Here is a 57671-nt window from a genome sequence, read left to right on the forward strand (position 1 = left end):
GCCGTGGATCTGCGAATAACCGTTGCTGTAATTTCAGTGTCAATAGAATTTCGGCTTGCATAATTGTTTTTTTCAGGAAATAAAATCGTGAATTTTTGTTGGCTAACCCGGAAAAACGCACGTTTAGCCGGTTATAGTTGTTTGTCTTTGTTTAGAATGGTACTAATTATAGCGCTATTACGCGCTATGGTTAAAAATGTGTTATGTTGCCGGCTCATCTAATGAGCCACTATGTGAGGCTACCATGTTTGAGTTGATTAAAAGTATGGCCTTCTCCCTGGTCATGGTACCGGTAGTGATGGTCGGAATCTTAGGTTTAATTTATGCCCTTGGGGAATTGTTTAATATCATTTCCCGTATTGGTCATTCTGAAAAGTAGAACTAATATTTCTTTGTACACCAGGTGCTATTCTGATTACCCGGTGATTCACCGGGTAATTTGTCTTAATTGATCACAATCAGTTTATTCTGTTTATCCTGTTTTTCTATTACAGCATTTTACTTCAAATTAAATCAGATAGTAAAAGTTGCTCACAATTTGCCGATTATTAATGGGATAGTCTTCCATTTAGCGCTATATCTTGTTATATACAGCGAACAAATGGGTAATTAAGCAGGTGGAAAATAGATGAAGAAGAGTTTTGCTAAACTGTTAGCGGGAGTTATCATTTCTTTTACTTTGACGTGGCAAGCATGGGCTACGGAGAAAGTCACCGTATTTGCTGCTGCCTCACTGACCAATGCTCTTGACGAGATTTCGATACAATATAAGCAAGAGAAAAAAGATGACGTGGTGGCTTCCTATGCATCATCTTCTACTTTGGCCCGTCAGATTGAACAAGGCGCTCCGGCAGATATATTTATTTCCGCTGACCAACAGTGGATAGATTACGTTGCCGGGAAGAAACTGATTATTGATAAAACTCGCTTTACTATTCTGGGAAATCAACTGGTTCTGATTGCACCGAAAGAGAGTAAACTCAATAAAATTGACATTAATAAAGAGACTAAATGGAAATCTTTGTTGGCTGATGGTCGTCTTGCTGTCGGTGATCCAGATCATGTGCCGGTAGGTATCTACGCTAAACAATCGTTGCAATATTTGGGGGCATGGGAGACGGTTAATCCTCTGCTGGCCCGTACCAGTAATGTGCGCAGTGGTATGGCGCTGGTGGAACGTGCTGAAGCTCCATTGGGTATTGTTTATGCTTCAGATGCGGTTGCCAGTGATAAAGTCAAAGTTGTGGGGATTTTCCCGGCAGAGAGCCACAAGCCTGTTGAATACCCTATGGCGATGATCAAAGATCATAATAATCCCGCAGTTCTCAGTTTTTATAACTATCTGAAAACCCCAGAGGCCGCGGCAATTTTCAAACGTTACGGTTTTCGCCCACTTTAGGAATAGATTTTTGGAGATGTTAAGTGAATACGAATGGCAAGCCATCATCCTGAGTCTGAAAGTTTCAGGTATGGCGGTGTTAATCAGTCTGCCATTTGGGATCTTGATGGCATGGATTCTGGTTCGTTTCCGGTTTCCGGGTAAATCATTACTTGACAGTATTATTCATCTGCCATTGGTGTTACCACCAGTGGTAGTGGGGTATCTGCTGCTGATCAGTATGGGACGTCGTGGATTCATTGGTGAATGGTTATATGACTGGTTTGGGATCAGCGTTGCATTCAGTTGGCGTGGTGCTGCATTGGCTTCTGCTGTTGTTGCTTTTCCGCTGATGGTCAGGGCGATACGTTTGGCGCTGGAAAGTGTTGACCGGCGGTTGGAACAGGCTGCCCGCACCTTGGGGGCGAATCCATTCAGGGTCTTTTTTACTATTACATTGCCGCTCTCTTTGCCCGGGATTATTGTTGGCACTATTCTGGCGTTTGCCCGTTCATTGGGGGAATTTGGCGCAACCATCACCTTTGTATCTAATATTCCGGGTGAAACGCGGACAATACCTTTGGCAATGTATACCCTGATTGAGACACCTGGCGCAGAAACTGCCGCGGCTCGTTTATGTATTATTGCCATTATTCTTGCGTTGATGTCATTGATGATTTCTGAATGGCTAACCCGTTGGGGAAGGAAACGTCTGGGAGCAACATGTTAGAGCTGGATTTTGAACAACAACTTGGTGATCTTCATTTACAGGTTGATACCCAGTTATCCTCTGAGGGAATTACGGCTGTTTTTGGCCTTTCAGGTGCTGGAAAAACTTCACTGATAAATGTGATTGCGGGTTTGTTACGTCCACAGAAAGGGCGGGTTGTTCTCAATGATCATGTGCTGGTGGATATTGAAAAAGGGATTTGCTTGCCACCGGAGCAGCGCCGGATAGGCTATGTCTTTCAGGATGCCCGGCTGTTTCCTCATTACCGGGTAAAAGGCAATCTTCAATACGGAATGTCTCCGGTGATGAAACCGGAGTTTGACAGCATCATTAATTTGCTGGGAATTGAACACCTGCTATCGCGTTTTCCTCTTACCCTGTCCGGTGGTGAAAAACAGCGGGTTGCTATTGGTCGCGCTTTGTTGACTGCACCTGAATTGCTGTTGATGGATGAACCATTGGCATCTTTGGATCTCCCGCGTAAACGAGAACTCTTGCCTTATCTTGAAAGGCTTTCTCAAGATGTCAAAACCCCGATTTTGTATGTTAGCCATAATTTGGATGAGATTCTTCGTCTGGCTGAAAATGTGATCGTAATGGATAACGGGAAAGTCAGGGCGACAGGGAAATTGGCCGAGGTTTGGGCTAGCAGCGCCCTGCGTCTTTGGTTACAAAAAGAGACGCTCAGCAGCATTCTGAACGTTTCAATGGTCGAACATCATAATCGTTATGAAATGACCGCAGTAGCCTTTGCTGACCAGGCTTTATGGTTGCCTAAAATTGATGCTCAACCGGGAACTGATTTGCGTGTCAGGATAGACGCTTCCGATGTTTCATTAGTACTGGAACCACCTCGCGGTAGTAGTATCCGTAATATTTTAGCCGCGAAAGTGGTTGAATTTTTTGATGATGGTGACCAGGTCGATGTTAAATTGGCGCTGAGTGGTCATTATTTATGGGCAAGAATTACTCCGTGGGCAAGGGATGAACTTAATTTGCGGCAAGGGCAATGGCTGTATGCCCAAATAAAAAGCGTTTCTCTCAATCGGCAACTGTAGAATCTGATTTTTCATAAATGAATAAACGGGTTGTCAGTTGAAGAAAGAAGATTGTCTGGGATAACAAGGGGTTCCCATGCGGGATTGCCCCTGAGTGTGATTTATGGATATCGCTAAATCAGATAAGAAATTAAAGAACATGCTTGCGAATAATTTCGGCAATACCTGGTTGAGTATTATCCAACGTCACCAGATCGGCTCGTTCTTTGACAGCATCGACGCTGTTACCCATAGCAACACCGAGCCCGACGGTTTCCAACATGCTCAGGTCATTAAAATTGTCACCAAAGGCGATAACGTCTTGCATGCTCATTCCCTGTGATTCAACCCATTGTTTCAAACGCATGCCTTTACTGTTACCTTTTTTGGTGATATCCACTTGATCAAACCATGACCATTCACACGCAAGATCGATATCATTTTCGATCTGTTCAGTTATTTCACGAAGTTTTGCTAAATCAGGGGAACAGGTAGCGAACTTCCAGATAGACTGCACTTCACCAATAGCATATTGAAAACTACTGACATGCTGCATATTTGGGCGTTGAGATTCAGGCAGGGTCTCAGACCATGTCATGGTGCGGATAATTGTGTCATGCAGTTCTTCATATAACATGGCATCATCCACATACATCAGACGATGAATATCGGTGTTGCTTAAGTGGGCGAGAACTTTTATCGCTTCCTGAGATGACAGTGGATCTGAGGCTAATACTTTCTTCTGATGGTAATCATACAGATACGTCCCATTACAGCAGATGACAGGCGTATCGAGTTGCAAAGCCTGATAAAAAGGGTGGATAGCGACATGATGGCGGCCAGTTGCAATCAGCACCTTAACACCGGCTTTACGGGCTTCATTTAGTACAGTGAGTGATTCTGGCAGGATATTCTTTTGCGGACTCAGTAACGTACCGTCCAGATCCAAAGCAATGACGCGATATGACATAGATTAGCCTCATAACTATATATAATGTAAAAGATATTACATTGGAACTGAATAAAGTTAAACCAATTGTGCGGTGAACTTAACGGATAATTAAAGGAGTGAAGATGAAACAGGTGGTTTATACAGCGAGTCCAAACAGCTGTCAGATTCATGTTTGGAGCCTGAATAATGAAGGTGAATTATCATTGATTCAGACAGTTGATGTACCGGGAGAAGTACAGCCAATGGTAGTTAGCCCGGATCGTAAGCATCTTTATGTTGGGATTCGGCCACAATTCAGTATTGTCACTTATCAGATTGGCTCTGATGGGAAACTGGTACAGCAGGGAATTTCACCAATACCGGGTAGCCCGACGCATATCGCTACTGACAGGCAAGGTCATTTTCTATTCTCAGTTTCCTATAGTTATAACAACCTGAGTGTCAGCCCAATTGACGATCAAGGTATTGCAGGCGCGCCTGTTCAGATTATTGAAGGCTTGCAAGCACCGCATTCAGCCAATATTGATTGGGATAATAAACAGCTATTAGTACCTTGTCTGAAAGAAGATCACATCCGAATTTTTGAGATGACAGAAGAGGGTTATCTGACCGAGAAGCGTGCTGAAGAAGTGGCTACAGCAACGGGGGCTGGTCCTCGTCATATGGCATTCCATCCGAATCAGCAGGTGATTTACTGCATTAATGAACTGGATTCTACCGTGGATGTTTATCGCAAATGGGAGAAATATCGGATTGTCCAGACTATTGATTCATTGCCGGAAGATTTAGCGGGTGTTCGTTGGTCGGCGGATATTCATATTACACCGGATGGTCGTCACCTTTATACCAGCGAACGGACTACAAGTTTGATCAGCCATTTTGTTATTTCACAAGATGGTTTTAATCTGACTTTGGCAGGGCACTATAAAACCGAAACTCAGCCACGTGGTTTTGCTATCGATCATAGCGGAAAATACCTGATTGCATCCGGTCAGAAGTCTGACCATATCTCGGTTTCTGCTATTGATAAATATACCGGTAAATTGACTGAATTAGCGCGTTATCCAGTTGGTAAAGCGCCGATGTGGGTGACGGTGCTGGCTCTTTGAGTTTGATAAGATTGCTGTGTAATGACGGCGATAATAGGTAGATGTAATACATCTCAGATTAATGACAAAGTGCCGGTCTTTTGGTCAGCACTTTGAACTGATGAAGATGAGTACAAAAATGATCTGACTATTTTTTAAGTAAAACCTGCTCATGTCCCGTTAGCGTGATATGACTTCCCCAAAAATCATTTGGTGTGTAAAACCGATGTCGCCATTGATTGCAAATTCATTCGTGATGCCTGCCTTTGCTGAAAAATTGTATTAAAAATATTAATAATCATGATGAATTACCAAAATCAATCAATCTAATTTCTCCAATGTGCCGTCATCTCCCGCTCCGGTAGCGGTGCAAAAGCCAGAACCGCCTCCCCAGAGCAAGAAACACCCACCTGAACCGGATAAGCCGCAGGATAAAAAATTACCGTGGTATAAGCGCTGGTTTCGTGGTGGAAAAGCGAAGGCCGAAGCGGCTGCTACGGCAGTAGCGCTGCCAGCTCCGGGCGCTGGCTGGCGGCCCCGAATCCGTTGACGGTCAGGTTAATGGGATTGTTTTATTCACCGAAGCTGAATGAAGGTGAAGAGGACTACTTAAACCGCTATCGCCTGAGTGAGATTGCTGAACAGTTTGGCAAAGCCCCGACTCGGGTGCGTTTCCGCTGGATAAGAGATGAAAAAAGCGGCAGGATGACGGTTCAGGGGTATCACGTCGGCCCGGAAAGTGGTCTGGATAAAGTGCCGGTTCGTATGATGACACTGAATCGGACCACCGGTAATTATGAATTCTGGGAGCCGGGAGAAACCCGGCCAACGATTTTATGGACGCCGGACGAACAGGAGTTTCAGGTTCCAGCTCATACCGGGAATGAAGAGCGGCCATTTATTCCGTCGCAAATCACCGTATTGCCGATCCCGGAAAAAGTGGGCAGCGATATTGAATCGTTGCCGATGCCGGAAGAGAAGGATTTCCGCGATTATATTCTGATCTTCCCGATCCCGAATATGCCGCCGGTGCAGCCGCTGGAAGTGGGGGAATATCATGATCTGGCCGGACGCAGTCGTAACGATGGGATGGATATTGATCATATTCCGTCTCAGGGGGCTCTTAGAAAATATCTGGTAGATAAATATGGACATAGACTATCTGGTGATCAGTTGGAGGCTACTTTGAGAAAAGGGGCTGCAATAGCTATTCCTAAGCAAGTACATCAAAAGTATAGCGAAACTTATGGTGGCCGTAATTCTGCAACTAAAAAGACTCAAGATGCCTTTGACTTGAAAGCGGCGGTAGACAGTAACTTTAATGCACAATTACCTGCTCGGAGATTCGCTTTTTGTATTTGGCTGATTTTCGTGTACATGCGTTGATATTTGAGCGTTCTGTATAAATATTCTTTCTAGTTTTCTACTTTCATCGGATAGCGGCTAACAAACCGCTATCCGTATTTAACATCTGTTTTCGTTCCATGTGTGCTAGATCTTGGGTATAAATAGTGATTGTCAACGTTGAAGCCCTAATTAATAGTTTGGAGAAAACCTATGAGGAAATTTTTGATGAGGGATTAAATTCCTTATAAAACTAAACCAAATGGTTTTCCGGGTGATGAGATTATTTAATTATAAATGGTAAAAGAGGAGGGAAGAGTTTTATAGTGAGGGAATTAATTTAAAATAAATTACGTTAACCCTATTAAAGCTTTTATATCAAGGACGGATTTAACTCAATAAACGCAATTTTTCAAAAGGAGAATAAATTGCATTTAATCGAGAATCATAAGCCATTAATAGAGAGTTGAAAAGAAATCCTCGCGTAAAATAATACTATCCGACCAGATGGGTATTAAGGCGCTTTCTCGCCGGTTATTTTACGAAGAAAACCATAAAAAAATAAAGCAATAAAAAAGGGATAAAACAGTTAATCTGGCAGGATTTAAGCCCTGAAAAAAGGGTTGATTATCCGAAAAAAACAGAGTCAGTAAAGATAAAAAATGGATATGATTAATATTGGTTAAACGTAAAATACAATATCCGATGATGATTAAACTTAATAAAAAGTAGAGGTTAAAAGGGGTAAAAACAACGGTTAATACTTTATACCGATTAAATCCATAAGTTTAAAAAATGACTTTTAATAACAGTTTAAAGCCTGCCTATCAAATAAATGAAACTTTTCAAATGGAGAATTAATTACATTTAATCGAAAGATCATAAATCATTAACAGAGCGTTGAAAAGAAACCTGCATGTAAAATAATATTATCCGAACAGATAAGTATTAAAGCGTTTTCCCGCCATATCCGTAGAATGGGTGGCGGGAGCAAATAACTAACAGCAAACTACAAATTAATTGCGTTGAAAACAGCCTTTGTCAGACATGAAAGCTGTTCCGGTTGAATAATATACGGTGGCATCAGATAAATCAGCTTACCAAATGGCCTTATCCAGACACCGTCAGAAACAAAATGGTGTTGTAACACTGCCATATTCACCGGTTGTTTCATCTCCACCACCCCAATGGCGCCTAATACCCGAACATCAGCCACTTTTGCATGTAATTTTAATGGCATCAACTCAGTGCTTAATTGGTTTTCAATCGATTTAATGCGCTGTTGCCAAGGGCTTGCTAACAACAATTTCAAACTGGCCTCTGCGACAGCACAAGCTAATGGATTTCCCATAAATGTTGGGCCGTGCATAAAACAGCCAGCTTCACCATTGCTGATCGTTTCGGCTACTTTACGGGTTGTCAGCGTTGCTGATAGCGTCATATAGCCGCCAGTCAGCGCTTTTCCCACACATAAAATATCCGGTTCAATTTCAGCGTGTTCACAAGCAAACAATTTTCCTGTACGGCCAAAACCGGTGGCAATTTCATCGGCAATTAACAGAATCTGATGCTGATCACAGAGCATTCTGACCTGGCGCAGATATTCAGGATGATAAATCCGCATTCCTCCGGCACCTTGTACAATAGGTTCCAGGATAACCGCAGCAATATCACTGGAATACTGCTCCAGCAAAGTACGGAATGAAATGATATCCCGTTCATCCCAAAGAGAATCAAATCCACATTCAGGTGATTCGGCAAACAGATGTGGTGGCAGATAACCTTTGTAGAGATTATGCATCGAATTGTCGGGATCACAGACAGACATAGCGCCGAACGTATCACCATGATAACCGTGACGTAATGTCAGAATACGCTGACGTTTCTCACCTTTTGCCTGCCAGTATTGCAACGCCATTTTCAGGGCCACTTCCACCGCAACAGAACCTGAATCAGCCAGAAAGACGCACTCAAGCGATGGTGGCGTAATGTCCACTAATTGCCGGCAAAGTGCGACCGCGGATGGATGGGTAATTCCACCAAACATGACATGGGACATCTTATCAATCTGAATCTTAGCTGCCTGATTCAGTATCGGATGGTTATATCCATGAATGGCAGACCACCATGAGGACATGCCATCGATCAGCTTACGGCCATCAGTGAGTTCCAGCTCCACACCAGAGGCGCTGACAACAGGATAAACCGGAAGTGGCTTGGTCATAGAGGTATAAGGATGCCAGATATGGCGCAGATCAAATTCAATATCGGAAGAAGTCATAAGGCTATATGTAAACTAATTTATTTAAAATAGGTTGACAGTATAACGACATTATTTAAACTGACGAGACTTTTTTCACACTGGAGATGTCATTGTGATTGAACGTAAGCAATGGACAATTAAGCAGGCACAAGAACTGTTTGATAAACCTTTTTTCGAATTATTATTTCAAGCTCAACAGATTCACCGTATGCATTTTGATCCGCAGCAGGTACAGGTCAGTACATTACTTTCCATCAAAACAGGCGCTTGTCCGGAAGATTGCAAATATTGCCCGCAAAGCTCCCGCTATAAAACTGGCCTTGAAAAAGAGCGGTTAATGGAAGTGGAGAAAGTGATTGATTCTGCTCGTAAGGCTAAAAAAGCAGGTTCAACACGTTTTTGTATGGGTGCCGCGTGGAAAAACCCTCATGAACGGGATATGCCTTATCTGGAAAAAATGGTTAAGGAAGTCAAAGCATTAGGGATGGAAACCTGCATGACGCTTGGTATGCTTGATGGTTCACAAGCGCAGCGGCTGGCGGAAGCGGGATTAGATTACTACAACCACAACCTTGATACCTCTCCGGAATTTTATGGCAACATCATTACTACCCGGACCTATCAGGACCGGTTGGATACGCTCGATAAGGTGCGGGATGCGGGAATAAAAGTTTGCTCTGGTGGTATTGTCGGCTTGGGTGAAGAGATCCGTGATCGGGCTGCGTTATTGGTGCAACTGGCAAACCTGCCAAAACCGCCGGAAAGTGTACCCATTAACATGCTGGTAAAAGTCAAAGGCACGCCGTTGGCTGATAACGAAGATGTGGACGCTTTTGATTTTATCCGCACGATTGCGGTTGCCAGGATCATGATGCCAGCTTCTCATGTCCGGTTATCCGCTGGTCGTGAACAGATGAATGAGCAGACGCAGGCAATGTGTTTTATGGCGGGCGCCAATTCTATTTTCTATGGCTGTAAGTTGTTGACTACGCCTAATCCGGGTGAAGATAAAGATTTACAACTGTTCCGAAAATTGGGCATTAACCCTCAACAGACTCAAACAGCATTCGGTGATAATCAGCAGCAACAGCATCTGGCAGAAGCGATCATCAATGCGGATAACGAACAATTTTATAATGCGGCATTGTAATGGATTGGTCAGCGTATCTTTCCCGGCAATTATCCGAGCGTCGGGACTCTTCTCTATGGCGTCAGCGGCAGGTTAATCAGCAATCAGACGGGCGTTTCCTGTATACCACTGAAGGAAAATATCTTAATTTTTCCAGTAATGATTACCTGGGATTAAGCGCGAATCCCGCAGTCATTTCCGCATGGCAGCGGGGGGCTGAACAATATGGTGTTGGCAGTGGGGGTTCAGGCCATATTACGGGTTATACAAACGCTCATCAGCAGTTGGAACAACAATTGGCTGACTGGCTGGGTTATCCAAAAGCATTACTCTTTATTTCAGGATATTCTGCTAATCAGGGGGTAATTGCAGCGTTAATGACGAAAGCGGATCGGATTATTGCCGATCGCCTGAGTCATGCTTCATTGTTGGAAGCTGCTATGCATTCATCCGCTCAATTACGTCGTTTTCGCCATAATCAACCTGCATCACTTGCGGATTTACTGGCAAACCCCTGTGTTGGAAAAACACTGGTGGTGACCGAAGGGGTGTTCAGTATGGATGGCGACTGCGCTCCGCTGGCCGATATTTATCAGCAAACCCGCGTTTCGGGTAGCTGGCTAATGGTGGATGATGCACATGGTATTGGTGTCTGTGGTGAACAGGGCCGGGGAAGCTGCTGGCAACAGAAAGTAAAACCGGAAATTTTGGTTGTCACTTTTGGCAAAGCGTTTGGATTGAGTGGTGCCGCGGTACTTTGCGATGAGCAGACGGCAGAATATCTGATTCAGTATGCCCGTCATCTTATTTACAGCACTTCTATGCCTCCGGCGCAGGCACAGGCGATTTCTGAAGCGATCCGGCAGATACAATCTGGTGATGAGCTGCGCCAACGATTACAGCAAAATATTGATGACTTCCGCCGGCAGGTACAGAAATTGCCATTCAACCTGACAGATTCAACTACGGCGATTCAGCCATTGATTATGAGTGATAATGAGTTGAGTGTGTCTTTATCTCAATATCTGCAACAAAAAGGAATTTGGGTTAAAGCGATTCGTCCTCCGACAGTACCGCCAGGCAGTGCCAGATTACGTATTACTCTGACTGCCAGCCATACGCAGCAAGATATTGATATATTGACGGAGGCGCTATATGAGTTCTGTAGCTGAATGTGTCGATAAACGGGCTGTTGCTTGCGCATTTGGGCGTGCTGCCGCCAATTATGATGTGGTAGCAAAATTGCAGCAGCAAACCGGCGAATTCCTCATGCAACAAATCAGTGGGCATCCTGGCAGAGTAGTATTGGATGCCGGCTGCGGTACCGGTTTTTTTAGTCATCGCTGGCGGCAACAGGGGAGACAGGTTATCGCGCTGGATTTGGCATCAGGTATGTTAGCTCATGCTCGTGAAAAGCAGGCAGCAGATTATTACCTGCAAGGCGATATTGAACATTTAGGGCTTGCTGACAGCAGTGTTGATATCTGTTTCAGTAATTTGGTTGTTCAATGGTGCGATAATTTATCTGGTGTTTTAACTGAGCTTTATCGGGTAACCCGCCCTGGTGGATTGATTCTGTTTTCCACATTGGCCCAAGGCTCATTACATGAATTGCAGCAAGCCTGGAGTGCGGTTGATAACTATCAGCATATTAATCATTTTCTGCCCCAGCAGATGATTAAAGATGCCTGTCAGGATTTTCGGCACCGTCTTATCAGTCAGGTTTATCGCCAACAATATTCGCATATATTGCCACTATTAGGTTCCCTGAAAGGGATTGGAGCGACTCATCTTCATTGTGGGCGACAACAGGGACTGATGACCCGTGGTCGGTTGACTGCTTTGGAGCAGGCTTACCCTCGGGAAGATAAACATTTACCTCTCAGCTATCAGGTTGTTTTTGGAGTGATTTATCGTGACTAAGAGCTGGTTTTTAACGGGTACAGATACCGAAGTAGGTAAAACCGTTGTAAGTTGTGCTTTGCTACAGGCTGCGACTAAAGCAGGATATAAAACAGCAGGTTATAAACCCGTCGCTTCCGGCAGTGAAATAACACCGGAAGGTGTCCGTAATGCGGATGCACTGGCATTATTGGCAAACAGTTCTGTGCCTTTACAATATGAGGAAGTGAATCCGCTGGTATTTGTTGAAGCGACATCACCACACATTGTTAGCGCTGATTTAAATCAACCTATTGATTTTTCTGTTATGTCTGCGGGGCTGCATCATCTGGAAAAGAAAGCCGACTGGGTTTTAGTCGAAGGCGCTGGTGGTTGGTATACGCCTTTATCGGAATCGGCGACTTTTGCTGACTGGGTGATTAAAGAGCAATTACCGGTTATTCTGACCGTGGGTGTGAAACTTGGTTGTATTAATCACGCGATACTCACCTCAGAAGCTATCAGAAGTTCAGGATTATATTTCGCGGGTTGGATAGCGAATGAAGTTGAACCCGCAAGCAAGCGTCAGAAAGAATATCTGGCGACATTAGAACGCATGTTACCTGCGCCTTTATTGGGTACTATTCCTCATTTAACGCAAGAATATCTTAATTATTCAGGTGAATATATAGATTTTAAATTATTGGTTAATTGAATTATGCTCTCGTTTTCGTTCCATTGGGCGTCAAATTCCGGTTTCAAACGCGAGCCGTTACACCTACCTCTATTTCACCTAATCTGATAAGTTTTTCTGTAAGTATGCGATCCATTAAATCAGGGCGATAAATCACGGAATCTGGCATAAGTGTTTATCCTACAATATGATGATATATATGTATTTTGTCGCTTTTGAGTAGTGTTGATAATAGAAAACTGGAAGTGTATAGTACCCGATAGGTTGGTGATAGGAACCAATGGCCTTATATGGTGTATGACCTTTCGCAAAGACCTCGGATTTTGACCCCAGCTTAAGCTGGGGTTTTTTCGTTTATATTACGAAAGGATGGAAAAGTGTGGGGCATTATTCTATGCTGCGATCGCTGCGGTTAAATAGTTCTCTGTTTCTTCACCCAATTTTACTCCAGAGTACCAATGCTCAAATTGTGCCAACTTCATTGATCGTGGATTCGACAAACGCTGAGGAAATAGGTTCTCCATATCGGTATATTTCTCCATATCGGTATATTTCTCCATAATTGGGGTTATTCTCAATGTAGGTAAACATTTCATCTATGCGTTAAGAGATACCTTCTATACTATACTTCGGCGAGTTTTTTATTGACTGTGTCATCTGCGGGTTGGTTTATATAACGCCTGAATATCTTTCTTACCAGGTATATAGGGCCTACACCCAAAATAGAATAAACGACTTTAATTATAAATTGGGCAATAATCATTTCTTTTATGATATCGATACTGAGAACACCATAAAAAGCAATTGAGCAGAATATTATACTGTCGAATGCCGAGGCAATGACAGTACTGGTTATCACTCTGAGGAAAAGATACTTTGAATTTGTGAGAGACTTTATTTTGCAAAGAAGATACGAATTTATATTCTCAGAGATAAAATAAGCAAGAGATGATGCCAGTAGTACCGAGACAATACTATTAATTATGCCACTATAAGTTACACCAAACTCCCATCCGGGAACACCTGGCATCAGTGCGGTGGCCCAAAGCCCCAGAACAAACAGTAAATTCGCGGCAAAGGAGATAATAATCGTTCTTCTTGCCAGGCGTAACCCATAGAATTCGTTTAGAATATCAACCAGAAGGAAAGTGATTGGGTAAATAAAAACGCCGGGCGGAGTGACGATATCAATAATAGGGATATGAATGGGCTTCACACCACATATTGTGGAGAAAATATAAATAACACTGAGTGCGACGCTGATAAGTAAATACGCTTGCCACGAACGCTCATGACGATCCCCGAGTTCATAAGCTGTGACAATGTTGCTGTGGCTGTATAATTTCCGATATAGCGTACTGAGTTCATGCCTGCTCAAATCTTCTGAAATATCACTATCGACCAGCTCTTTCAGCCCCATGGTAATGGTCTTGCCCGTCGCAAGTACCATGATATTTGCTGATAATTTACCGTACCGTGTAAATCCCAATAACTTAAATTTCTGGTTTGCGGTCATTTATAGCCTTTCTCCTATGATATAACCTAAAAATTGAGCGTATTTAGGGTATCTTCTGTCTATGCTGTCATCATCTTTCTCTTGCCGGATAAAGAACCCGATGTCTTTAGAGTAGTACAGTAATGGGGTGTTAGTGACTAACGCGGGAGGGCGTTTTATGATGATCACCTCACCGGGTATAAATGTATCCCCTATTTCCGATTCGACTTTAATCGCCAGCATATTTGATTCATCGCCAAAGAAATAGGTCAGCGGGTACTCGGTAACAAGCTGGCCTATCTTTTTCCCGGAAACAGATAAAAATTCAGATTGTGGAATGATGGGGATGGCTGACGGATTTTTATTACCTTCAGTTGAAAGCGTTTCATTGAGACGTTCTAGTTGTTCAAGGTCATAATTTTCTATTTCTTCACAGGAAACACCGAAAAAATCGGAGATCCGGAGGATAGTAGATTGTTGAACGTTATTAACTTGCCCTTCCAGAATTTTATAAATGGTTGTACGGGTTAATCCTGTTCGATTGGAAAAGGAACTCTTGGTTTCGCCACGGGTACGTATCAAATACTCTATATTCTTAATGATATTTGTTTTTCGCTGTGCATTAGACGTTTTCATAAAAATCCTTTATGTAAAAATTACTGCATAACTATATATTATTCAATGATATTGTCCCGTATGAGAAAGCCACTCACTGTAATAGTTTATTGATTTTACTTTAATATATTATCTTTATGGCTATTTATATTAGCACATCTTGTGTCGGAAAATGCGCGTGGAGTTACATTTATATTTTAAAAATAAAAATTAAATCATAGTATTAAGTTGGATGCATTATAAAGTTTACACAAAAATGAACTTTATGTTTCTTTTTATGTTGACTTTATGGACCCCATTACAATAATGTTAAGTTGTGTTGATGTGTTTTCTGGCAGTTAGAGAGCATCAACCAAAATATTATTCCTATTATAAACCCCTCGGGGAAGAGCTACTTCAACCTTCGAGTTTAAACACTGGTTATTTCTTTTAGCACTAGGGAAGCACTGTAAAATAAGGAAGTGAAATAAACATTAGGACTTAAATTAGTAAATTGATTAAATGGTAACACAGTTAAATCACCGGGAAATGGCAATATAAAAATGCTTGGGAACAGCAATAGATTGAAATTGTGGATGATAGATACAAAGTAGGTCTTTTGATCGAAAATAGCCAGCAGAATATTGGACATTTTGCCAGGGCAGTGTAGATCTGATATTTTTGTATCTATCGTTTTTTTAAAGCTCTCTATGGAGTTCATCTTGTAAAATAGGGGAATACTGATGTGAATTAATTTACTTATCAAGGATATACTGTATATCCTGGTTAAAAGATGAGTTTTACTCATATCAATAAGGTGGTTTTATTTTTCTGGCGAATGCTTATTAGTATAGCCAAAAATGTTATCGATAATATTGAATCTACTGTTGCTGAAAACAGAAAAAACAGTGATAAACCTTATTATCGAAATGAAAATATTCATTTTATTTCTTCTCAGGTGGAAAATTATCACCATCTCTTCTGGTGTAAACAGGTTTGATACTGGAAAACTGTTTACCGGTTATTTCCTATTGAATGAAAATTCTGCTGCGAAGTCGGTATGGTTTGTTGCTGTTTAAAAAAACAGTAAAAATTTTTATTGGTAGAGGATACCTCTTTTGTGGAATGATGCTGCAACCTCATACAGCTAATAGGGTTTGTAGAGTTATCCACTATTCCTGTGGATAACCTTGTGTATTAGGCTTAGAAAAGTTGCGTAACGCAAGAAAATACGCGGCTTTCATTAAGGTTGATGTTATTCTCGTCTTTGTTTTAATTTTATTTAATATCAATAAGATAACTAAAATCAAGCCTTGTTTGACCAGTGATGATGCCCTGTGTTGTCACCTTTCAGTCGATTATATAAAAAATGAAAAAATCAAGGTGATTTTGGGGATAACATGGTATTTATTTTGATGTCAACCAATTTTTAATTAATAGGGAAATGGTCCAAATTGAGCCGGTTTTTACAAAACTGACTTGAAGCTGGTTTTTTATCCAGTATTATAGACGGCTTAATGCTAGGAAAGTGAGATATCTATGAGTAAGGTGTTCAAATTACATTCTGACTTCCAACCGGGTGGTGATCAACCAGAGGCTATTCACCGATTGCAGGAAGGGCTGGAGGACGGGCTTGCCCACCAGACTCTGTTGGGTGTAACGGGGTCAGGTAAAACATTCACTATTGCTAATGTGATAGCGAATTTAAACCGGCCAACAATGGTACTTGCGCCAAACAAGACACTAGCAGCTCAACTTTACAGTGAAATGAAGGAATTTTTCCCAGAGAATGCGGTGGAGTACTTTGTTTCTTACTACGATTATTACCAACCTGAAGCTTATGTTCCCAGTTCTGATACTTTTATCGAAAAAGATGCTTCAGTAAACGAGCACATTGAACAAATGCGTTTGTCCGCCACGAAGGCTTTGCTGGAGCGGCGGGATGTCATCGTGGTTGCATCTGTATCGGCTATTTATGGTTTGGGTGATCCGGACAGCTACCTGAAAATGATGCTCCACCTGACCAATGGCATGATTATCGATCAACGTGCCATTCTGCGGCGTTTGGCTGAATTGCAATATACCCGTAATGATCAGGCATTTCAGCGGGGGACATTCAGGGTACGCGGTGAAGTGATTGATATCTTCCCGGCTGAATCTGATGAGCACGCTTTGCGTGTTGAATTATTTGATGATGAGGTGGAACGGTTATCACTGTTTGATCCGCTGACGGGACAGATTGAATATCATGTTCCACGATATACTGTTTATCCGAAAACTCACTATGTGACTCCTCGTGAGCGTATTATTCAGGCAATGGAAGAGATTAAAGTTGAGCTTGAGGAGCGGCGCAAGGTACTGCTGGCAAACGGTAAGTTGTTGGAAGAACAGCGTATTACTCAGCGTACCCAGTTTGATTTGGAAATGATGAATGAATTGGGTTACTGCTCCGGCATTGAAAACTACTCTCGTTACCTCTCCGGACGTGCAGAAGGAGAGCCGCCTCCGACATTATTTGATTATCTTTCTGCTGATGGCCTGTTAGTGGTGGATGAATCACACGTGACAATCCCGCAAATCGGTGGGATGTACCGAGGGGATCGTTCCCGTAAAGAAACGTTGGTGGAATATGGTTTCCGTATGCCTTCCGCATTGGATAACCGCCCGCTGAGATTTGAAGAATTTGAAGCACTAGCTCCACAGACAATTTATGTTTCGGCCACGCCGGGTAAATATGAATTGGAAAAATCCGGTGGGGATGTCGTGGAACAGGTGGTGCGTCCTACCGGTTTGCTTGATCCTGAAATAGAAGTTCGCCCAGTAACCACTCAGGTTGATGACTTACTGTCTGAAATCCGCATCCGGGCGGTGAAAAATGAGCGGGTGCTGGTCACTACGCTGACCAAGCGAATGGCGGAGGATTTAACTGAATATTTGGAAGAACATGGTGAGCGGGTTCGCTATTTGCACTCAGATATTGATACTGTCGAACGTGTGGAAATTATTCGGGATCTTCGTTTAGGTGAGTTTGATGTATTAGTGGGTATTAACTTGCTGAGGGAAGGGTTGGACATGCCAGAAGTTTCTCTGGTGGCGATTCTTGATGCTGATAAAGAGGGTTTCTTGCGTTCTGAGCGTTCATTAATTCAAACGATTGGGCGTGCAGCTCGCAATTTGCATGGTAAGGCGATTCTTTATGGCGATAAGATCACCGATTCAATGGCGAAAGCGATTGGGGAGACGGAACGTCGTCGTGCTAAACAACAAGTATTTAATCAAGAGCACGGCATTGTTCCAACAGGTTTGAATAAGAAGATCAGTGATATTCTGCAAATTGGTCAGCCTGCGGGTAGCAAAGGGAAGGGCAGAAGTAAGGTGGTGGTTGCGCCGGAAGAATTCAGCAAGCTGTCCGCCAAAGAGCTGGAAAACAAAATCCGCGAGCTGGAAGCGAAAATGTACCAGCATGCGCAGGATCTTGAATTCGAGCAGGCGGCGAGTGTTCGGGATCAGGTTCAGGCATTGCGTGAGCAATTTATTGCCAATTCCTGATTAACCAAGGTCTTGCAGGGTATTTTCTAACGCCTGATGCAGTAATTCACGGTCGTGGCGGTAGGGAATATCCTGTGCTTCCAGTATTTGTTGAGTAATAATCCGGTCGCTAAGTTCGCTGATATCTGTACAGGGGCCAACAATGACCGCGTTGATCATCCGGCAGCCAATTTTATTTTCCATTATTTCCAGTTTATCTTTCAGGGTTAACCCAGCGGCGGCGGTACTTAATTCTTTCCCAAGATTACCAATATAAATCATACTGGCGTTGCTGCGGCGTAGTGCCTGAGTTAAATCTTCAAGTAAAAGCAATGGCATCAGACTGGTAAAGAAGCTTCCAGGCCCGATAATAATCAGGTCCGCCTGAGTGATAGCATCCAGCGCCTCTTTTGTCGCCATCGCTGGGGGGTAAAGCATCAACTCCTGTGGCATACAATTCAATTGATCGATATTGACTTCGCCATAGATGGTGTTGCCTTGATCATCTATCGCCATCAGGTCAACGGGTTGTTCAGACATGGGAATAAGATGAGCATTCACTTTCAGCAGGCTGCGGACTAAATTAATTGCTTCAAGTGGTCTGACACTCAGATGATCCAACGCCTTAAGCATCAGATTACCCAGGTTATGACCTGCCAGTTCCCCGTTACCACTGAAACGGTATTCAAACATTGCTGATGCTACGCTGGGTTCGGTAATAAGCTGATTTAAACAATTGCGGGTATCTCCCCAGGCAATACCGCCTTCAGAGCGCCGGATCCTGCCGGTTGAGCCGCCATTATCTGTCGTGGTGACAATACCTGTCAGGCGGGAGCCTAATGATGAAAGAGAGGACATAACGCGCCCAAGGCCATGACCTCCACCGAGGGCAACTACCCGATCTAAATCGGCTAATGTGCGGTTTCGCATAGAATTCCTGTTGCTGACTGAACTTATATTTACCGAGTAATTTTAGCGTAATTTATTATAAAACACGATTAACCGAAAAAGTGCCGTGATTTGGCGCAATATTTTAATTAATCAACACCAATAGAACTGTCTGCTATTTGTTCTGACATTGGCTAAGTCATTGTATATTAAATTATATAACGAAAGTGGATGTTCGCCTTTTTCCTTCTTAAGCGCTAGAATTGATATTGAGAACGTCGTTTTACATTAAATCATAGATATTGAAATTAACTCCTAGCCTCTGCGTCTAAGTCACCGTTTTACACAGCGATATGATGTTTTGGCCGTGGCCACTGAGTCACCAAGATGTAGGGCAGAAATGCCCGCGTCTCCCATATTTGGAAAGGTGTTATTGTGGAACAACTCGTAGATGCTTTTGCCCGCAAATTTTATTATTTGAGGCTGTCAATCACCGATGTCTGTAATTTCCGGTGTACTTATTGCCTGCCGGATGGCTATAAGCCCCGCGGGCATCACTCCTTTTTGACATTATCTGAAATCCGTCTTGTTAGCCGGGCATTTGCCGATCTTGGTACAGAGAAAATCCGTTTGACAGGTGGTGAACCAACCATGCGCCGTGATTTCACGGATATCATTTCTGTTATCCGTGAGAATAAGTTAATCAGAACCCTTGCTGTAACTACCAATGGTTATCGAATGGAACGGAATGTTGCCGGGTGGAAAGAGGCAGGTTTAACCGCAGTGAATGTCAGTATGGACTCGCTTGATCCCCGTCAGTTTCATGCGATTACCGGACAAGATAAATTCTTTCAGGTGATGCGTGGTATTGATGCGGCATTTGCAGCGGGTTTCAGTAAGGTGAAAATCAACGTGGTGCTGATGAAAAATATCAATGACATCAGCCTGCCGGCTTTCCTGCACTGGATAAAAGATCGCCCTATCCAATTGAGATTTATTGAATTAATGGAAACTGGTGATGGTGGCGAAATGTTTCGCAAATACCATATTTCTGGTGAAACTATCCGGGAACGCTTGCTGCATGATGGCTGGCATCAGCTTCAACGCTCACGCAGTGATGGTCCGGCACAGGTTTTTAGCCATCCTGATTATCAGGGGGAAATTGGTCTGATTATGCCTTATGAGAGAGATTTCTGCCGAAGTTGTAATCGCTTGCGTGTTTCCGCAATAGGTAATCTTCACTTATGCCTGTTTGGTGAACAGGGGATACCACTGCGTGATTTATTATCGAGTAAAGAGCAACTCGATGATTTGAAATTGCGCATTCAGGGGGGACTGCGCCACAAACGGGAAACCCATTTCCTTCATCAGGGTGACAGCGGTATCACCCCAAATCTTTCTGTCATTGGCGGTTAATTTACTGCCTGGTATTGTTATTTTTTCAGGAGCAAAGAATGTCTCAATTGACCCACATTAATTCTACTGGTGAAGCCCATATGGTTGATGTCTCTGCTAAAGCCGAAACAGAACGTGAGGCGCGGGCAGAGGCTTTTATTGAAATGACGCCGGAAACACTGGCAATGATTATTGACGGCAGTCATCACAAAGGGGATGTGTTTGCAACAGCCCGGATTGCGGGTATTCAGGCGGCGAAACGTACATGGGAATTAATTCCGCTTTGTCATCCATTACTGATAACGAAAGTCGAAGTTCAGTTGGAAGTGCAGGCAGAATATAACCGGGTGAGAATTGAGTCCTGTTGCCGTCTGACAGGAAAAACCGGCGTTGAAATGGAGGCGTTGACAGCGGCATCCGTCGCGGCGCTGACTATTTATGATATGTGTAAAGCAGTACAGAAAGATATGGTCATCGGGCCGGTTCGTTTGCTGGAGAAACGGGGTGGGCGATTAGAGCATTTTAAGGTGGAAGAATGATTAAAGTACTCTTTTTTGCTCAAGTACGTGAGCTGGTAGGGACTGATTCACTGGAGCTGGATAATAATCATCCAACTGTTGAGGGTCTGAGAAAGGCATTAATATCAAAAGGTGAGCGTTGGGCTATGGCGCTGGAAGATGGAAAACTCCTGTCAGCAGTAAACCAAACTTTTGTTCATGGTGGGCATCCATTACAGGATGGCGATGAAGTGGCTTTTTTCCCGCCAGTGACTGGGGGGTGATTAATGGAAAACACGCGTATATTTGTTGGCCCGGAAAATTTCAGTGTGGGGGATGAGCACCAATGGCTTTCTCAATGTGATGAAGATGGGGCTATCGTTACTTTCACGGGAAAAGTTCGTCATCATAATCTGGGTGACCGAGTGAGTGTACTGAGACTGGAACACTATCCCGGAATGACGGAAAAAGCGTTACAAAATATTGTCGCCGAAGCACGGGATCGCTGGCCATTGCAGCGCATCAGCGTTATCCATCGGATAGGTGCGCTTTACCCTGGTGATGAAATTGTGTTTGTTGGTGTGACAAGCGCCCATCGTCATATGGCTTTTGAAGCTACTGAATTTATTATGGATTATTTGAAAACAAAGGCGCCTTTCTGGAAAAAAGAGTCCTTGTCTGATGGTGACCGTTGGGTTGAATCCCGCGAGAGCGATCAAGAAGCAGCGAGACGCTGGTTATGAAGGCATTTTCTATTTTTGCGAAACGCTTCGAAAACTGATCAGATAGATGAACTGCCTATACGAGTAATTATTGAATGGTTAATTGTTTTGATTATATTCTGTGATAATGTATAAAACTTGAGTGGGTTGTTGATATTAAAACAGCCCGAATTTCTAAACACTGTCATAGAAGGTAAGCGCCATGGATCGTTATCCACGCTCAAATGGTTCTATAATCCAGCAGGCTGGAACCGGCCTGCAAACTTATATGGCCCAAGTTTATGGTTGGATGACTTGTGGCCTGTTGTTAACAGCGTTTGTGGCTTGGTATGCGTCACAGAGCGAGGTTGTTGTTGCATTTATTTTCTCAAACTCAATTGTTTTCTATGGGCTGATTATTGCTCAATTGGGACTGGTTTTCGTTCTTTCCGGTTTGATTAACCGTATGAACGGTTCATTAGCGACAGGGCTGTTTATGCTGTATTCAGCTCTGACTGGGCTGACGCTTTCCAGTATTTTTAAAATATATACTGGTGATTCCATTGCTACCACTTTTGTCGTGACTGCGGGCATGTTTGGTGCGCTGAGTTTTTACGGTTATACCACCAAGCGTAGTTTGAGTGGCCTTGGCAGCTTCCTGTTTATGGGGCTTATCGGCATCATTCTGGCTTCTCTGGTTAACTATTGGTTAAAGAGTGAAACGTTGATGTGGGCGATAACCTACATTGGTGTGGTTATTTTTGCGGGCTTGACCGCTTATGACACTCAGAAACTGAAAGAAATGGGTGAAAATCTGGATGTGAATGATAAAGAGAATCTGCGTAAATTCTCTATTGTCGGCGCGCTGACCCTGTATCTGGACTTCATTAATATGTTCTTGATGCTGCTGCGTATTTTTGGCGATCGCCGTTAAATTCATCGATCTGTTTCTGATAAAGCCCTGCATAATTGAAATGCAGGGCCGTTTTTATCAAGCAATTTTCCGTCGAAATAACCAGTAAGCAAGATTACCGGTTATGGCAGTGATTGCCAGAAGGGGCCACAAGCTTCGCCAGATAACAGCGAAATCGGCATCTTTGAGATAAATCTGTTTGGTTATGTCATTAAAATGCCAAATAGGATTAACCCAGGTGAGATCTTGTAACCATCCAGGCATATTTTCAACCGGAGAAATGTAACCAGAGATCAAGATGGCGGGCATGATAAAGACAAATACGCCAATAAACGCCTGTTGCTGAGTGTAACAAAGAGAAGAGATTAACAAGCCAAATCCCACCAGCGATAAGCTGTATATCAACATGGATAAATAGAACAGCGGTAGTGAGCCGGAAAATGGGATTTGATAGCAAAAGATACCAATAGCCAGCACTAAAGTTGCCTGAAAAGTCGCCACGACTACAGCAGGAACCGCTTTACCAATGAAAATCTGCCAGGTGGTCATAGGTGAAACCAGTAACTGGTCCAGCGTTCCTTGCTCTCTTTCCCGGGCAATTGACAATGCAGTGACCGTTAATATCCCGACCGTGGTAATCAGTGCAACCAGAGAAGGTACGACAAACCATTTATAATCCAGATTGGGGTTGTACCAGTTGCGGATCACCAATTCACTGTTATTGGCTTTCGGCATATTACCCATTAGCTCTTGTTGATAGTTCAGGACAATTTCCTGGATATAGCCGGCAGCAATTTGAGCACTGTTAGAATTACGACCATCCAGCAGTACTTGAAGAGAAACGGGATCATGGCTGGCAATTTTAGCACTGAAATCTTGTGGGAAACGAACCAGTAGTAAGGCTTTTTGGTGATCGATTATTGGCTGTATCTCTTGTGAATGGGTCAACAATATCACGTCAGGAAATGCTTTTGATTTTGCTAGCCGTTGAGTCAGCTCGATAGAAGCTTTGCCTTTGTCCTCATCAAAAATAGCGATGGTAGCGTTAGTGACGTCAAGCGTTGCCGACAGTGGAAATAGGATCATTTGAAAGATAACCGGCATAACCAATATGGCCCGTGTCTGCGGATCTCTGAGCAGAGACTGTAATTCTTTAATAATCAGTGTGTAAAGACGATAAAACATGGTAATTCCTTCTTAATCCAGGCGCCGCGGGGTTTTCCATGCAGTCAGGCCAATAAACAAAATTGCGGAAGCAATCAGCAGTAACAGGTTTATCATCAATATCGTACTGATATTTCCAGCCAGAAAGAGCGTGTGCAGGCTACTGACAAAATAACGGGCAGGGATGAAATAGGTCACGGCCTGAATAAACGCAGGCATACTGTTTATTTCAAAAATAAAGCCGGAAAGCATAATTGCAGGCAGAAAGGCGACATTCAACGCTATCATTGCCGCATTAAATTGGTTGCGTGTAATGGTGGAGATTAAAAGCCCGATACCAAGGGCAGTGGCTAGGTAGAGACTGGTGATCGCAGACAATATCCATAGCGAGCCTCGATAGGGGACATCCAGCACAAATACAGCGACCAGCATACAGAGCGTCATGGCGAGCGATCCAAGCACTTGATAAGGCAAAAGCTTGGAAAGCAGTAATTCGGTACGGGTAATTTGGGTGGAAAGCAGGGCTTCCATCGTACCGCGCTCCCATTCACGGGCAACAACCAATGATGTCAGAATGGCGCCAACGACAGTGATGATAATGGTGATTGCGCCGGGAATGATGAAATGCTGGCTGATGGTTGCCGGATTGAACCAATAACGGACTTGCATATCAATCAATGGATTAGCCGGGTTTCCCTGATCCTGCCCCCTTTGTTGCAACCAAATCTGCCATACGCCTTTGGCGTAATTTTGCACAAAGCTTGCGGTGTTTGGTTCACTGCCATCAGTAATGACTTGAATTTGTGCTTTACCATCAGAACGGGCAAGTTGAGCATCGAAATTTACAGGAATGACAATCAGTCCACGTATTTCTCCTGATTGCATCATATTAATTAATTGCTGACGGTTATCGCTGATTTTAGGCTCAATATAGGGCGAACCGGCAAAAGCCTGTATTAACTCGCGGGCATCTTCACTTTGTTGTTCCACCAGAATACCAATACGGACTGTGCTGGAGTCGAGATTAATGCCGTATCCGAAGATAAACAGCAGAATCAGTGGAATGACAATAGAAATTAACCCGCTGGTGGGATCACGTAAGATCTGTTTTGTCTCTTTGATACAAAGTGCTTTCAGTCGCCACCAGGAGAAGCGGACAGCCTTCTGTGGAGCATGTTGCTTTGGATTGCTCATTGCGGCTCCTCATCGTAATTAACGACCAAATCAATAAATGCCTGTTCCATTGATGGATCAGGGTTTTCATCGGTAGCGACCAACTGTTTCAAATCGTCCGGTGTGCCGGCGGCAATCAGTTTTCCGCGAAATACTAGCCCTATCCGGTCACAATATTCGGCTTCATCCATAAAGTGAGTAGTCACCATAACGGTGACGCCTTTATCTACCATGCCATTGATATGTAACCAAAATTCACGTCGTATTTGCGGATCGACACCCGAAGTCGGTTCGTCCAGAAATAGAATATCTGGTTCATGCATCAGTGAGCAGGAAAGGGCAAGGCGTTGTTTATATCCCAATGGCAATTCGTCGGTTGTCTGATGTAAAACAGATTTGAGATTGAAGGCTTCGACCATCCCGTCAATTTTCTCTTTTTGTTTGCGCCCTTGCAGGCCATAAATGCCTGAAAAGAATTTCAGGTTCTGTTCAACCGTCAAGTTACCGTACAGTGAAAATTTTTGCGCCATATAACCCAGATGCTGACGGGCTTTCCCGGAACTGGTTTTCAAATCCATCCCCAATACCAGCGCCTTACCGCCAGTCGGCACCATGAGTCCGCACATCATTTTGAACGTTGTGGATTTACCGGCACCATTTGGACCCAGCAGGCCAAAAATTTCTCCGCGTTTCACCTGAAAATCAACATGATCAGTGGCAGCAAAATCACCAAATTTCTTGGTTAAATCCTGTGCTTCAATCACCGTTTCTGTGGGATTAGCTTCAATCTGTGGCATGATTTCCGCCAGTTCCGAGCGGCGGGCAGGATCACCGCCGAGTAAATCAATAAAAGCATCTTCAAAGCGGGGAGCCGCTTTAATGATTTCAGCATCAGGCAGTGCAAGCTGATTAAGCAGTTCTTGCGGCGAGACATCAGGTTTAAGAATAAGACGAACATATTTTCCCTGAATCACGCCATCGGTTACCTGTGGCAAAGTAAGGGCGCGTTGCAGCGTTTTTCTACGGGAATTCTGTTTAGCGCCAAGCAGGAAAGAACGTCCGGACATTGTTTGGGTCAGTTTCTGTGGTTGCCCGTTATAGAGCAATTTTCCCTGGTTGAGTAACAGAACATCGCGGCACCGTTCAGCTTCATCCAGATAGGAAGTACTCCAGAGGATCAGCATGCCATCATCTGCCAGCTCATGAACCATCCGCCAGAGTTCGCGGCGGGCTATTGGGTCAACACCCACTCCGGGTTCGTCCAGTAGCAGAACTTTGGGCTTGCCGAGCAGAGTACAGGCCAGCCCCAGCTTTTGCTTCATGCCGCCTGAAAGCTTGCCCGCCAGTCGTCCGGTAAAATGGGTCAGGTCAGTAAAAGTGAGTAATTGCTCATAGGTTTTTTTACGTTCATCACCCAGTACACCGCGTAGATCTGCATACAGATTCAGGTTTTCTAAAACCGTCAGATCTTCATACAGGCCAAATTTCTGGGGCATATAGCCCAGTTCAAAGCGTACTTGTACACCATGTTTAATCGGATCAAGCCCCATTATTTCAATAGAACCACTATCTGGTTTCAGTAAACCAGCCAACATGCGTATCAGCGTGGTTTTTCCTGCCCCATCCGGCCCCACAAGCCCGGTAACAGAGCCGCCGTAGATCTCTGCGGTCAAGCTGGATACCGCAGGATTATTCAGGCCAGGAAAAGTTTTCTCTACTTTTTCTAACCTTATCGTATATACAGAGCTGTTCATCACAGCCCCTTATGCGTCTGAATCAGAAAAATGCAGGGTAACCGGCATACCTTGACGTAGGGAATCATCCGGGTCAGTAACGATAATGCGTAACCGGTAGACCAGATCGGTGCGCAGATCAGGTGTCTCGACATTCTTTGGTGTAAATTCGGCTGTTGGTGAAATAAAGCCAATTTTACCGTGATAGGGTTTATCTTTACGGCTGTCAGTGTAGAGTAAAATTTCACGTCCTGGTGTTGCTTGTCCAAGATAGCTTTCACTGATGTAGGCCCTTACCCAAACAGGATGGGTCAGAGAAAGCGTAAACACGGTATTGCCCGCCGCCAGCATTGTACCCGGTTCAATGGCGCGGGTTAGGATAGTACCGGGTGTGGGGGAAGTCAGGTGAGTATCTTGTAAATCCAGTTCAGATTGAGCGACAGCCGCCTCAGCTTGAGCGAGCTGGCCTTTGGCTTCTGCAATTTCTTCTTTACGGTAGCCGGTTTCGAATTGGTTAAGTTTATCTTTTGCCGCTTGTAAAGCAGCCAGCGCTTGATTGCGGTTAGTTTTGGCATTGTCCAGTTCGTTGGCCGAAATCATTTTACTTTGCCATAAACCTTGCTGGCGTTTGAAGAAACTGTCAGCGAAATGCCAGGCGGCTTCACGTTGTGTCACTTCTGATCGCACTTGCGCAACTTCTTCCGTGCGATAACCCTCTTCCATCATCGCCAGGCGTGCTTTAGCACTATCGCGTGTGGCTTGCGCTTTATTGAGCGCGTTAATAAATGGTGCATTGTCCAGCTGACCGATCACCTGATTAGCATTGATAACATCACCTTCATCAACTTGCAGGTTGGCAAGTTTGCCACCAACCCGGAAGCTGAGGTTGACAGTGCGTATATCTACGTTGCCGTAGAGTGTCAGCGTTTTATCATTTTTATCTTGATAATAGTAACTTCCTAAAATAGCGCCAAGAATAGCAGCGACAACTAATATTGTGAGGGCGAGTTTCTTGTTGTTCATGATCTTCCTTATTCTTTTATTTATTTGAATTATATTTTTTCAGTCCATTCAGTAATAAATCAATATGCTGGATGAGGATCTGATCAATTAATTTATATTCTTCTGGCCCGATATTATTCCAGCCTGTCTGACGTAATAAGGTTTCCCGCGCCATTCGGAAAGAGAGAATTTCACCCATCAGAGCGTGAGTATGGAGCATGGTGGAAAGTTGATGTTCACTAGCACCGATATAGCAGGCGATCAGTTTATTTAATCTGTTGTGGAGAGGCGCCAGAGCTTGCTCATGGATGAGGGTATAAGCATCAGTGGGCGCGAGTTGCTCTCTGGCCATGATCCGGCTGATATTAATGCTCTCTTTTTCAATCATCAGGCGGTTAACGCCAAGAAATCCTTCGTGAATCATCCGCAATATATTGTCTGGTGAATAAGGTGCTGATGATGAAAAAAAATCATCAATCTCTTTAAAAAGATGAGTGAACTCAGTCTTGATTGTGTCAGTAATATGCTGAGCAACGGCCTGATAGAGTCCCTCTTTAGAGCCAAAATAGTAAGCTATGGCAGCAATATTCTGTTGAGCGCGCAAGGCGATTTCTCTGGTTGTCGCGCCGGTTAATCCTGATTTACCGAAAATTTCAAGAGCGGCTTCGAGTAGCTGTTGTTTGGCTTGCTCGCCTCTGGGGGTTTGGACGTTGTTGACTGACATGGACATGAATCCTATTGGAAATAATCAAAAGACTTAAACAAAATATCAATCAAATGGCTAACTCTATACTTATAATAAATCAATGTAAATTGCATAAAAATGTCATGGATCATGAAAACTACGGCGCAAATACCTGTAGTTTTAGTTGCATTATCAGAAAGTATATCTGGTATAATGATTAAAATATGGAGCATTGCAGTTTGTGTTTTTTCCTTTTGTGGTATTTACCGCGTCTGATTTTCTTCCCATAAAACTGCCCCTGAATGTAGTTCAGGAATGGTGAAGTCTGGAGCATTTCTTATTTATGAGTTTTGAATCACTTGGCTTAAGTGCTGATATTTTGCGTGCCATTGAAGAACAAGGTTATTCAGCGCCAACGCCAATCCAACAGCAGGCAATCCCTGTTGTATTAGCAGGTAAAGATTTATTAGCGAGCGCTCAGACTGGCACAGGTAAAACTGCGGGTTTTACTTTACCCATGCTGCAACGGCTCAATGACTCCCCTGTTCAGATGAAAGGGCGCAGGCCGGTCAGAGCGTTAGTCCTGACACCAACCCGTGAATTGGCTGCTCAGGTTGGTGAAAATGTACGTGACTACAGCAAATACCTCAGACTTCGTTCTCTGGTGGTTTTTGGGGGGGTCAGTATTAACCCTCAAATGATGAAATTGCGTGGTGGTGTTGATATTTTAGTCGCGACACCAGGTCGTTTACTGGATCTTGAACACCAGAATGCGGTTGATTTGTCGCGAGTGGAAATTCTGGTATTGGATGAAGCCGACCGTATGCTGGACATGGGTTTTATCCATGATATCCGTCGGGTACTGAATAAGTTACCACCGAAACGGCAAAATTTACTGTTTTCTGCCACTTTCTCCGACGATATCAAAAATTTAGCCAATAAATTATTGCATGATCCTGTCAGTATCGAGGTTGCACGCCGTAACTCCGCTTCTGAACAGATTGAACAATTTGTCCATTTTGTCGATAAAAAGCGTAAAGGTGAGCTGCTTTCTTTCCTGATCGGTAGCCGTAACTGGCAACAGGTTTTGGTCTTTACCCGTACCAAACATGGTGCAAATCGTCTGGCAGAACAGTTAAATAAGGATGGTGTAACTGCTTCAGCCATTCATGGTAACAAAAGCCAGGGGGCCAGAACCCGTGCGCTGGCTGATTTTAAAGATGGCCGCATCAGGGTGCTGGTAGCGACAGATATTGCTGCCCGTGGTCTGGATATTGATCAATTGCCTCATGTCGTGAATTTTGAATTGCCTAATGTTTCTGAGGATTATGTCCACCGTATTGGTCGTACCGGTCGGGCAGATGCAACAGGGCAGGCGCTTTCTCTGGTATGTGTTGATGAGCACAAATTGCTGAAAGATATTGAACGCCTGCTGAAACGGGAGATTCCCCGTATGGCGATTCCCGGATATGAGCCGGACCCAACCATCAAGGCTGAACCTATTCAGAATGGTCGCCAGGGGCGTGGCGATAACCGGCAGAAAAATAGCCATCACCGTTCTGGAGCACCTTCGCGTCAGCGCAGCCGTAATCATGCTGATGTATCAAATAAAGCGTCTAGTGCCAGAGGTTAGCCAATGCGGGTTTTGCTGGCTCCGATGGAAGGGGTGCTGGATTCTTTGGTCAGGGAACTGCTGAGTGAAGTCAATGAGTATGATCTGTGCATTACAGAGTTTTTGCGGGTTGTTGATAGCCTGTTGCCGGTAAAATCGTTTTATAAGCTTTGCCCTGAATTACGTAACCAAAGCCGGACACCGTCCGGCACTTTGGTGCGGGTTCAGCTCCTGGGCCAATATCCGCAATGGTTGGCGGAAAATGCGGCACGGGCGGTTGAATTAGGTTCCTGTGGGGTTGATTTAAATTGCGGTTGCCCGTCAAAAACGGTCAATGGTAGTGGCGGTGGAGCAACGTTGCTGAAAGATCCTGAACTGATTTATCAGGGGGTAAAAGCGATGCGTGAAGCGGTGCCTTCTCATTTACCTGTGACGGTTAAGGTTCGCCTGGGTTGGGATAGTAGTGATCGGCAATTCGAAATTGCTGATGCAGTACAACAAGCGGGTGCGACGGAAATAACGATTCATGGGCGAACCAAAGAGGATGGTTATAAAGCGGAACGCATTAACTGGCAAGCGATTGGTGAAATTCGTCAACGCCTTGTTATTCCGGTGATTGCCAATGGTGAGATTTGGGATTGGCAGAGTGCGCAGGATTGTATGAATGTTACAGGTTGTGATGCTGTCATGATCGGCCGGGGAGCGCTGAATGTTCCCAATTTGAGCAGAGTGGTGAAATATAACGAGCCAAAAATGCCCTGGCAGGGAGTGATTCAATTACTACAAAAATATGTCCGGTTAGAAAAGCAAGGTGATACCGGACAATATCATGTTGCCCGGATTAAACAGTGGCTCGGTTATTTGCGGAAAGAGTACCAAGAAGCGACAACACTCTTTGAGGAGATAAGGAAGCTGAAAACGTCTGCTGATATAGCACATGTGATCTCTTTGATGTGACTGGTGATTAAGAGCAACATTGTCACTGGATTTAGGTGTTCTGAGTACTTTGCGATTTAGGGTATTAAACCAAAAATCAGTGACTACTTGAACGGTTTCAGTCATAAATCCATTCCCATGCCATTGTGGATCTAGCCAGAAACCCCTATTATTATCTTCTTGATCATGTAGCGATATCATTCCTATTATTATTGATGGAACATCCTTCTTTCTTATAGTCCAAAACCATGCATTTCCTTCTGCCATTGATGGCAGCGCGATCTGATTTATAAATTCCGAGGCGCCATCATCTGGGTAGGGCCATGGAGTGCTTGCTGCATTATATTCGTGTCAAGAGAAAGTTTATTTAATTTAATAATAATTACTATAAATGATTCTGGCAGAAATATATTAGCTACCAGTAATAAATGGAACCTTTAATTAAGGTTCCATTTTTGTTAAATTAAAAAAGATTCAATGAAGAAAAGATTATCTGGTATCGACTGTTCCATCTTGAATCATAGATGAGAAGAGATAATTAATGTTGCGGGCAAGGCCATCATTAATCACAACAATATCATAATTAGTCGGTGGATTAGAGCTATCATTAACTTTAATAAAACTCATGCCATATTCTTTGGCATATGCCTCGATATGTTGAAATACGAGTTGTTCAATGAAACCTGGAGAAGGTTCTAACATAGGTGTAGTGAAAGGCAAATCTGGAAAAAGTTGGGTATAATTTTTATTCTTCACCAGTAAGAGAAAACCGCTAACGGGTAGATATAATATTGGGTAGAGAGCTTTAATTTCTTCTAATCCTTTTGTATGCCAGGCTAGGGTAACGATATCTGTACGATTATGGATCCGGAGAAATTTACTTTCATAGCTAGGTAGAGATGTTCCGTTAAAAACAGATTCGGTATAGGATGCAAAAATATCGTTACCGGCAGTTGGGGCAGCAAAGGAGCAAACGTTAATACGAATATTATTGTTTCCTCTATCAAAGTAGCGCCTCTTTAAATATACTCCAAGAGTAGAAGCCATTACACCGCCTAAACTGTGCCCTGTAAGAGTAATATTTTGTATCCCTTCTTCCAGAGCAATTTTATCAATTGCATCGATTAGTGATTCACCATAACCAGGTGTGTTATTGCTTTTTATTTGGTTGATAATATAGTCTAATGTTACGTGTATTCCCTTTGAAATTTTTGCATTTGCAGGGGCTTTTGAGTCCCAGATTGACCAGTTTTCAGTTTTACCTACATTAAAGTTTTCATCATACCAGTTGACATCAGACCATGATCCGCGAATGACAATTCGATAGTCATTTGGGGTTTTGAGATCTTTCACCATGAATAAAACGTGATCGTCTTTCTTATCGACAACACTCGTTTTCTTATCAACACTGCCTACACGAAAAACAGCAGGTCCCCAAATGAGAGAGAATCTATCTGCTGTTGCTTTACTACTTGCTAATGATTTTTGAATATTTTCTGAAACGAGAGTGGGTTCTGGCTCGTCAGTTATTAAACTTCCTGAGCCAATAATAAAGCCTAACGCAAGATTTATTTTTTGATCTTCAAGAGAAATAGTCATTTTTACTTCCAAATTTTTAATATGATAAATATTGATCTGATGTTTCAACTTAAACATCAATAACCAATGTTTTTGGTGTTTCATTAAAATAAAGACAGATTTAAGATTAATAGTAATCTTTAAATCTGTTGGATGGGAGTATATAATTTTTTAATGTTATTTTATTTAACAAAATAAATTATCTATAATTAACTTTAAAGTAAGTGATAAAAAATATGCTATGATATTTGTAATATTACCTATAGGAAATAATTTATATGGATATTTAAAAAATCAAGTGATAATGGATTGACGTTATTTTTTATGATATATAGAAAAAGACGATATTCAGGAGGCGTTTATTGCAATGAATGGAACCTTTAATAAAGGCTCCATTGGTTGATAAATCAAAATAATAAGAGATGGCAAGGTTATGTAATATTGATTTTATCCTTGGTTAGAAACTTGAAGAGATCAACAATACTTTCGGATAGGCTATCATTAACCACAACAATGTCGTAATCAGTCGGTATATTTGAACTATCATCAATGGTAATGAAACTCATACCATACTCTTTGGTATAGGCATAAACATGTTGATTTCCGATATTAGTTAGTAAATTGTCAAATGACGTTATCGGTGATATTGGAATCTCTGAATGAAAAGGTAAATCTGGGAAAATTTGGGTGTATTTTTTATCGTGGACAAGAAGGATAAGAGCATTAATTGTTCCTGTTAATATTGGATAGATAGCTTTAACTTTCTCCAACCCGCGTATGTGCCAGGCTAGGGGAACGACATCTATACAATTATGAATCCTTAGAAAATTACTTTCATAACTGGATGATAATGTTTCATTAAAAACAGATTCCGAATAGGAGGCGAAAATATCATTACCGGCAGTTGGGCCGGCAAAGGCACAAACATTAATGCGAATATTATCGTTTCCTTCATCAAGGTACCGTCTCTTTAGATATAAACCAAGGGTAGAAGCGAGTATGCCTCCCAAACTGTGTCCTGTGATGGTAATATTTTGTATCCCTTCTTTCAGGGCAATTTTATCGATAGCATCAGTTAGCGATTCTCCATAACCCGGAGGATTGTTGCTTTTTATTTGGTTAATAATATAATCTAGTGCCGAATTTGTTCCGTAAGCAATCTTAGCATTTTCAGGCGCTTTTGGATCCCATTTTAACCAGTCTTTAGTTTTACAGACAATCAGGTCTTCATTAATCCAGTTAATATCAGACCATGACCCACGAATAACAACGCGATAGTCATTTGGATCGTGGAGACTTTGTACAATGAATAAAACGTGATCATCCTTTTTATCTATAACACTTTTTTCCTTATCATCACTGCCAACACGAAACACCGCAGGTCCCCAAACGATAGAAAATTTATTTGCTGTAGCTTGACTGCTCTCCAATGATTTTTGAATATTTGCTGAAACGATGCCGGGCTCTGGTTTTTGAGTTTTTATACCTCCAGAATTAATAATAAAGCTCAGTGCGAGATTTAACTTTTGATCTTCACGAGAAATAGACATTTTCACTCCCTATTTTTTCATATGATAAGTGTTAATTCGAGCTATCAGTTTAAAATTTAAGATTTAATTTTTTTAGTCTTCCATTCAGATAAAAACAGGATTTAACTTAAAGTTAATAATAACTTTTAAATCTGTCAAATAAGCGCATAGATTTTTTTGATATTATTTTATTTGGTAATAATGTGAATTATTTATTGTGAAATTAAAACCAGACTATAAGAGTTATATATTGACTAATTATACATAAATATTATTATGGATTATTGCAAAAATAAATGATAATGAATTAATAACGTTCTAATTATATATAAACAAAAATAATTTTATTTATATATTTCAATGATGACTATTTGAATTAATGGAGCCTTTATGAAAAGCTCCATTTTTTAGGTAATATATATCTAATATAACCAAATTATACAATATTAGTGTTATCGTCAGGAAGCGCTATAAGCAAGAAATAGGCGACAATATCTTGAGATAAATTACTGTTAATAACGACAATATCATCAATAGGTGGTTGAGTACCGTCATTCACTTCAACTAAATTCATGTTATATTTATCTGCATATGCTTTAATATGCTGAAAAATGACTTGATTATTTAAATCTGGTGATGATGCTAAAATCGGTGCTGTAAAAGGTAAATCTGGTGTGAGTTTTGTGTAACCTTTATCTTTCACAATCAGGACAATCTTGTTAAACTTATTAATTAATTTTTCATCTATTTTAATTAATGGCTCATAGATAGTTGGGATCTTTTCTAAACCATCCAGGTGCCAAATTAAAGAAATAATATCCTTACGGTTATAGAGCCTTAAAAAGTGACTCTTATAATTCGTTGTTGATATGCGGTTAAAAACAGATTCAATATAAGATGCAAAAGTACCATTACTAATAATTGGGCTGGCAAAGGCACAAACATTAATACGAATATTCCTTTTTCCCTTATTAATATATAATCGTTTTAAATATACTCCAAGAGTAGAAGCCAATGCACCTCCCAAACTGTGCCCGGTGATGGTAATATTATGTATTCCTTTTTCCAGGGCAATTTTATCAATTGCATCAATGAGTGATTCTCCATAGCCTGGCGTATTGTTACTTTTTGCTTGGTTAACAATATAATCTAATGCTAAATGTGTTCCATAAGAAATCTTAGCGTCTTTGAATTCTTCAGAGATATTAGGATCCCAGAGTGACCAATTTACCGTTTCGTGCACTGCAAAGTTTTCAACCTGCCAATTAACATCAGACCATGATCCCCGGATAACAATTCGATAGTCATATGGGAATCTGCGATTTCTCACAATAAATAAAACGTGATCATCTTTGTTATCTTTAGAGTTTTCCCCATTATTAACCCGGAAAACAGCCGGTCCCCAAATGATAGAGAATCTGTTGGCGGTAACTTTACTTTTTTCCAATGATTCTTTAATATTTTCCGCAACGATAGCCGGTTCGGATTTTTCTGTTATTATACTGCCTGCACCACTGATAAAGCTGAGTGCGAGATTTATTTTTTGATCTCTAAGAGAAATAGTCATTTTTACTCTCCATTTTTATTATATAGATTCTGATATTATGCTCTGATTAAAGTATCAATACTCAACCCTTTTAATTTTCTGTTTAGATAAATTCAGAGTTGAATTTTAAATTAATAATAATATTTAAATTTGTCAAATGTGCGCGTTGTATTATTTTATATCACTTTGTCTGATAAAAAAGAGTATTGATTAATAAGTTAAAGGTGAATTGGATAAGTGGAATTGTAAAATATAACGATATTAGAATTGTTTTTTAGATTTGTGTGATTTCCAAAAAATATATTAATTTGTTTATTAAAGGGCACAGGGTAAATATGCCCTTGGATATTTAATTATTTCTCAAGTGGCAGGGTATCATTTGCGCCCCATTCAGCCCATGAGCCATCATATAAATAAGTATCTTTCTTGCCGATGATATCTAAACCCAATACTAAAACAGCGGCTGTCATACCAGAACCACAACTGGCAATAACCGGTTTATTTAAATCAATGCCTTGTTTACGGAAAATATCTGCAATTTCAATTGCTGATTTAAAGTGACCATTCTCTATCAACATCGTCCATGGAACGTTTTTACTGCCGGGAATATGGCCCATTCTTAACCCAGGGCGTGGTTCTGGTGCTCTAGCCTGAAAGCGGTCCATTGCTCTGGCATCAACAATCTCAGTTTGTGGATCATTTAATGAATCTAGAATTTGTTGCAGTGATTTCACTTTGCCGGCATTGAAATTGGTATTAAAAACCTGAGAATGACGTTTTACTTCACCTGATTCTGTCGGAAATCCGGCCTGTTGCCAGCCTTGTAAACCGCCATCAAGAATACGGACATTACGACTGCCGAATATCTTGAATGTCCACCATGCGCGAGGCGCGGAGAACATATTTCCCTGGTCATAAACCACGACCAAATGATTCTCGCTGATCCCCATTTCACCAACAGCCTGACTGAAAGTTTGTGGATCTGGCAGCATATGAGGTAACCCGCTTTGATGATTGGCTACTTTATCCAAATCAAAAAATTGGGCGCTGGGAATATGTGTATCCAGCCAAAGCTGATGACAATCAATTTGCTGAGGTGGTGGCGGTGCAGTCGCATCAAGGATGACGAGGTTTTCATCATCAAGATGATCTTTTAGCCATTGTGGACTGACAAAGTATGCATTATTCATGGGATCCCTCACTTAATACAAAAGTATAGATAGTGTCGCGCCCTGTTATTGCTGCTGTATCGGCGCTATGGTTGTCTCTTGCTGTTGACTGGCTGGTGATTCTATCGGTGTGGTTGAGCGGGTATACATATTAAGACCCGCCAAGAATACGCCACCGATTGAACCGAATGCAAAGAGTGCGATGAAAGTGATAAGTAGTTTTTTCATTTTTGTTCTCAACTGCCATAGAAAATAGGCAGTATATCGGGTTCTGAATAGCTGACAAGGTAATAACCAATTTACTTTACGAATAATGAATAATTCTTTGAGCTGATTAAGTAAATGAAATTAGCTTACTGTTATTACTGATAAAGTTTTTTGCTAAGTTTTTATTGGCATCATAATTTACAGAAATTGGGATTAAATTATCAATCTGGTTTTGTTTCTCAATATACAGCTGATTTCGTTCTTGCTCTGTGGGACAATAGCGCTCCGGTTTTATGGCAGCAGAGTTCAATGGCACTTTCCAGTTCAATAAAAAATCAGATAAGCCAGTGGTATAAGGCATTACCTCGGCATATCAATGGTTTTATTCCCCGCACTCCACAGAGGCAGATGATTGCTGAAGTTGCAAAAACGCTTGCTGATCAGGAAGGGCGCCATTTGGTCATTGAAGCGCCGACCGGAATCGGTAAAACCCTTTCTTATCTGCTTCCTGGCATTGCGATCAGCAGGGCGGAAAGTAAGCCATTAGTTGTCAGTACCGCTAATGTCGCTTTACAGGATCAAATTTACAGTAAAGATCTTCCTCTGTTGTGCAAAATTATTCCTGATCTGAAATTTACCGGTGCTTTTGGGCGTGGTCGTTATGTTTGTCCGCGTAATCTTGAAGCCATCTGTGCAAGCGATAGTGAACAGATAGATTTAATGTTTTTGGTTGAGGACAAAACAGAACTTGCCAGTAGCGAAGAGAGGGAACTTTGTCGCCGGTTGCGCAGTGACTACACAACGTTTGCCTGGGATGGATTGCGTGATCACCATAAGTTGGCTTTGTCTGATACTTTGTGGGCGAAAGTCAGTACAGATAAGGCGAATTGCCTGGGCCGTAACTGTCAGTATTATCATCGCTGTCCGTTTTTTATTGCCCGCCGTGAGATCGAAAATGCAGATGTGGTGGTCGCTAACCATGCGTTAGTGATAGCGGCATTAGAGAGTGAATCGGTACTCCCTGATGCTAAAAATTTGTTATTGGTACTTGATGAGGGGCATCATATACCGGATGTCGCCAGGGATTCTCTGGAAGTTGAAGGGGAAATCACCCTGTTTCAGCTTAATGGTCAGCTAGATACTTTTATCCGTCATGTTGAACAATATCTGGTGCAATTTCGTCCGGCAAAGCCACCACGTCTGGCTAATGCTAGTCGTCTCAATGAACACAGTGAAAAACTACGGGAATGCTTTAAAGAGCTTGCCACTATCGCGCAGGCACTTTTACCTGAAAATAATGAAGTAGATGAATATCTGTTTGAGATGGGTAAGTTGCCGGATAACTTGCGACTTTGCTGCCAGCAACTGTTTAAACTGACCGATGGTTTACGGGGATTAGCAGAAGCGATACTGAATGCTCTGACTGAGCAAACGGCTAAACAGGATATTGTCCGGTTGCATCGGTCTATTTTGCATACCAGCCGCACACTGGGATATTTCGAAAATATGACTAAACTGTGGCGCCTGGCGGCGCTGGGAGAGTCATCCAATGCGCCGGTATCAAAATGGCTGAGACGCCGTTATGAAAGAAATCAGTCACACCTCTACTTCCATTGTGCAGGTATCAGAGTCAGTGAACAGCTCAATCAACTGCTTTGGCGTAATGTTCCTCATGTGGTTGTGACATCGGCAACGCTTCGTTCCTTGAATAGTTTTTCCCGTATCCAGGAATTAACCGGGTTAACTGAAACAATGGCTGACCGTTTTGTGACGCTGTCATCACCTTTTGATCATGTAAGTCAGGGGAGATTGGTTATTCCCAAAATGTCATTGGAGCCGACACTTGATAATGAAACTGCTCATTTGGCGGAAATGGCGCGTTATTTCAGGACGCAATTGCTGAATCAGCAACATAAAGGCATGTTGATTTTGTTCAGTAGCCAAAGGGCAATGGATATTTTCCTCTCTTATGTGACGGATTTACGTCTGATGTTGCTTGTACAGGGTGATCAGCCACGTTATCGGTTAGTTGAAACACACTGTCAGCGTATCAATGAGGGGCAATGCAGTGTATTGATTGGATTGCAATCTTTTGCTGAAGGGCTGGATTTAAAGGGGGATTACCTGTCCCAGGTTCATATTCATAAAATCTCATTCCCTCCAGTTAATAATCCGGTGATTATCACTGAAAGCGAATGGTTGAAATCAATCAAACGCTATCCTTTTGAAGTACAGAGTTTGCCAAGTGCTTCTTTCAGCCTTATTCAGCAAGTAGGAAGGCTTATCCGTAGTCATGAGTGTTATGGTGATGTGGTTATTTATGATCGGCGTTTACTGAGCAAAAGATATGGCGCGAGGTTGTTGAAGGCACTGCCGGTTTTCCCTATTGAACAGCCGGAAATTCTTTCAGAAGCGGAGATCAGACAAATGAAAAAGGATAAATAACTTACCACTAAAAACTGTAATTTATTTATCCTTTACAAATAAAATCGATATAAAAGGCTATTTATCCTACTTTTTTCAGAAAACAGGTTTTCAATACCAAGCCTTTGAGTTTATCTGCGTTACATTCGATTTCATCTTCGCGATGGTTCAGACGAATATTTTTGATGATAGTACCGCGCTTTAACGTCGCTGATGTGCCTTTTACTTTCAGATCCTTGATGACCTGTACAGAATCGCCATCATTGAGCACAGTACCATTGCTATCTTTTACTTCGGCATCCATTTTATTATTTCCTCAAGTTATTTATGAAAATAAATCTGGATTATAGACAATTAATGCTGGTTTTTAAAGGATATGGTGACGTTTGTCTGTATGGAGGGTATTTTATGATATTTTTCTGTGCCGGAGTTGGGTGGTAAAGGGGAGAAAGAAACAACCCCCGTTGTTGTTAACGGGGGTTGTGAGTAATGCAGAGCTCTTAATGTAACGGCTCTTTATATTTTATTGCTCAACGCTTGCTTCAATAAACCATAAGAATTTGTCGAGGTCACGGGAGGCCGCGGTGAACATGTCCGCGGTATTTTCATCTTCAACCTCACCAATTGCTTCGCGGATATCATTAGCGACAATGGCATAACGGTCAGCCAGTGCTTTTAGATGATCTTGCACGTCATGAATATTCGTTGGGTAGCTTCTCAGTAAAGTGCTTTTATTAACTTCTTGTACCGTTCCGAGAGCTATTCCACCAAGTTGTACAACTCTTTCTGCAAAAATATCCAGATGTTCAATAATCGTGGCACGAAAGTTATCCAGCATTTCATGGATGGAAATGAAATTTTTACCGCGCATGTTCCAATGTGCCTGCTTGGTCAGCAGGGAAAGATCAATAAATTGAATCACCATATGGTTTAAAATTTCAATTGTTTCTTGCTTAACGCTATCATCGACATCATTACGAGTATAAAGCAGTATGGATGGTGTTGTTTTGACTAATTTAGCAGTACCCATAATAATTTTCCCCTGGTATTAATAATGAGCTTCCCATTTATTGAGATGAATGTAACTCAATATTAGTTTTAAATCATATAGCTTATTCCTATTAAATCAATAGTTCATTATTATAAAGTTTTGGATAAAATAATTATGTTTAATATATTTATTTGGTTATATATTAATAGGGATATGGTTTTCTTCGATAATTATTACGGATTATGCTTAATATCTAATGGTTTCTTAGGTATGTATGACTTATTTATTGATGAATGATAATGGTTATATTGATTAATAACCGGAGAATTATGTTATCAATTACTCCGGTTTTCGTTCTATTTCGATTAGATAAAGCGATTAATCGACCTTGGTAATTTTAGGTTTTCTCTTAATCGTTGACGTAGAACCAATAGAGGCAAAAATAATACAAAACAGTGCCAGCCATTGAATAGTGGTCAGGTGTTCATTGAGGAACACAATACCAGATAGAGCGCCAAGTGCTGGCTCAAGACTCATCAGAGTACCAAATGTTTGTGCAGGTAAACGGGTTAGGGCAATCATTTCCAGTGTATATGGGAATGCCGTGGATAGAATAGCTATTGCCAGTGCCAGGGGGATAATTGACATATCAAATAACAGCTCTGGCCCTGTTTGTATCAGCCCTACAGGGAAAAATATCAGGGCCGCGATAAATGAACCGATAGAAACCGTTGCCGCGCCATAACCCGCTCCAGCGCGTTGGCCAAAAATAATATACAGTGCCCAACAAACACCCGCACTGAGCGCATAAATAATACCTACAGGATCCAAGCCATCAATATTATTGCCAATGGGTAACAGGAAAGCCAGACCAGCGATAACCAGCGCGACCCAGAGAAAATCTATTGGCCTGCGTGATGAAAACATGGCTACAGCCAATGGGCCGGTAAACTCAAGAGCGACGGCGATACCTAAAGGAATGGTTGTCAGTGCCATATAGAATGTATAGTTCATTGCTCCAAGAGCAATACCATAGGTAAGCAGTGGCATAATTGAATCTCGGCGAAAACTCAGGCGCCAGGGTTTAAAAATAATGAACAGAATGATAGTTCCAAGACCTAGCCGCAAAGCGGTAACGCCAGGTGCGCCGATAACTGGAAACAGCGTTTTGGCAAGGGAAGCACCACCTTGAATTGATGTCATGGCAAGTAGTAACAATATTACAGGTATTAACGGAAAGGCACTCTTTTGGAGCTTGGAAGAAGACATCCGGGCAAAACCTCAATTAAAATCAAGTGATCTGGCCGGTAATCTTCGCAGTGAAATGCAGATAACTCAATAGGTTTAGATAATATAATTTTAGAGAAATATTTTTCATTTATTAAGATTATACTGCATCGGGATAGTGAAATTATTTTTTATTATTGGTGTATAACCCTGAAAAAATTTATATTGCATTTTAACATATTGAAAATTTAGGGATTGCAGGTGATGAAAATCCCATGGTAATCTGAATTAGGCTTTGTTTTATGCTATAATAGTTAAGCATAAATTACGATTGCTACTAAACTAATATCGTATATTATTATAAAGTAATTCCTATCTGCCTTTTTCATTATATTAGGTTATTTTGTTTTTCTTGGTTTTTTTAATTTAAATTATCTTTGTGCATAAGTGAGTTGTATGATAGTGATACTAATGTATAATCAATCATCTTTCACCGTAAAGATGAAGTCACAGGAGCTTAGATAATGAAAAGTATTGCCGTTTATTGTGGTTCAAGCCTGGGGATATCTGAAATCTATAAAGAAAATGTCATTATCTTCGCAAAGGAGTTAGTTAAGCGTGATATTACGCTGATTTATGGTGGGGCCAGTGTGGGTATTATGGGAACTGTTGCTGATACTGTTCTGGAAACTGGCGGTAAAGTTGTCGGTGTTATTCCTACATTATTGGAAGAACGCGAAATATCACATAAAAATCTGACCGAATTATACGTTGTTGAAACTATGCATCAGCGTAAAAATAAGATGATTGAGTTAGCTGATGGTTTTGTTGCTTTGCCTGGAGGCTTTGGCACATTGGAAGAGTTCAGTGAAGTATTTACTTGGAGTCAGATTGGGTTGCATACTAAGCCTTGCGGTATCCTGAATATCAATAACTTTTATGATCCACTGATTGCCATGATTAATAAAATGGCTGATGAACAATTCTTGCATGAAAAATATCGCCATATGGCAATAGTCGAACAAGATCCTGCTGTCTTGCTTGATCGTTTTAACGCTTATCGAGCACCATCTGTAAAAACGTATTAAATTAAAAATAAATGAGAGAATGATGAGGGTTAATCTTTGCTTAAGATATCTCTCAAAATAAATAAACCATTCCTGTTGGGAAGATATTAATTTAAATATATCCTACAGGAATGGTTGTTAATATTAATGATTAAGCATTAGCTTACAATAGTATATTCTACGATTGGATTATTACCATTCTCTGCTGAGTAAGATAAATGTAAATCATCACCTTCATAGTCTGTTGATATTGAGTAGCTGCTGCTTCCGATCAGCGGGTTATTCCATGTAATATAAATACTGTAAATTTCACCTTTACTGTCTACAAATACATAAGTACAGCGCCCTGCAACACCACCTAGCAGACTGTTTGAATCACTTCTCCAAATGCCTTTTCCTGCGGTGTTATCACTGCTTTTATTAATTATTTGCGGAGGGAGAGTTGTCCACTCACCCTGATCCAAACGGATAGAATCCTGAATAAGTTTAAGCTTATATACTGATTTGTTAGTTACTTTTGCAATAACACTGATTGGTGCTTTTAATGAAATCGCTTCAATCTCTGACATAATATTACCTCTTATAAAAAATACTTATTAAATACCAAAATCTTAATTTAACCCATTATGGTTATATAAAACACTTTGGCGTGGAACCGAATTTTTTAATCATATTTTATGACTATTTTTTTACCTTTCATTAGAATTCCATTTCATAACTCTTCCTAAAAGTTAATTTATTTATATTTTGGTTTTTAACTCAATATTACAAATGTCAGTGTCGGTTTTTATCTTTTTAACAAGTTAAAATTAACAACCAATCATTTGTTAAAATAAATTTTCTGTAATTTCGGTGTTTTTTAAAGATACCTTTTCTCTCGGATAAATGTCAATTTTTTTACCCTCTGAGTTTTGTTATAAAATAATAAGAGATTAATTATATCTTTATACTTAAAAACATAGATATAGATGATAAAATATGTCTATGTTTTTAATGGTTAATATGTAAAATAATTGTAATGGCAAACAAAAATAGATTGTCAGGTTTATAATTGACTAATATTGACTTCATTACTTATTGAGCGTTAATTCATCGCTGAATTGATGAAATGTTAATGCGTTGTAATGTCTGATGGGAAAAATTGGTGATGGATTGTATTTTTTTCTACATAATTGTAATCGTATATCCTAATTCAATAAACTTTGATTATTGTTCAGCGATTTATTGATTAACAGATATTTTGATAATGAGCCAAAATTATATTCACCATTGGTATTATCATATTGTTGATGAAAATATCATAATAAAGAAAAAATTATTGTAAATTCAACGTCATTAATACTTAATATGTTTATTTTCGATGTAATATGCCACTATTGGTTTATCTTATTTCCTTCTTGTGTCTAATTTGAGAGTGCATTCGACATTAAATAAAATCATATAACGATATCGTTTTATGATTCAACGTGAGTCATCAAAGCAGTTAATAGCGCATTCTTAATAATACATTATTCTATTGATGATATTTTGTCGCAACATATGCTTAAGAGTCGAGTAATAAATCAGTAAGAAAATGGTAGTAATTAGTATTTATAAGAGAATTTTCTAATCTCTTTGCTGACAGAAAAATTTCATTTAAATTGTAGACGACTGGTCTAATTAAGTATAGGTTATATCTATGCAAACAAATAGAACCCCCCAAGATATCCGTCAGCACATCCTGGAAGTTGCCCAGCAAGTTATTGGATGTAAAGGTTTTTCGGCTGTTGGACTCAATGAAATTCTCAAAGCGGCAGAAGTGCCGAAAGGCTCGTTTTACCATTATTTTGCGTCGAAAGAGGTGTTTGGCGCGGCTATGCTTGAAGATTACTTTACGCACTATCTCGAAAGAATGGATAACATCATGGCGCGTAAAGAATGGAGTGCTAAAGAGAACTTGGTGCAATACTGGCAGGGCTGGTTGGAGCCTTTGGGAGACGGTACTGTCTGTGGACAAAGGTGTCTGGTAGTCAAGCTTGGCGCTGAAGTCAGTGATCTTTCCGTGGCGATGCGTTTGGTGCTGGAAAATGGTACAAGAAATATCATCATGCGCCTTGCTGCTGTAGTAGAAAGAGTTGCCAGTGAAGGTGGGTTGGAGTGTACTGCTGAAGAAACCTTTCCGCTGGCTGAAATGTTGTATCAGACTTGGTTAGGGGCGAGCCTGATGGCGAAGATCACACAAAGTAGTGCACCGCTACAGAGCGCTATGGTTACCACGAAGCGATTGTTGAATGCATAACAAATAAAAACACTGTTGGAAATCACTATTCACCCGTGTTTTTTTATACTTAATGATTAGACGACTGGTCTACTCTTTGGGTATCCCGATGATACTGACTTTAATGTTGAAGGAGAATATAAATGTTTCAAACGCAACAAATAAATCGCCGTATCGTACTGGCCTCACGTCCGCATGGTTTCCCGATATCCACTGATTTTCGTCTGGAACAGCAACCTATTCCTGAGATTAAGGAAGGAGAACTGCTGTTACGCACTGTTTTTCTTTCGTTGGATCCTTATATGCGTGGGCGAATGAGTGATACGCCATCTTATACTCCGCCGGTGGAACTGAATAACGTTATGGTGGGTTCAACGGTGAGTCGCGTGGTGTCTTCAAATCATCGGAGATATCAGGCTGGTGATTGGGTACTGGCGTATAGCGGTTGGCAGGATTATGCCGTTTCCGATGGTAGCGGTCTCATCAACTTGGGACAATCTCCTGTTCATCCATCCTATAGATTAGGTGTGTTGGGTATGCCTGGTTTTACTGCTTATATGGGGTTGCTGGATATCGGCCAGCCCAAAGCCGGTGAAACCTTGGTTGTCGCTGCGGCAACGGGTCCGGTTGGTGCAACGGTTGGTCAAATCGGTAAGCTCAAAGGCTGTTATGTCGTTGGCGTAGCGGGTAGTGTAGAAAAATGTCGCTATGCTGTTGATGTGTTGGGATTTGATGCCTGTCTTGACCATCATGATCCAGATTTTGCCGACCAGTTATCCAAGGCTTGTCCGCAGGGAATTGATATTTATTTTGAGAATGTCGGCGGCAAGGTATTCGACGCCGTTTTACCGTTGCTGAATACCTCTGCCCGCGTTCCGGTTTGCGGCATGGCGTCTTACTACAACTCTACGAGCTTACCGGAAGGGCAGGATCGCTTGTTTTTGTTGATGGATAAATTGCTGCGAAAACGAATTCGGATGCAAGGATTCATTATTTTTGATGACTACGCTCCACGTTTCGGTGAGTTCTGGCGTGATATATCCACTTGGTTTGCCGAAGGGCGGATCAAATACCGCGAAGAGGTAGTGTCAGGTTTGGAAAACGCTCCAGAGGCATTCATTGGACTATTGCAAGGCCGTAATTTCGGTAAGTTAGTTGTTCGTGTCGGCCCCGATAATTAAATTCTGCGAAGAACGTTAAAGGATTATATCTAACTGATCCAGCGAGGTAATTATGCGAAATTTTGAGTATTACAATCCAACTAAAATCATTTTCGGTAAAGATACGATTGGGCGTCTTGATGACCTGGTGCCACGGGACGCGCGGGTATTGATTCTCTACGGTGGTAGCAGCGCTGAAAAAAGCGGGACATTGGATGAGGTTAGACGTGCGTTGGCTGATCGGTCTATCCGGGAGTTTGGGGGTATTGAAGCTAACCCGACTTATGAAACTATGATGAAAGCAGTTGAATTGGTACGCAATAGTGAGGTGGATTTCCTGCTTGCGGTTGGTGGTGGTTCTGTGATTGATGGTACTAAATTTGTGGCTGCCGCAGTGAATTTTGAGGGGGAACCCTGGCATATTTTGGAAGAACATGGCCGTAATATTCGGGGTGCTCTCCCATTTGGTACAGTTTTGACTTTACCGGCAACGGGTTCAGAGATGAATGAGGTTGCTGTTATCACCAATAAGGCAAAACAAGCTAAACTGGACCTGATAAGCTCATTTGTTTTCCCTCGGTTCTCCATTCTGGACCCAACGAAAACGTATACTTTGCCGTTACGTCAGGTGGCTAACGGGGTGGTTGATGCTTTTATACATATTATAGAGCAGTACCTGACTTACCCTGCCAATGGTATGGTGCAGGATCGGCTTGCTGAAGGATTATTGCAGACACTGATTGAAATTGGCGCTCAGGCAATAAACTCCCCAGACGATTACGATGTTCGTGCAAATTTGATGTGGGTTGCGACCTCTGCTCTCAACGGTTTAGTTGGTGCAGGCGTGCCGCAGGATTGGTCCACACATATGATCGGACATGAATTAACTGCACTTTACGGTATTGATCATGCACGAACACTTGCGATTATCCTGCCAGCGAACCTGCAAATTCACAGGGAAAGCAAACGTGGCAAATTGTTGCAGTACGGTGAACGTGTTTGGGGCATCACCAGCGGAAATGAAGAACAACGTATTGATCAAGCCATTGCACATACCCGCAGTTTCTTTGAGAATTTGGGGCTCCAGACCCGCTTGTCTGATTACAACCTTGGTGTTGATGATATTGAGCGTGTGATAGCACAATTAGAAGCTCACGGAATGACCCAACTGGGTGAAAACGGAGATGTTACGTTAGAGATTAGTCGTCAGATCTTGCAAGCAAGTCTTTAAGCTGGAGGAATGCCCTGGGAACCCAGGGCTTCTCTCTGCGACCTGCTTACCTGCCACACTCCCGTCTTTTGCTGAGAAACAAATATAACTATAGGCGATACTGTTGTTCTATTGTGGCATAATGCGCCGCTATCGATTTTTTCCGATTTCCCTTTTGTTTCTAAATTTAAGAGCGAATGCAGTGTTAAGTACAAACAATATCACCATGCAATTTGGCAGTAAGCCCCTGTTTGAAAACATTTCTGTCAAGTTTGGCAACGGCAACCGTTATGGTCTGATTGGCGCTAATGGTTCTGGTAAATCCACGTTTATGAAAATCCTTGGTGGCGATTTGACACCAACTGCCGGTAACGTCAGCACGGATCCAAATGAGCGTATTGGTAAACTGCGTCAGGATCAGTTTGCCTTTGAAGAGTTCACTGTACTGGATACAGTGATTATGGGACACACGGAACTGTGGCAAGTGAAACAGGAGCGTGACCGTATTTATGCGATGGCAGAAATGAGCGAAGAAGATGGCTATCGTGTTGCAGATCTGGAAGTGTCCTACGGCGAGATGGATGGTTATAGTGCCGAAGCGCGTGCCGGCGAGTTGTTGCTGGGTGTGGGTATTCCGGTAGAACAACATTATGGCCCGATGAGTGAAGTGGCCCCCGGCTGGAAATTGCGTGTTTTGCTGGCTCAGGCTCTGTTTTCTAATCCTGATGTTCTGTTATTGGATGAGCCAACCAACAACCTGGATATTGATACCATTCGCTGGTTGGAGCAGGTGTTAAATGATCGGGACAGCACCATGATCATTATTTCCCACGATCGTCATTTCCTGAATACAGTTTGTACTCACATGGCAGATCTGGATTATGGTGAATTACGTCTGTTCTCCGGCAATTATGATGAATATATGGTTGCTGCAACTCAGGCACGTGAACGTCTGCTAGCGGATAATGCAAAGAAGAAAGCACAGATTGCGGAGTTGCAATCTTTTGTCAGCCGTTTCAGTGCCAATGCCTCCAAATCAAAACAGGCGACTTCCCGCGCCCGTCAGATTGATAAAATCCAGTTGGATGAAGTGAAAGCATCCAGCCGTCAGAATCCCTATATCCGCTTTGAACAGGATAAGAAATTATTCCGTAATGCTCTGGAACTGGAAGGTTTGACGAAAGGCTATGACAATGGTCCGTTGTTTAAAAATCTCAATATGTTGCTGGAAGTTGGCGAGAAAATGGCAGTTATCGGTGCTAATGGTATCGGTAAAACGACTTTCCTGAAAACACTGGTTGGTGAAGCAGAACCAAACAGTGGCACGGTTAAATGGTCTGAAAATAGCAGCATTGGTTACTATGCTCAGGATCATGCCGGCGATTTTGACTGCGATCTGACGGTTTTCGATTGGATGAGTCAGTGGAAGAGAGAAGGGGATGACGAGCAAGCCGTCCGCAGCGTGCTAGGGCGTCTGCTGTTTGGTCAGGATGATATCAAGAAGAAAGTTAAGGTGTTATCTGGTGGTGAAAAAGGCCGGATGCTGTTTGGCAAGTTGATGATGCAACAGCCAAATATTCTGATAATGGATGAACCAACAAACCACCTGGATATGGAATCCATTGAATCCCTGAACCTGGCTCTTGAGTTGTATAAAGGGACTTTGATATTTGTTTCTCATGATCGGCAATTTGTCAGCTCATTGGCAAGCCGTGTTCTGGAAATCAAGTCTAATACAGTCATTGATTTTAAAGGGACTTATGATGAATACCTGAGAAGTCAGGGGATTACTGAGTAAGCGATTTTAAGAATAAGTTGCTCCGGTTTAGATAACTGGGGCAACTTATTTTCATCAGTGGATGGTTAGCTGTTGCACACTTCGCAATTGGGATCTTTCAGTAATTTAATATCACGGAATTGCATCGTCATGGCATCAAACAGGAAAACCTTTCCGCTGCTTACCTTGCCATATCCAGTGAGTAATTTGATGGTTTCCATGGCTTGCAATGTCCCGATGGTACCGACCAATGGCGCCATAACGCCCGCTTCTACACAAGTCAGGTTATTTTCACCAAACAGTCTGCTCAAGCAGTGGTAGCAGGGGGAATTCGGCTGATAAGTAAATACGGTTAATTGTCCTTCCATACGAATAGCAGCGCCGGAAACCAGTGGAGTTTTCCTGACCAGGCATAGGCGATTCAACTGTTCGCGGATCGCCACATTATCAGTGCAATCCAGTACAGCATCATTTTCGCTAATAAGTTCATCCAGCGCTTGATCTTCCAGCAATGCATCGACGGTGTTGATGGTGGCATGCGGGTTTATTGCTTGAAGCGTTATTTTGGCCGAGTGTACCTTAGCCATCCCGATGCGTTCATCCCGATGCAGGATCTGCCGTTGCAGGTTTGAGTGAGAAACGGTATCAAAATCCAACAGTGTTATTGTTCCCACGCCTGCTGCTGTCAGATACTGAGATGCAGCACAGCCTAAGCCACCTGCACCGACTATCAGGATCTTCGAGGATTTCAGTTTTTCCTGGCCGTCAAAATCAAACCCACGTAGGACAATCTGACGGTTATAGCGCAGGGTTTCTGCGTCTGTCAGTTCAATGGTCATTATTCGTTTTTCAATAGATGATTGAACAATTCGATTTTAACAATTTCGCCAGCTTCTACCCGACCACGTTCTCGCTCCAGAACGATAAAGCAGTTACCCAGGCTGAATGAGCTGAATATATGAGAACCTTGATGTCCTGTAGTGCGGACTTCCAGCTCACCTTGTTCATTCACAGAGACAATACCGCGTTGAAAATCTGTTCTTCCCGGTGTTTTTTTCAATGGCGTAGTCACCTTGGCATGGAGGCGCATTGGTGGTTGCCATGCTGTAAAACCGGACAGACGGGCGATTAGAGGTTGCACCAGTTGATAGAAGGTAAGGACAGCTGAAACTGGATTACCCGGCAAACCACAGAACCAGGTGTTTTTCAGTTTGCCAAAAGCAAAAGGTTTACCCGGTTTAATTGCCAGTTTCCAAAAACTGATTTCGCCTAACTCATCCAGAATCTGTTTGGTGTAGTCTGCTTCACCCACAGAGACGCCGCCACTGCTGATAACTAAATCAGCTTTTTGTTCTACTACTTCGAAAGCATGGCGCAACGCTTTGGGACTGTCGGCAATAACGCCTAAATCAATAACGTCGCAGTCCAGTTTTTCCAGCATCAGGCGAACAGCAAAACGGTTGGTGTCATAAATCTGGCCTTCTTTAAGTGGCTGGCCGATGGCTTGCAGTTCATCACCGGTGGAGAAAATGGCGACTTTTAATTTGCGAACCACTTCGATTTCGGCGATTCCCAAAGAGGCAATCAGTGGCAATTGAGCGGTGGATAATTTACTGCCTGCCGGCAATACCACCGCGTCTTTGGGGATATCTTCGCCAGCCAGACGGATATTCTGGCCTCGTTTGGCTGGTTGAGAGAAAACAACACCATCATCAGTAACTTCTGTGTGCTCTTGCATAATGACCGTATCAGCACCTGCGGGAACAGGAGCGCCGGTCATAATTCGGATACAGGTTGTAGCAGGCCATTCTCCCTGAAAAGGCGCGCCAGCCAGTGCTTTTCCTGCCAGAGGGAGGGGCGTGTTTCCATTCAAATCGGCATGACGAATGGCATAACCATCCATTGCTGAGTTAGCAAAAGGTGGGACATTGATAGGAGAAATAATATCTGCCGCAGTAATCCGCCCTGATGATTGGGTGAGATTGACGGTTTCTGTGTCAGTCAGTGGTGCAACTTGCGTCAGGAGTTTTTCCAGCGCTTGTTCCAAAGAGATCAATCCAGAGGTGTGACAGTGATCCATAATGGTGCTCCCAGATAGCATTTTGTAATAGCACCATTATGGCAGAGATCATCACATGCGTTAGTTATATTAAACTTTAATCATTGCCAACATGTCTTCACCGTCTTCATCCATACCGACTTCAACGAAACCAAAGCTGGAGTAAAAGTTTCGCGCTACAGGATTATTCGGGTTGTAACAGATTTCGATCTCTTCCACTCCATCTGTTCGCCTGATTTCATCAAGGGCCAGCAACATTGCTTTGCGTCCAATACCTTTGTTTTGATAGTGTTGATCCACCATAAATCGCCAAATCGATATTCTCTGATCTGTCTCGGGCACCCACATAAAAAAACCGACAGGTTTGCTGTCTAAGCAAATAGTGCGTGTTTGGTATGAGGGGTTGAATTTTGATTCAACGAGTGACCACGTATTGTCTGCAACATATTCATATTGATGATCGGCTACAGAGAGGTTACAGACATCTTCATAATTATCTTTATTCACATCAGTAAGGGTTATGTGCATGCAATATCCTTTGAGAATTCGCTCTTTGGGTAAAGATGAGCATGTGTATTATCTAACGTTCACTTAGAGTAACACTTAGAGTAAATAGCTGGCCGCTGTGGTCAGTCCGATCGAATCGGAAGTCAACCAGCTATCAATATTTACCATGTTATCAGGTAACTTTTATAAAGTTTGACCGCTGTCAATCTTGATGATCTGTCCTGTCATTGCTTCTGATTTTAGTAACATCAAGGTTATTTCTGCAACATCTTCTGGTGTTGAGATGCGTTCTAAAGGTAAATTTGTACAGAGGGTTAGCATTTTCTCTTCTAGTCCTTTCCACCACCTGGTTTCGACCGCGCCTGGTGCCACGCAGTTAACCCTTATTGATGGCGCCAACGCCCGGGCCAATGATCTTGTGAGCCCGTGAATGGCTGATTTGGAAACCGCATAGGGAATAGAAGAACCATAGCCGGTTTCGCCAGAGATACTACCGACATTCACGATAGCACTACCTGTCCTTTTCCTAAGATAAGGTGCGGCATACCGGCAACAATGAAATGTGCCTTTCACGTTAACGTCAAGAATGGTATCCCAAATACTGTCAGATATAGAGTCGAGATCATCAAATTGAAGTTGCTTTGTTGTCCCTGCGTTATTAATCAGGTAATTGATGCCGTTAAATTTTTCAGCGACGGTGTTTATCATTGCTTGTACCGCCGATTCGTCGGAAACATCCGCTTTTATCGCTATAGCTTGTCCTCCATCCCTGATAATTGATTCTGTTGTTTCCTGAGCTTCAAGTTCACTTTGTGAATAGATAACTGCCACAGCAGCACCTTGTTTCGCCAGCATGATACTGATAGCCCGTCCTATACCGGTTCCACCACCGGTAACAATTGCTGTTTTGCCTTGGAATTCTTTATACATAAAAACTCTCCTTAATTAATATGGGTACATAACTTGACAAATCATACATTTCTGGCAGAGGCTTGCCAGTACCCGTTTGAGCTATTATGTGAAGTCCCAGATACTGTAATTCATGACTTACTGAATGCTTTGTTAGAAGGAAGAAATCATTTACATTCTTCTGGGGATCTTGTTAATCATAAGGGTGTATTGTATTTGATTTTTGTTGTAGCTTGTGAAAAACAAATTAAAAAATGATGTTTTCATGACAATGAGCAAGTTAAATTCTCCCCAGTTGAATCACAGCTATCAGACTTTTCATATCGCAATGAGTGGTTTTTTGGCACTGGTTGTTGCTATGGGAATTGGACGTTTTACCTTTACTCCTCAAGTTCCCTTAATGATCGCAGAATCCCAGCTTAGTTTGACCGGTGCGGGTATCGTCGCAGCTTTTAATTATCTGGGATACCTGGCGGGCTCCTATGATGCGATGCGGGCGCGCTGTTTTATTGAATATCGGCTCTGGGCAGGATTATGGGGGGTGGTCATTATCACGTTGCTCTCTGCACTGCTGGATGGGCCGATATTGCATAGTGTCGCCCGTTTTTTTATTGGTTGGGCAAGTGGCTTGACATTAGTGCTGGTGGCGGCATGGGTAAATGAGCAGTTAGCCAGCTTGAACCGTCCTGCGTTGGGTGTTGCCATATTTGCGGGACCCGGAGTCGGGATATTCTTTACTGGTATTCTTGCTGTCGGGATTCAGGCATGGCAACTGAGTGCTGCCGAAGCATGGATGTTGTATGGCATGTTGGCGTTGATTGGTAGTGTTTATATCAGTCGGCATCTGCCTCGTAGCGGTAAACTGCACCGTTCACAGACTGAGGTGAAGAAACTGACTTGGACACCCGCAATTAAGCGGTTGGTATGGAGCTACAGTTTGGCGGGGTTTGGTTATATTTTACCTGCCACTTTTCTTTCGCAAATGGCAAGTGATCGTTTCCCTGGCAGCTTGTTTGCTCAGTTTGTCTGGCCGATATTTGGTGGTGCCGCAATCATCGGCATCGGTTTTGCTATTCTGACTCGTCATACGCTGTCAACCCAAATCCGGCTGGCGATCACTTTATGGATCCAGGCCGCGGGGATTCTTATCGCTGAGATTGTACCGGGAATAAGTGGCTTGGCCTTAAGCGCTTTGCTGATTGGTGGTGGTTTTATGTGCGTGGTGCAAATGGCATTTCAGTATGGGCGTGAACTGGCACCAGAACATAGCCGTTATATGGCCGGGTTGCTGACTACAGGCTATGCTATCGGGCAGCTTGTTGGGCCGGTGCTGTCAGCGGTTTCCACTGCGATAACCGGGAAACTGGAGCCTGCGTTGTATGTGGCATTGATGACATTGGTGATTGCCGGATTACTGGTTTGTAACAGGAATAAACCCATCGGTGAAACTCGTATGTGACGCCATGAAACGCACATGCAAATGTCAGTTTATCCCACATCCAAGCGAACTGAATTGTTGGCTCAGACGCTTGGTTGTGCTATACCAATCATGGCCGTGATGTTAACGTGGCGCGAAATATCAGATTGCCTTAGTTATAGTACTAATGACTGGAACATCAATTTCACTACCCGCCAGATAATGGAAAGTAATACCTTTGGAGAAAATAATGTCATCCCTAAGTAAAGAAGCTGAGCTTGTGCATTCGGCGTTGGAAGCTCGTGGTCTTGAAACTCCTCTTCGTGGTCAGGCGTTGACGCCGGAAGTGCGCAAAGTGCGGATTGAAGAGCATATGACGGAAATTATGAAACTGTTGAATCTTGATCTAAATGATGACAGTTTGGCGGAAACCCCCAGCCGTATTGCAAAAATGTATGTTGATGAAATCTTTTCAGGGCTGGACTACAGTAATTTTCCGAAAATCACATTGATAGAAAATAAAATGAAAGTGGATGAAATGGTGACAGTGCATGATATCACGTTAACCAGTACCTGTGAACATCATTTTGTGACTATTGATGGTAAGGCTACTGTTTCCTATATCCCGAAAGATAAAGTGATTGGGTTATCTAAAATTAACCGCATTGTGCAGTTTTTTTCGCAGCGCCCACAGGTACAGGAGCGTCTGACCCAACAGATCCTGATTGCATTACAGACACTGCTTGGCACCAATAATGTTGCCGTATCTATTGATGCGGTCCATTATTGTGTAAAAGCCCGGGGCATCCGTGATGTAACCAGTACCACGACAACGACTTCCCTAGGGGGGTTGTTTAAATCCAGTCAAAATACCCGTCAGGAGTTTTTACGCACAACACGCCATTTGTAATTTTTACATCGGGATATAAGAATGACCCGCCAGAGAATTGGTTCACTGGACAGTATTCGTGGTCTGGCGATTCTGGGGATATTGCTGCTCAATATCTCAGGTTTTGCTTTGCCATCCGCGGCTTATTTGAACCCGGCATATAATAGTTCAGCTTCTTCTGCTGATTTGGTTATCTGGTCTGTGCTCAGTATCTTTGCTCAGGGAAAATTCCTGTGTATTTTTGCCTTCTTATTTGGTGCAACACTGGAGTTGCTACTACCAAGGGGCAAAGTCTGGAACTACCCACGATTAATCATACTTGCCCTGATTGGCGGGATACATGGCATCCTGTTCTGGGATGGTGATATTTTACTCTCTTACAGTTTGGCCGGTTTTTTTAGTTTTTATCTGATTAGCCAAAATAGCACCAATAGCCGGTTATTTATGACCGGTGTTGTTTTTTATCTGATTGGATTAGTGCTGTTATTTATTCTTGGTTTTTTTTCCAGAGGTGAATCTAACGATGCCTGGCGACCGACCGAATTCCATATGTTATACGAAACATTCTGGAAAACGGGTGGTGGATGGTTGGCAATAGAAGAACGTTTTAATCAGGTCATGTTGATGATGGTCATGCTGTTTGTTCAGTATGGCTGGCAACTGATCGGCATTATGTTATGTGGTGCCGGATTAGTGCGTAATGGCTGGCTGAAAGGTGAATTTCCGGTGAGCCATTATCGAAATGTGGCGCTATTGCTGATACCACTCAGTGTTGCTGTCCAGATATTCTCTGTGGCGCTCCAGTATGCGCATAACTGGGATTACTTTTGGTCAGGTATTGTTGGCTATATCCTTTCTGAGTTGGTAATTCCATTTCAGGCACTGGGTTATATGGCTTTGATATATGGTTTCTGGCCGGTAATTGCAGGCTGGCGAATTAATCGCTGGCTCAGGCTGGTTGGACGAATGGCGATGAGTAATTATTTACTGCAAACTTTAATCTGTACTGTGTTGTTTTATCACTTTGGATTATTTGGTCAATTCAGCCGTCTGGAGTTACTGGCATTTATTCCATTTATTTGGACCGTAAATATTCTTTTTTCATGCTGGTGGTTACGTTGTCACCAGCAAGGGCCATTAGAATGGCTGTGGCGAAATATTACGGCGGCATTGGCACGCTCCTCTTAGGCTGGGTTTTGTCCATTTCCTGCAATTCTTCCGGGGTTACCGCCGGATAATCGGTTATACCTTCTGGTATTTTATGCGGAGCAGGAATTGGGATCAAAGGACCCAGGAAACGCGGTTCGCGTTTCAAAATATAAAGATCAGTTAAGGCGCCAAGGCGGGCAATTATTTCACGTAACCGGACGGTAATCATATTTTTAGGTGTGGAAACTGCATAGCACTGAGCGTCAATTCCCATATGTATAGCGATAAACAGCGCCCGTTCGCAATGGAATCGTTGAGTGATAATCGTAAAATCATTGGTGTCAAAAACTTTACGGGTTCTGACTATCGAATCAAGCGTTCTGAAACCAGCAAAATCCAGCACGATGTTTGTGGCAGGAATACCTACTTTTACTAAATCCCTGCGCATGGTGACAGGTTCGTTATAACTTTGCTGGGCATTGTCGCCACTTAGTAATAGATATTTGATTTTATCGCTGTTATAAGCATTAACTGCACCCTGAATGCGGTACATATAATACTGATTGGGTGCGCCAGAATGGTAGTATTTAGACGTACCAAGCACCATACCCACTTCACGTTCAGGAAGTTTTTTGAGGTCATCAAAAATATAGGGGGCCGTTTTCCAGCTAATCCAGCGGTCAAGTGCAATAGCTGTGAGCGTCAGCATCCCTGCGATGAATAACAGACTAATTATCAGGCGCTTCCACATGCTTTTGCCTTTAATATGCATCAATGACTAATATTGACTAAAGGCTACTTTACCTGAAATTCTGAAGCAAGTTTTCTCTATAAGAAAAAAGCCTGACAGTGATTTTTTGTTGTCTGTTTCTTGATATTTTGTCCCGCCGCAGTCGGCGGGCATCGTATCAGAGGGTGTCATATGGTAGCTTGACTTCTCATTTCCTGTTTTTAAGGCGTTGTAGGGGCTGCGGATATACTGTAAAACCCGATTCTTAATGTAAGGGGCAGTCAAATGTTGAGATTGAAAAAATACTGGAAGATTAAGACATTAAAATAAACTCGATAACAATATTCAGGTTAAGAATATGTATATTCTTCTTATGAATTCTGGTATTTTATTTTTGACTTTACACGGTTTACTTTATGCTCAATATTGATGTTAAATAATAATATATTGCCGAATCTTTTTCTGCGGTAGATATGCCCATTCTGATCTGCCAGGAATTTATGAGGGATTATATTATCTATTTATCATTATAATTATCATTGAATATTAAATTGATTGTTTTTAAGGTTATAGTAAATCTCATAAAATAAAATGATTGCAATCATAAGCTTCACTATTATTAAATGTGGAATTAGTAAAATAACTTAAATATATATCTATATCTATTTTGGTGATTAATATCGTGTTGATTAAAAGTGCTTTTACTGGATAGAATATTGGAATTAACATTTTCTGGTGTATTTTTATGTAGGAGAGTTTTCCAAAATCATGTTAAGTATAACAAGGTGACTTTTATGAAAAATGAAGTGATTTTATCTAATTCTTTGCAAGAAAGTGATCTCGATAAGTTATTTAATGATGAAGTGTTAGCAGTCCATGTGAAAAAATATGTAGATAGTCATATTTCAAATAAACTTTCTGATTTTTTCCTCTCTCATGAAAATCTAGAACATTATCTTCATGATTTAAAAAAAGGAGATGAAATTTTTTTAGTTGATTACGGTGTTGATAGAGTTGGTGTGCCTTATAATATGACATTTGGTAAACCCAAAGATAG

The 57671-nt window shown here is 42.1% G+C and carries 53 protein-coding genes, 4 pseudogenes and 1 riboswitch (2 of these 58 running past the window's edge); of the genes and pseudogenes, 30 read left to right on the forward strand and 27 right to left on the reverse strand.

Annotated features, from left to right (window positions below; genetic code table 11):
- Nucleotides 1-61 carry the 5' portion of a molybdenum-dependent transcriptional regulator gene (gene modE / locus VY86_RS15120; RefSeq protein WP_046976904.1) on the reverse strand. The gene continues 731 nt to the left of window position 1, outside the view, so 61 of the gene's 792 nt are visible here — the first part of the coding sequence; its start codon is at nt 59-61; the stop codon falls past the left edge of the window.
- Between the two features lie 183 nt (nt 62-244).
- Here modE and VY86_RS15125 point away from each other — a divergent pair, with 183 nt between their 5' ends.
- The 4 genes from VY86_RS15125 (at nt 245) to modC (ending at nt 3166) form a co-directional block, all read left to right on the forward strand.
- Nucleotides 245-379 (forward strand): AcrZ family multidrug efflux pump-associated protein, encoded by a 135-nt coding sequence (locus VY86_RS15125; RefSeq protein WP_071789454.1) that lies wholly within the window; start codon nt 245-247, stop codon nt 377-379.
- A gap of 249 nt (nt 380-628) precedes the next feature.
- Entirely contained in the window at nt 629-1399 is a 771-nt protein-coding gene (gene modA, locus VY86_RS15130; RefSeq protein WP_046975559.1) for a molybdate ABC transporter substrate-binding protein, read from the forward strand.
- 16 nt (nt 1400-1415) lie between these two features.
- Nucleotides 1416-2108, forward strand: coding sequence for a molybdate ABC transporter permease subunit (modB, locus tag VY86_RS15135; protein WP_046975560.1), 693 nt, complete (start codon nt 1416-1418; stop codon nt 2106-2108).
- Entirely contained in the window at nt 2102-3166 is a 1065-nt protein-coding gene (gene modC, locus VY86_RS15140; RefSeq protein ID WP_046975561.1) for a molybdenum ABC transporter ATP-binding protein ModC, read from the forward strand. The genes modB and modC overlap by 7 nt, the downstream gene beginning before the upstream one ends.
- 130 nt (nt 3167-3296) lie before the next feature.
- Here modC and VY86_RS15145 read toward each other — a convergent pair whose 3' ends face one another.
- Entirely contained in the window at nt 3297-4115 is an 819-nt protein-coding gene (locus VY86_RS15145; protein WP_046975562.1) for a pyridoxal phosphatase, read from the reverse strand.
- Between the two features lie 104 nt (nt 4116-4219).
- Here VY86_RS15145 and pgl point away from each other — a divergent pair, with 104 nt between their 5' ends.
- The 3 genes and pseudogenes from pgl to VY86_RS25975 all read left to right on the forward strand — a co-directional run.
- Nucleotides 4220-5206, forward strand: a complete 987-nt coding sequence (gene pgl / locus VY86_RS15150; RefSeq protein WP_046975563.1) for a 6-phosphogluconolactonase — start codon at nt 4220-4222, stop codon at nt 5204-5206.
- A gap of 319 nt (nt 5207-5525) precedes the next feature.
- Nucleotides 5526-6571, forward strand: a pseudogene (locus VY86_RS15155) (S-type pyocin domain-containing protein); the annotation flags it as partial.
- Between the two features lie 125 nt (nt 6572-6696).
- A pseudogene (locus tag VY86_RS25975) lies at nt 6697-6817 on the forward strand (DUF6392 family protein); the annotation flags it as partial.
- Nucleotides 6818-7538: 721 nt separating this feature from the next.
- Here VY86_RS25975 and bioA read toward each other — a convergent pair.
- Nucleotides 7539-8810, reverse strand: coding sequence for an adenosylmethionine--8-amino-7-oxononanoate transaminase (gene bioA / locus VY86_RS15160; RefSeq protein WP_046975564.1), 1272 nt, complete (start codon nt 8808-8810; stop codon nt 7539-7541).
- Nucleotides 8811-8904: 94 nt separating this feature from the next.
- On the opposite strand from bioA, the gene bioB reads away from it, so the two are divergent.
- From bioB to bioD, 4 genes are read left to right on the forward strand one after another with little or no spacing between them, the layout of a single operon-like run.
- Complete coding sequence (gene bioB / locus VY86_RS15165) at nt 8905-9942, forward strand: biotin synthase BioB (RefSeq protein ID WP_046975565.1); 1038 nt, start codon at nt 8905-8907, stop codon at nt 9940-9942.
- Nucleotides 9942-11093 carry an 8-amino-7-oxononanoate synthase gene (bioF, locus tag VY86_RS15170; RefSeq protein WP_046975566.1) on the forward strand — a complete coding sequence of 384 codons (1152 nt, stop codon included), beginning with the start codon at nt 9942-9944 and terminating at the stop codon, nt 11091-11093. Before bioB ends, bioF begins: the two co-directional genes overlap by 1 nt.
- Complete coding sequence (gene bioC, locus VY86_RS15175) at nt 11077-11844, forward strand: malonyl-ACP O-methyltransferase BioC (protein WP_046975567.1); 768 nt, start codon at nt 11077-11079, stop codon at nt 11842-11844. Before bioF ends, bioC begins: the two co-directional genes overlap by 17 nt.
- Nucleotides 11837-12517: a dethiobiotin synthase gene (bioD, locus tag VY86_RS15180; protein ID WP_046975568.1), complete on the forward strand. Its 681-nt coding sequence runs from the start codon at nt 11837-11839 to the stop codon at nt 12515-12517. Before bioC ends, bioD begins: the two co-directional genes overlap by 8 nt.
- 371 nt (nt 12518-12888) lie before the next feature.
- Here the strand turns inward: bioD and VY86_RS24875 are convergent.
- The 3 genes and pseudogenes from VY86_RS24875 to VY86_RS15190 form a co-directional block, all read right to left on the reverse strand.
- Nucleotides 12889-13096, reverse strand: a pseudogene (locus tag VY86_RS24875) (ISKra4 family transposase); the annotation flags it as partial.
- Nucleotides 13097-13118: 22 nt separating this feature from the next.
- Nucleotides 13119-14012 carry a queuosine precursor transporter gene (locus VY86_RS15185; protein WP_046975569.1) on the reverse strand — a complete coding sequence of 298 codons (894 nt, stop codon included), beginning with the start codon at nt 14010-14012 and terminating at the stop codon, nt 13119-13121.
- Nucleotides 14013-14627, reverse strand: a complete 615-nt coding sequence (locus tag VY86_RS15190; RefSeq protein WP_046975570.1) for a helix-turn-helix domain-containing protein — start codon at nt 14625-14627, stop codon at nt 14013-14015.
- Nucleotides 14628-16124: 1497 nt separating this feature from the next.
- Between VY86_RS15190 and uvrB the strand changes: the two genes are divergently transcribed.
- Complete coding sequence (gene uvrB / locus VY86_RS15200; protein WP_046975572.1) at nt 16125-18134, forward strand: excinuclease ABC subunit UvrB; 2010 nt, start codon at nt 16125-16127, stop codon at nt 18132-18134.
- Here the strand turns inward: uvrB and yvcK are convergent, their stop codons facing one another.
- Complete coding sequence (gene yvcK, locus VY86_RS15205) at nt 18135-19043, reverse strand: uridine diphosphate-N-acetylglucosamine-binding protein YvcK (RefSeq protein WP_046975573.1); 909 nt, start codon at nt 19041-19043, stop codon at nt 18135-18137.
- Nucleotides 19044-19301: 258 nt separating this feature from the next.
- A riboswitch (molybdenum cofactor riboswitch) is annotated at nt 19302-19447 on the forward strand.
- On the opposite strand from yvcK, the gene moaA reads away from it, so the two are divergent.
- From moaA to VY86_RS15230, 5 genes are all read left to right on the forward strand, one after another.
- Nucleotides 19434-20417: a GTP 3',8-cyclase MoaA gene (gene moaA / locus VY86_RS15210; RefSeq protein WP_193386987.1), complete on the forward strand. Its 984-nt coding sequence runs from the start codon at nt 19434-19436 to the stop codon at nt 20415-20417. Its footprint overlaps the riboswitch before it by 14 nt.
- Before the next feature lie 38 nt (nt 20418-20455).
- Complete coding sequence (gene moaC, locus VY86_RS15215) at nt 20456-20935, forward strand: cyclic pyranopterin monophosphate synthase MoaC (protein WP_046975575.1); 480 nt, start codon at nt 20456-20458, stop codon at nt 20933-20935.
- On the forward strand, nt 20932-21177 hold the full coding sequence (moaD, locus tag VY86_RS15220) for a molybdopterin synthase sulfur carrier subunit (RefSeq protein WP_046975576.1): 246 nt from the start codon (nt 20932-20934) through the stop codon (nt 21175-21177). The genes moaC and moaD overlap by 4 nt, the downstream gene beginning before the upstream one ends.
- A 3-nt stretch (nt 21178-21180) precedes the next feature.
- The gene (gene moaE / locus VY86_RS15225; RefSeq protein WP_046975577.1) at nt 21181-21636 is read left to right on the forward strand and encodes a molybdopterin synthase catalytic subunit MoaE; all 456 of its coding nucleotides are present in this window, start codon (nt 21181-21183) and stop codon (nt 21634-21636) included.
- Between the two features lie 181 nt (nt 21637-21817).
- Entirely contained in the window at nt 21818-22528 is a 711-nt protein-coding gene (locus VY86_RS15230) for a Bax inhibitor-1/YccA family protein (protein ID WP_046975578.1), read from the forward strand.
- A gap of 57 nt (nt 22529-22585) precedes the next feature.
- Here the strand turns inward: VY86_RS15230 and VY86_RS15235 are convergent, their stop codons facing one another.
- Genes VY86_RS15235 through VY86_RS15255 form a run of 5 tightly spaced genes read right to left on the reverse strand, consistent with a single transcriptional unit; the run spans nt 22586 to nt 28303 of the window.
- A complete protein-coding gene (locus VY86_RS15235) occupies nt 22586-23692 on the reverse strand; it encodes an ABC transporter permease (protein WP_046975579.1) in 1107 nt (368 codons plus the stop codon).
- A 12-nt stretch (nt 23693-23704) separates the two neighbouring features.
- Nucleotides 23705-24865, reverse strand: a complete 1161-nt coding sequence (locus tag VY86_RS15240; RefSeq protein ID WP_046975580.1) for an ABC transporter permease — start codon at nt 24863-24865, stop codon at nt 23705-23707.
- Entirely contained in the window at nt 24862-26598 is a 1737-nt protein-coding gene (locus tag VY86_RS15245) for an ATP-binding cassette domain-containing protein (RefSeq protein WP_046975581.1), read from the reverse strand. Before VY86_RS15245 ends, VY86_RS15240 begins: the two co-directional genes overlap by 4 nt.
- 9 nt (nt 26599-26607) lie before the next feature.
- Nucleotides 26608-27600, reverse strand: a complete 993-nt coding sequence (gene hlyD, locus VY86_RS15250) for a secretion protein HlyD (protein WP_046975582.1) — start codon at nt 27598-27600, stop codon at nt 26608-26610.
- A 16-nt stretch (nt 27601-27616) separates the two neighbouring features.
- Complete coding sequence (locus VY86_RS15255; RefSeq protein WP_046975583.1) at nt 27617-28303, reverse strand: transcriptional regulator; 687 nt, start codon at nt 28301-28303, stop codon at nt 27617-27619.
- A gap of 304 nt (nt 28304-28607) precedes the next feature.
- Here VY86_RS15255 and rhlE point away from each other — a divergent pair, with 304 nt between their 5' ends.
- The gene (rhlE, locus tag VY86_RS15265) at nt 28608-29897 is read left to right on the forward strand and encodes an ATP-dependent RNA helicase RhlE (protein WP_046975585.1); all 1290 of its coding nucleotides are present in this window, start codon (nt 28608-28610) and stop codon (nt 29895-29897) included.
- 3 nt (nt 29898-29900) lie between these two features.
- A complete protein-coding gene (gene dusC / locus VY86_RS15270) occupies nt 29901-30833 on the forward strand; it encodes a tRNA dihydrouridine(16) synthase DusC (RefSeq protein ID WP_046975586.1) in 933 nt (310 codons plus the stop codon).
- Nucleotides 30834-30905: 72 nt separating this feature from the next.
- Here the strand turns inward: dusC and VY86_RS23600 are convergent.
- From VY86_RS23600 to VY86_RS25270, 6 genes and pseudogenes are all read right to left on the reverse strand, one after another.
- A pseudogene (locus VY86_RS23600) lies at nt 30906-31103 on the reverse strand (GNAT family N-acetyltransferase); the annotation flags it as partial.
- 198 nt (nt 31104-31301) lie between these two features.
- Nucleotides 31302-32411, reverse strand: a complete 1110-nt coding sequence (locus VY86_RS15275; RefSeq protein WP_046976905.1) for a lipase family protein — start codon at nt 32409-32411, stop codon at nt 31302-31304.
- Nucleotides 32412-32821: 410 nt separating this feature from the next.
- A complete protein-coding gene (locus VY86_RS15280) occupies nt 32822-33940 on the reverse strand; it encodes a lipase family protein (RefSeq protein ID WP_046975587.1) in 1119 nt (372 codons plus the stop codon).
- A gap of 415 nt (nt 33941-34355) precedes the next feature.
- Nucleotides 34356-35486: a lipase family protein gene (locus tag VY86_RS15285; protein WP_046975588.1), complete on the reverse strand. Its 1131-nt coding sequence runs from the start codon at nt 35484-35486 to the stop codon at nt 34356-34358.
- Between the two features lie 332 nt (nt 35487-35818).
- Nucleotides 35819-36655, reverse strand: coding sequence for a 3-mercaptopyruvate sulfurtransferase (gene sseA, locus VY86_RS15290; RefSeq protein ID WP_046975589.1), 837 nt, complete (start codon nt 36653-36655; stop codon nt 35819-35821).
- A gap of 45 nt (nt 36656-36700) precedes the next feature.
- Nucleotides 36701-36862, reverse strand: coding sequence for a hypothetical protein (locus VY86_RS25270; protein ID WP_167630896.1), 162 nt, complete (start codon nt 36860-36862; stop codon nt 36701-36703).
- 288 nt (nt 36863-37150) lie between these two features.
- Here VY86_RS25270 and dinG point away from each other — a divergent pair, with 288 nt between their 5' ends.
- A complete protein-coding gene (dinG, locus tag VY86_RS15300; RefSeq protein ID WP_046975591.1) occupies nt 37151-39286 on the forward strand; it encodes an ATP-dependent DNA helicase DinG in 2136 nt (711 codons plus the stop codon).
- Between the two features lie 61 nt (nt 39287-39347).
- On the opposite strand, the gene VY86_RS15305 is transcribed toward dinG, so the two are convergent.
- The 3 genes from VY86_RS15305 to rhtA form a co-directional block, all read right to left on the reverse strand.
- Nucleotides 39348-39569 (reverse strand): alkylphosphonate utilization protein, encoded by a 222-nt coding sequence (locus tag VY86_RS15305; RefSeq protein ID WP_021325754.1) that lies wholly within the window; start codon nt 39567-39569, stop codon nt 39348-39350.
- Nucleotides 39570-39788: 219 nt separating this feature from the next.
- Nucleotides 39789-40295 carry a DNA starvation/stationary phase protection protein Dps gene (gene dps / locus VY86_RS15310; protein ID WP_046975592.1) on the reverse strand — a complete coding sequence of 169 codons (507 nt, stop codon included), beginning with the start codon at nt 40293-40295 and terminating at the stop codon, nt 39789-39791.
- A gap of 339 nt (nt 40296-40634) precedes the next feature.
- Entirely contained in the window at nt 40635-41525 is an 891-nt protein-coding gene (gene rhtA / locus VY86_RS15315) for a threonine/homoserine exporter RhtA (protein WP_046975593.1), read from the reverse strand.
- A gap of 482 nt (nt 41526-42007) precedes the next feature.
- Here rhtA and VY86_RS15320 point away from each other — a divergent pair, with 482 nt between their 5' ends.
- Nucleotides 42008-42571 carry an LOG family protein gene (locus tag VY86_RS15320; RefSeq protein ID WP_046975594.1) on the forward strand — a complete coding sequence of 188 codons (564 nt, stop codon included), beginning with the start codon at nt 42008-42010 and terminating at the stop codon, nt 42569-42571.
- A 137-nt stretch (nt 42572-42708) separates the two neighbouring features.
- On the opposite strand, the gene VY86_RS15325 is transcribed toward VY86_RS15320, so the two are convergent.
- Nucleotides 42709-43119 carry a hypothetical protein gene (locus VY86_RS15325; protein ID WP_046975595.1) on the reverse strand — a complete coding sequence of 137 codons (411 nt, stop codon included), beginning with the start codon at nt 43117-43119 and terminating at the stop codon, nt 42709-42711.
- A gap of 1109 nt (nt 43120-44228) precedes the next feature.
- Between VY86_RS15325 and VY86_RS15330 the strand changes: the two genes are divergently transcribed.
- The 4 genes from VY86_RS15330 to VY86_RS15345 all read left to right on the forward strand — a co-directional run bounded on the left by VY86_RS15330 (nt 44229) and on the right by VY86_RS15345 (nt 48975).
- A complete protein-coding gene (locus VY86_RS15330) occupies nt 44229-44828 on the forward strand; it encodes a TetR/AcrR family transcriptional regulator (protein ID WP_046975596.1) in 600 nt (199 codons plus the stop codon).
- A gap of 122 nt (nt 44829-44950) precedes the next feature.
- Entirely contained in the window at nt 44951-45988 is a 1038-nt protein-coding gene (locus tag VY86_RS15335; protein ID WP_046975597.1) for an NADP-dependent oxidoreductase, read from the forward strand.
- 52 nt (nt 45989-46040) lie between these two features.
- Nucleotides 46041-47198 (forward strand): iron-containing alcohol dehydrogenase, encoded by a 1158-nt coding sequence (locus VY86_RS15340; RefSeq protein WP_046975598.1) that lies wholly within the window; start codon nt 46041-46043, stop codon nt 47196-47198.
- A 205-nt stretch (nt 47199-47403) separates the two neighbouring features.
- Nucleotides 47404-48975, forward strand: coding sequence for an ABC-F family ATPase (locus VY86_RS15345; RefSeq protein ID WP_420800629.1), 1572 nt, complete (start codon nt 47404-47406; stop codon nt 48973-48975).
- A 65-nt stretch (nt 48976-49040) separates the two neighbouring features.
- On the opposite strand, the gene moeB is transcribed toward VY86_RS15345, so the two are convergent.
- From moeB to VY86_RS15365, 4 genes are all read right to left on the reverse strand, one after another.
- Nucleotides 49041-49793 (reverse strand): molybdopterin-synthase adenylyltransferase MoeB, encoded by a 753-nt coding sequence (moeB, locus tag VY86_RS15350; protein WP_046975600.1) that lies wholly within the window; start codon nt 49791-49793, stop codon nt 49041-49043.
- A complete protein-coding gene (gene moeA, locus VY86_RS15355; RefSeq protein WP_046975601.1) occupies nt 49793-51034 on the reverse strand; it encodes a molybdopterin molybdotransferase MoeA in 1242 nt (413 codons plus the stop codon). Before moeA ends, moeB begins: the two co-directional genes overlap by 1 nt.
- A 69-nt stretch (nt 51035-51103) precedes the next feature.
- A complete protein-coding gene (locus VY86_RS15360; protein ID WP_046975602.1) occupies nt 51104-51541 on the reverse strand; it encodes a GNAT family N-acetyltransferase in 438 nt (145 codons plus the stop codon).
- A 162-nt stretch (nt 51542-51703) separates the two neighbouring features.
- Nucleotides 51704-52450 carry an SDR family NAD(P)-dependent oxidoreductase gene (locus tag VY86_RS15365; protein WP_046975603.1) on the reverse strand — a complete coding sequence of 249 codons (747 nt, stop codon included), beginning with the start codon at nt 52448-52450 and terminating at the stop codon, nt 51704-51706.
- A 250-nt stretch (nt 52451-52700) separates the two neighbouring features.
- Between VY86_RS15365 and VY86_RS15375 the strand changes: the two genes are divergently transcribed.
- Genes VY86_RS15375 through yeiB form a run of 4 tightly spaced genes read left to right on the forward strand, consistent with a single transcriptional unit; the run spans nt 52701 to nt 55923 of the window.
- The gene (locus VY86_RS15375; protein ID WP_046976906.1) at nt 52701-53888 is read left to right on the forward strand and encodes a YbfB/YjiJ family MFS transporter; all 1188 of its coding nucleotides are present in this window, start codon (nt 52701-52703) and stop codon (nt 53886-53888) included.
- A 15-nt stretch (nt 53889-53903) separates the two neighbouring features.
- The gene (locus VY86_RS24880; RefSeq protein ID WP_158019974.1) at nt 53904-54113 is read left to right on the forward strand and encodes a hypothetical protein; all 210 of its coding nucleotides are present in this window, start codon (nt 53904-53906) and stop codon (nt 54111-54113) included.
- Entirely contained in the window at nt 54097-54756 is a 660-nt protein-coding gene (folE, locus tag VY86_RS15380; protein WP_046975605.1) for a GTP cyclohydrolase I FolE, read from the forward strand. Before VY86_RS24880 ends, folE begins: the two co-directional genes overlap by 17 nt.
- Before the next feature lie 21 nt (nt 54757-54777).
- Nucleotides 54778-55923: a DUF418 domain-containing protein YeiB gene (yeiB, locus tag VY86_RS15385; protein WP_046975606.1), complete on the forward strand. Its 1146-nt coding sequence runs from the start codon at nt 54778-54780 to the stop codon at nt 55921-55923.
- Here yeiB and sanA read toward each other — a convergent pair.
- The gene (gene sanA / locus VY86_RS15390; RefSeq protein WP_046975607.1) at nt 55895-56635 is read right to left on the reverse strand and encodes an outer membrane permeability protein SanA; all 741 of its coding nucleotides are present in this window, start codon (nt 56633-56635) and stop codon (nt 55895-55897) included. The two genes, yeiB and sanA, sit on opposite strands and share 29 nt — an antisense overlap.
- A 773-nt stretch (nt 56636-57408) precedes the next feature.
- On the opposite strand from sanA, the gene VY86_RS15395 reads away from it, so the two are divergent.
- Nucleotides 57409-57671, forward strand: partial view of a 2OG-Fe(II) oxygenase family protein gene (locus VY86_RS15395; protein ID WP_046975608.1) — the beginning only. Its footprint extends 550 nt past the window's final position; only the first 263 of its 813 coding nucleotides appear in the window; the start codon lies at nt 57409-57411; its stop codon lies beyond the right edge, outside the window.

Source organism: Photorhabdus thracensis (assembly GCF_001010285.1).
In the GTDB taxonomy this organism is placed as follows: Bacteria; Pseudomonadota; Gammaproteobacteria; order Enterobacterales; family Enterobacteriaceae; genus Photorhabdus; species Photorhabdus temperata.

Bases quoted from the DNA above. Each gene is read 5' to 3' on its own strand.
- VY86_RS15125 (WP_071789454.1), top strand. From the start codon at position 245: ATGTTTGAGTTGATTAAAAGTATGGCCTTCTCCCTGGTCATGGTACCG.
- modA (WP_046975559.1), top strand. From the start codon at position 629: ATGAAGAAGAGTTTTGCTAAACTGTTAGCGGGAGTTATCATTTCTTTT.
- modB (WP_046975560.1), top strand. From the start codon at position 1,416: ATGTTAAGTGAATACGAATGGCAAGCCATCATCCTGAGTCTGAAAGTT.
- modC (WP_046975561.1), top strand. From the start codon at position 2,102: ATGTTAGAGCTGGATTTTGAACAACAACTTGGTGATCTTCATTTACAG.
- VY86_RS15145 (WP_046975562.1), bottom strand. From the start codon at position 4,115: ATGTCATATCGCGTCATTGCTTTGGATCTGGACGGTACGTTACTGAGT.
- pgl (WP_046975563.1), top strand. From the start codon at position 4,220: ATGAAACAGGTGGTTTATACAGCGAGTCCAAACAGCTGTCAGATTCAT.
- bioA (WP_046975564.1), bottom strand. From the start codon at position 8,810: ATGACTTCTTCCGATATTGAATTTGATCTGCGCCATATCTGGCATCCT.
- bioF (WP_046975566.1), top strand. From the start codon at position 9,942: ATGGATTGGTCAGCGTATCTTTCCCGGCAATTATCCGAGCGTCGGGAC.
- bioC (WP_046975567.1), top strand. From the start codon at position 11,077: ATGAGTTCTGTAGCTGAATGTGTCGATAAACGGGCTGTTGCTTGCGCA.
- VY86_RS15185 (WP_046975569.1), bottom strand. From the start codon at position 14,012: ATGACCGCAAACCAGAAATTTAAGTTATTGGGATTTACACGGTACGGT.
- VY86_RS15190 (WP_046975570.1), bottom strand. From the start codon at position 14,627: ATGAAAACGTCTAATGCACAGCGAAAAACAAATATCATTAAGAATATA.
- uvrB (WP_046975572.1), top strand. From the start codon at position 16,125: ATGAGTAAGGTGTTCAAATTACATTCTGACTTCCAACCGGGTGGTGAT.
- yvcK (WP_046975573.1), bottom strand. From the start codon at position 19,043: ATGCGAAACCGCACATTAGCCGATTTAGATCGGGTAGTTGCCCTCGGT.
- moaC (WP_046975575.1), top strand. From the start codon at position 20,456: ATGTCTCAATTGACCCACATTAATTCTACTGGTGAAGCCCATATGGTT.
- moaD (WP_046975576.1), top strand. From the start codon at position 20,932: ATGATTAAAGTACTCTTTTTTGCTCAAGTACGTGAGCTGGTAGGGACT.
- moaE (WP_046975577.1), top strand. From the start codon at position 21,181: ATGGAAAACACGCGTATATTTGTTGGCCCGGAAAATTTCAGTGTGGGG.
- VY86_RS15230 (WP_046975578.1), top strand. From the start codon at position 21,818: ATGGATCGTTATCCACGCTCAAATGGTTCTATAATCCAGCAGGCTGGA.
- VY86_RS15235 (WP_046975579.1), bottom strand. From the start codon at position 23,692: ATGTTTTATCGTCTTTACACACTGATTATTAAAGAATTACAGTCTCTG.
- VY86_RS15240 (WP_046975580.1), bottom strand. From the start codon at position 24,865: ATGAGCAATCCAAAGCAACATGCTCCACAGAAGGCTGTCCGCTTCTCC.
- VY86_RS15245 (WP_046975581.1), bottom strand. From the start codon at position 26,598: ATGAACAGCTCTGTATATACGATAAGGTTAGAAAAAGTAGAGAAAACT.
- hlyD (WP_046975582.1), bottom strand. From the start codon at position 27,600: ATGAACAACAAGAAACTCGCCCTCACAATATTAGTTGTCGCTGCTATT.
- VY86_RS15255 (WP_046975583.1), bottom strand. From the start codon at position 28,303: ATGTCAGTCAACAACGTCCAAACCCCCAGAGGCGAGCAAGCCAAACAA.
- rhlE (WP_046975585.1), top strand. From the start codon at position 28,608: ATGAGTTTTGAATCACTTGGCTTAAGTGCTGATATTTTGCGTGCCATT.
- dusC (WP_046975586.1), top strand. From the start codon at position 29,901: ATGCGGGTTTTGCTGGCTCCGATGGAAGGGGTGCTGGATTCTTTGGTC.
- VY86_RS15275 (WP_046976905.1), bottom strand. From the start codon at position 32,411: ATGACTATTTCTCTTGAAGATCAAAAAATAAATCTTGCGTTAGGCTTT.
- VY86_RS15280 (WP_046975587.1), bottom strand. From the start codon at position 33,940: ATGTCTATTTCTCGTGAAGATCAAAAGTTAAATCTCGCACTGAGCTTT.
- VY86_RS15285 (WP_046975588.1), bottom strand. From the start codon at position 35,486: ATGACTATTTCTCTTAGAGATCAAAAAATAAATCTCGCACTCAGCTTT.
- sseA (WP_046975589.1), bottom strand. From the start codon at position 36,655: ATGAATAATGCATACTTTGTCAGTCCACAATGGCTAAAAGATCATCTT.
- VY86_RS25270 (WP_167630896.1), bottom strand. From the start codon at position 36,862: ATGAAAAAACTACTTATCACTTTCATCGCACTCTTTGCATTCGGTTCA.
- dinG (WP_046975591.1), top strand. From the start codon at position 37,151: ATGGCACTTTCCAGTTCAATAAAAAATCAGATAAGCCAGTGGTATAAG.
- VY86_RS15305 (WP_021325754.1), bottom strand. From the start codon at position 39,569: ATGGATGCCGAAGTAAAAGATAGCAATGGTACTGTGCTCAATGATGGC.
- dps (WP_046975592.1), bottom strand. From the start codon at position 40,295: ATGGGTACTGCTAAATTAGTCAAAACAACACCATCCATACTGCTTTAT.
- rhtA (WP_046975593.1), bottom strand. From the start codon at position 41,525: ATGTCTTCTTCCAAGCTCCAAAAGAGTGCCTTTCCGTTAATACCTGTA.
- VY86_RS15320 (WP_046975594.1), top strand. From the start codon at position 42,008: ATGAAAAGTATTGCCGTTTATTGTGGTTCAAGCCTGGGGATATCTGAA.
- VY86_RS15325 (WP_046975595.1), bottom strand. From the start codon at position 43,119: ATGTCAGAGATTGAAGCGATTTCATTAAAAGCACCAATCAGTGTTATT.
- VY86_RS15330 (WP_046975596.1), top strand. From the start codon at position 44,229: ATGCAAACAAATAGAACCCCCCAAGATATCCGTCAGCACATCCTGGAA.
- VY86_RS15335 (WP_046975597.1), top strand. From the start codon at position 44,951: ATGTTTCAAACGCAACAAATAAATCGCCGTATCGTACTGGCCTCACGT.
- VY86_RS15340 (WP_046975598.1), top strand. From the start codon at position 46,041: ATGCGAAATTTTGAGTATTACAATCCAACTAAAATCATTTTCGGTAAA.
- VY86_RS15345 (WP_420800629.1), top strand. From the start codon at position 47,404: ATGCAATTTGGCAGTAAGCCCCTGTTTGAAAACATTTCTGTCAAGTTT.
- moeB (WP_046975600.1), bottom strand. From the start codon at position 49,793: ATGACCATTGAACTGACAGACGCAGAAACCCTGCGCTATAACCGTCAG.
- moeA (WP_046975601.1), bottom strand. From the start codon at position 51,034: ATGGATCACTGTCACACCTCTGGATTGATCTCTTTGGAACAAGCGCTG.
- VY86_RS15360 (WP_046975602.1), bottom strand. From the start codon at position 51,541: ATGCACATAACCCTTACTGATGTGAATAAAGATAATTATGAAGATGTC.
- VY86_RS15365 (WP_046975603.1), bottom strand. From the start codon at position 52,450: ATGTATAAAGAATTCCAAGGCAAAACAGCAATTGTTACCGGTGGTGGA.
- VY86_RS15375 (WP_046976906.1), top strand. From the start codon at position 52,701: ATGAGCAAGTTAAATTCTCCCCAGTTGAATCACAGCTATCAGACTTTT.
- VY86_RS24880 (WP_158019974.1), top strand. From the start codon at position 53,904: ATGCAAATGTCAGTTTATCCCACATCCAAGCGAACTGAATTGTTGGCT.
- folE (WP_046975605.1), top strand. From the start codon at position 54,097: ATGTCATCCCTAAGTAAAGAAGCTGAGCTTGTGCATTCGGCGTTGGAA.
- yeiB (WP_046975606.1), top strand. From the start codon at position 54,778: ATGACCCGCCAGAGAATTGGTTCACTGGACAGTATTCGTGGTCTGGCG.
- sanA (WP_046975607.1), bottom strand. From the start codon at position 56,635: ATGTGGAAGCGCCTGATAATTAGTCTGTTATTCATCGCAGGGATGCTG.